This is a genomic window from Candidatus Scalindua japonica (genome assembly GCF_002443295.1).
Classification (GTDB): domain Bacteria; phylum Planctomycetota; class Brocadiia; order Brocadiales; family Scalinduaceae; genus Scalindua; species Scalindua japonica.
On record NZ_BAOS01000013.1, the window covers coordinates 57,672 to 115,342 of the forward strand.

The 57,671-nt window shown below is 39.0% G+C and carries 58 protein-coding genes and 2 tRNA genes (2 of these 60 cut by a window edge); 27 read left to right on the forward strand and 33 right to left on the reverse strand.

The window, feature by feature from the left end:
• The 5 genes from SCALIN_RS07730 to trpS all read left to right on the forward strand — a co-directional run.
• Positions 1–21 carry the 3' end of an outer membrane protein assembly factor BamB family protein gene (locus SCALIN_RS07730; RefSeq protein ID WP_096893937.1) on the forward strand. Its footprint begins 1,113 nt before the window's first position, so 21 of the gene's 1,134 nt are visible here — the last part of the coding sequence; the start codon falls outside the window, past its left edge; it ends in the stop codon at positions 19–21.
• A 2-nt stretch (positions 22–23) separates the two neighbouring features.
• Positions 24–1,037, forward strand: coding sequence for a 3-deoxy-7-phosphoheptulonate synthase (gene aroF / locus SCALIN_RS07735; RefSeq protein WP_096893938.1), 1,014 nt, complete (start codon positions 24–26; stop codon positions 1,035–1,037).
• Between the two features lie 29 nt (positions 1,038–1,066).
• Positions 1,067–1,672, forward strand: a complete 606-nt coding sequence (locus SCALIN_RS07740) for a pyridoxamine 5'-phosphate oxidase family protein (RefSeq protein ID WP_096893939.1) — start codon at positions 1,067–1,069, stop codon at positions 1,670–1,672.
• A 435-nt stretch (positions 1,673–2,107) separates the two neighbouring features.
• Positions 2,108–3,334, forward strand: coding sequence for an LL-diaminopimelate aminotransferase (locus tag SCALIN_RS07745; RefSeq protein WP_096893940.1), 1,227 nt, complete (start codon positions 2,108–2,110; stop codon positions 3,332–3,334).
• Positions 3,335–3,517: 183 nt separating this feature from the next.
• The gene (gene trpS, locus SCALIN_RS07750; RefSeq protein WP_096893941.1) at positions 3,518–4,495 is read left to right on the forward strand and encodes a tryptophan--tRNA ligase; all 978 of its coding nucleotides are present in this window, start codon (positions 3,518–3,520) and stop codon (positions 4,493–4,495) included.
• A 6-nt stretch (positions 4,496–4,501) separates the two neighbouring features.
• On the opposite strand, the gene SCALIN_RS07755 is transcribed toward trpS, so the two are convergent.
• Together SCALIN_RS07755 and SCALIN_RS07760 are read right to left on the reverse strand one after the other, a co-directional pair.
• Positions 4,502–6,121, reverse strand: coding sequence for a hypothetical protein (locus tag SCALIN_RS07755; RefSeq protein ID WP_096893942.1), 1,620 nt, complete (start codon positions 6,119–6,121; stop codon positions 4,502–4,504).
• A gap of 6 nt (positions 6,122–6,127) precedes the next feature.
• Positions 6,128–6,685 carry a hypothetical protein gene (locus SCALIN_RS07760; RefSeq protein ID WP_096893943.1) on the reverse strand — a complete coding sequence of 186 codons (558 nt, stop codon included), beginning with the start codon at positions 6,683–6,685 and terminating at the stop codon, positions 6,128–6,130.
• A 232-nt stretch (positions 6,686–6,917) separates the two neighbouring features.
• On the opposite strand from SCALIN_RS07760, the gene SCALIN_RS07765 reads away from it, so the two are divergent.
• The 3 genes from SCALIN_RS07765 to SCALIN_RS07775 all read left to right on the forward strand — a co-directional run bounded on the left by SCALIN_RS07765 (position 6,918) and on the right by SCALIN_RS07775 (position 10,401).
• Positions 6,918–8,099 (forward strand): MFS transporter, encoded by a 1,182-nt coding sequence (locus SCALIN_RS07765; protein ID WP_096893944.1) that lies wholly within the window; start codon positions 6,918–6,920, stop codon positions 8,097–8,099.
• A gap of 221 nt (positions 8,100–8,320) precedes the next feature.
• Entirely contained in the window at positions 8,321–10,036 is a 1,716-nt protein-coding gene (gene argS, locus SCALIN_RS07770) for an arginine--tRNA ligase (protein ID WP_096893945.1), read from the forward strand.
• 288 nt (positions 10,037–10,324) lie between these two features.
• Positions 10,325–10,401: transfer RNA gene (locus tag SCALIN_RS07775), tRNA-Met, on the forward strand.
• Between the two features lie 13 nt (positions 10,402–10,414).
• Here SCALIN_RS07775 and SCALIN_RS07780 read toward each other — a convergent pair.
• The 14 genes from SCALIN_RS07780 to SCALIN_RS07845 all read right to left on the reverse strand — a co-directional run bounded on the left by SCALIN_RS07780 (position 10,415) and on the right by SCALIN_RS07845 (position 24,466).
• The gene (locus tag SCALIN_RS07780; RefSeq protein ID WP_096893946.1) at positions 10,415–11,389 is read right to left on the reverse strand and encodes a site-specific integrase; all 975 of its coding nucleotides are present in this window, start codon (positions 11,387–11,389) and stop codon (positions 10,415–10,417) included.
• Between the two features lie 77 nt (positions 11,390–11,466).
• Entirely contained in the window at positions 11,467–13,026 is a 1,560-nt protein-coding gene (gene tnpC, locus SCALIN_RS07785; RefSeq protein ID WP_096893127.1) for an IS66 family transposase, read from the reverse strand.
• Positions 13,027–13,029: 3 nt separating this feature from the next.
• Positions 13,030–13,209, reverse strand: coding sequence for a hypothetical protein (locus SCALIN_RS07790; RefSeq protein ID WP_096893947.1), 180 nt, complete (start codon positions 13,207–13,209; stop codon positions 13,030–13,032).
• Position 13,210: 1 nt separating this feature from the next.
• Positions 13,211–13,387, reverse strand: coding sequence for a helix-turn-helix domain-containing protein (locus SCALIN_RS07795; RefSeq protein ID WP_096893948.1), 177 nt, complete (start codon positions 13,385–13,387; stop codon positions 13,211–13,213).
• Between the two features lie 90 nt (positions 13,388–13,477).
• Positions 13,478–13,798, reverse strand: coding sequence for a hypothetical protein (locus tag SCALIN_RS07800; RefSeq protein WP_096893949.1), 321 nt, complete (start codon positions 13,796–13,798; stop codon positions 13,478–13,480).
• A gap of 89 nt (positions 13,799–13,887) precedes the next feature.
• Positions 13,888–16,062: a DUF3987 domain-containing protein gene (locus SCALIN_RS07805; protein WP_162532210.1), complete on the reverse strand. Its 2,175-nt coding sequence runs from the start codon at positions 16,060–16,062 to the stop codon at positions 13,888–13,890.
• A 132-nt stretch (positions 16,063–16,194) separates the two neighbouring features.
• Positions 16,195–16,395 carry a hypothetical protein gene (locus SCALIN_RS07810; protein WP_096893951.1) on the reverse strand — a complete coding sequence of 67 codons (201 nt, stop codon included), beginning with the start codon at positions 16,393–16,395 and terminating at the stop codon, positions 16,195–16,197.
• A 258-nt stretch (positions 16,396–16,653) separates the two neighbouring features.
• Positions 16,654–18,054: a hypothetical protein gene (locus SCALIN_RS07815; protein ID WP_096893952.1), complete on the reverse strand. Its 1,401-nt coding sequence runs from the start codon at positions 18,052–18,054 to the stop codon at positions 16,654–16,656.
• Positions 18,055–18,927: 873 nt separating this feature from the next.
• A complete protein-coding gene (locus tag SCALIN_RS07820) occupies positions 18,928–19,692 on the reverse strand; it encodes a GIY-YIG nuclease family protein (RefSeq protein ID WP_096893953.1) in 765 nt (254 codons plus the stop codon).
• Positions 19,693–19,915: 223 nt separating this feature from the next.
• Positions 19,916–20,137: a hypothetical protein gene (locus SCALIN_RS07825; RefSeq protein ID WP_133111755.1), complete on the reverse strand. Its 222-nt coding sequence runs from the start codon at positions 20,135–20,137 to the stop codon at positions 19,916–19,918.
• Between the two features lie 461 nt (positions 20,138–20,598).
• Positions 20,599–21,087, reverse strand: a complete 489-nt coding sequence (locus SCALIN_RS07830) for a hypothetical protein (RefSeq protein ID WP_096893955.1) — start codon at positions 21,085–21,087, stop codon at positions 20,599–20,601.
• Positions 21,088–21,676: 589 nt separating this feature from the next.
• Positions 21,677–22,135, reverse strand: coding sequence for a PEP-CTERM sorting domain-containing protein (locus SCALIN_RS07835; RefSeq protein WP_096893956.1), 459 nt, complete (start codon positions 22,133–22,135; stop codon positions 21,677–21,679).
• 810 nt (positions 22,136–22,945) lie between these two features.
• Positions 22,946–23,533 (reverse strand): PEP-CTERM sorting domain-containing protein, encoded by a 588-nt coding sequence (locus SCALIN_RS07840; RefSeq protein WP_162532211.1) that lies wholly within the window; start codon positions 23,531–23,533, stop codon positions 22,946–22,948.
• 732 nt (positions 23,534–24,265) lie between these two features.
• Positions 24,266–24,466: a hypothetical protein gene (locus tag SCALIN_RS07845; RefSeq protein ID WP_096893958.1), complete on the reverse strand. Its 201-nt coding sequence runs from the start codon at positions 24,464–24,466 to the stop codon at positions 24,266–24,268.
• Between the two features lie 660 nt (positions 24,467–25,126).
• Here SCALIN_RS07845 and SCALIN_RS07855 point away from each other — a divergent pair.
• From SCALIN_RS07855 to SCALIN_RS07890, 8 genes are all read left to right on the forward strand, one after another.
• The gene (locus SCALIN_RS07855; protein ID WP_096893960.1) at positions 25,127–25,342 is read left to right on the forward strand and encodes a type II toxin-antitoxin system HicB family antitoxin; all 216 of its coding nucleotides are present in this window, start codon (positions 25,127–25,129) and stop codon (positions 25,340–25,342) included.
• Positions 25,339–25,524, forward strand: a complete 186-nt coding sequence (locus tag SCALIN_RS23855) for a type II toxin-antitoxin system HicA family toxin (protein ID WP_096893961.1) — start codon at positions 25,339–25,341, stop codon at positions 25,522–25,524. The genes SCALIN_RS07855 and SCALIN_RS23855 overlap by 4 nt, the downstream gene beginning before the upstream one ends.
• Before the next feature lie 495 nt (positions 25,525–26,019).
• Positions 26,020–26,622: a hypothetical protein gene (locus tag SCALIN_RS07865; protein WP_133111757.1), complete on the forward strand. Its 603-nt coding sequence runs from the start codon at positions 26,020–26,022 to the stop codon at positions 26,620–26,622.
• Positions 26,623–26,761: 139 nt separating this feature from the next.
• On the forward strand, positions 26,762–27,859 hold the full coding sequence (locus SCALIN_RS07870; RefSeq protein ID WP_096893963.1) for a carbon storage regulator: 1,098 nt from the start codon (positions 26,762–26,764) through the stop codon (positions 27,857–27,859).
• A 443-nt stretch (positions 27,860–28,302) separates the two neighbouring features.
• Positions 28,303–28,629: a thioredoxin gene (gene trxA / locus SCALIN_RS07875; RefSeq protein WP_096893964.1), complete on the forward strand. Its 327-nt coding sequence runs from the start codon at positions 28,303–28,305 to the stop codon at positions 28,627–28,629.
• A 78-nt stretch (positions 28,630–28,707) separates the two neighbouring features.
• Positions 28,708–29,415, forward strand: coding sequence for a protein-disulfide reductase DsbD family protein (locus SCALIN_RS07880; RefSeq protein WP_096893965.1), 708 nt, complete (start codon positions 28,708–28,710; stop codon positions 29,413–29,415).
• Positions 29,416–29,517: 102 nt separating this feature from the next.
• Positions 29,518–29,637 (forward strand): desulfoferrodoxin FeS4 iron-binding domain-containing protein, encoded by a 120-nt coding sequence (locus SCALIN_RS07885; protein ID WP_096893966.1) that lies wholly within the window; start codon positions 29,518–29,520, stop codon positions 29,635–29,637.
• A gap of 152 nt (positions 29,638–29,789) precedes the next feature.
• Entirely contained in the window at positions 29,790–30,974 is a 1,185-nt protein-coding gene (locus SCALIN_RS07890) for a cysteine desulfurase family protein (protein WP_096893967.1), read from the forward strand.
• 148 nt (positions 30,975–31,122) lie between these two features.
• On the opposite strand, the gene SCALIN_RS07895 is transcribed toward SCALIN_RS07890, so the two are convergent.
• The 13 genes from SCALIN_RS07895 to sthA all read right to left on the reverse strand — a co-directional run bounded on the left by SCALIN_RS07895 (position 31,123) and on the right by sthA (position 45,816).
• On the reverse strand, positions 31,123–31,920 hold the full coding sequence (locus SCALIN_RS07895; protein WP_096893968.1) for a lipoate--protein ligase family protein: 798 nt from the start codon (positions 31,918–31,920) through the stop codon (positions 31,123–31,125).
• Positions 31,921–32,032: 112 nt separating this feature from the next.
• On the reverse strand, positions 32,033–32,923 hold the full coding sequence (gene lipA / locus SCALIN_RS07900; RefSeq protein ID WP_096893969.1) for a lipoyl synthase: 891 nt from the start codon (positions 32,921–32,923) through the stop codon (positions 32,033–32,035).
• Positions 32,908–34,317 (reverse strand): aminomethyl-transferring glycine dehydrogenase subunit GcvPB, encoded by a 1,410-nt coding sequence (gene gcvPB, locus SCALIN_RS07905; protein WP_096893970.1) that lies wholly within the window; start codon positions 34,315–34,317, stop codon positions 32,908–32,910. Before gcvPB ends, lipA begins: the two co-directional genes overlap by 16 nt.
• A complete protein-coding gene (gene gcvPA, locus SCALIN_RS07910; protein ID WP_096893971.1) occupies positions 34,301–35,590 on the reverse strand; it encodes an aminomethyl-transferring glycine dehydrogenase subunit GcvPA in 1,290 nt (429 codons plus the stop codon). The genes gcvPB and gcvPA overlap by 17 nt, the downstream gene beginning before the upstream one ends.
• A complete protein-coding gene (gene gcvH, locus SCALIN_RS07915) occupies positions 35,591–35,977 on the reverse strand; it encodes a glycine cleavage system protein GcvH (protein WP_096893972.1) in 387 nt (128 codons plus the stop codon). It abuts the gene before it with no gap.
• Positions 35,978–36,606: 629 nt separating this feature from the next.
• On the reverse strand, positions 36,607–36,945 hold the full coding sequence (locus SCALIN_RS07920) for a P-II family nitrogen regulator (RefSeq protein WP_096893973.1): 339 nt from the start codon (positions 36,943–36,945) through the stop codon (positions 36,607–36,609).
• Between the two features lie 141 nt (positions 36,946–37,086).
• Positions 37,087–37,854 (reverse strand): enoyl-ACP reductase FabI, encoded by a 768-nt coding sequence (locus SCALIN_RS07925; protein ID WP_096893974.1) that lies wholly within the window; start codon positions 37,852–37,854, stop codon positions 37,087–37,089.
• 351 nt (positions 37,855–38,205) lie between these two features.
• Positions 38,206–39,843 carry a 2Fe-2S iron-sulfur cluster-binding protein gene (locus SCALIN_RS07930; RefSeq protein WP_096893975.1) on the reverse strand — a complete coding sequence of 546 codons (1,638 nt, stop codon included), beginning with the start codon at positions 39,841–39,843 and terminating at the stop codon, positions 38,206–38,208.
• Between the two features lie 84 nt (positions 39,844–39,927).
• Positions 39,928–41,343: an Rnf-Nqr domain containing protein gene (locus SCALIN_RS07935; protein ID WP_096893976.1), complete on the reverse strand. Its 1,416-nt coding sequence runs from the start codon at positions 41,341–41,343 to the stop codon at positions 39,928–39,930.
• On the reverse strand, positions 41,340–42,050 hold the full coding sequence (locus SCALIN_RS07940) for an RnfABCDGE type electron transport complex subunit G (protein ID WP_096893977.1): 711 nt from the start codon (positions 42,048–42,050) through the stop codon (positions 41,340–41,342). The genes SCALIN_RS07935 and SCALIN_RS07940 overlap by 4 nt, the downstream gene beginning before the upstream one ends.
• A 35-nt stretch (positions 42,051–42,085) precedes the next feature.
• Entirely contained in the window at positions 42,086–43,183 is a 1,098-nt protein-coding gene (locus SCALIN_RS07945; protein ID WP_096893978.1) for an RnfABCDGE type electron transport complex subunit D, read from the reverse strand.
• 143 nt (positions 43,184–43,326) lie between these two features.
• Positions 43,327–44,337: a 4Fe-4S dicluster domain-containing protein gene (locus tag SCALIN_RS07950; RefSeq protein WP_096893979.1), complete on the reverse strand. Its 1,011-nt coding sequence runs from the start codon at positions 44,335–44,337 to the stop codon at positions 43,327–43,329.
• Between the two features lie 84 nt (positions 44,338–44,421).
• Positions 44,422–45,816 (reverse strand): Si-specific NAD(P)(+) transhydrogenase, encoded by a 1,395-nt coding sequence (gene sthA / locus SCALIN_RS07955; protein WP_096893980.1) that lies wholly within the window; start codon positions 45,814–45,816, stop codon positions 44,422–44,424.
• Positions 45,817–46,332: 516 nt separating this feature from the next.
• Between sthA and SCALIN_RS07960 the strand changes: the two genes are divergently transcribed.
• From SCALIN_RS07960 to SCALIN_RS07975, 4 genes are all read left to right on the forward strand, one after another.
• Positions 46,333–46,767, forward strand: a complete 435-nt coding sequence (locus tag SCALIN_RS07960; protein ID WP_096893981.1) for a hypothetical protein — start codon at positions 46,333–46,335, stop codon at positions 46,765–46,767.
• Positions 46,768–47,029: 262 nt separating this feature from the next.
• Positions 47,030–47,485, forward strand: a complete 456-nt coding sequence (locus SCALIN_RS07965; protein WP_096893982.1) for a universal stress protein — start codon at positions 47,030–47,032, stop codon at positions 47,483–47,485.
• A 271-nt stretch (positions 47,486–47,756) separates the two neighbouring features.
• Positions 47,757–48,707 carry an NAD(P)-dependent oxidoreductase gene (locus SCALIN_RS07970; protein ID WP_162532212.1) on the forward strand — a complete coding sequence of 317 codons (951 nt, stop codon included), beginning with the start codon at positions 47,757–47,759 and terminating at the stop codon, positions 48,705–48,707.
• Positions 48,708–48,769: 62 nt separating this feature from the next.
• On the forward strand, positions 48,770–49,528 hold the full coding sequence (locus SCALIN_RS07975; RefSeq protein WP_096893984.1) for a hypothetical protein: 759 nt from the start codon (positions 48,770–48,772) through the stop codon (positions 49,526–49,528).
• 21 nt (positions 49,529–49,549) lie between these two features.
• Here SCALIN_RS07975 and SCALIN_RS07980 read toward each other — a convergent pair whose 3' ends face one another.
• Positions 49,550–51,817, reverse strand: a complete 2,268-nt coding sequence (locus tag SCALIN_RS07980) for a toll/interleukin-1 receptor domain-containing protein (RefSeq protein WP_096893985.1) — start codon at positions 51,815–51,817, stop codon at positions 49,550–49,552.
• A 333-nt stretch (positions 51,818–52,150) separates the two neighbouring features.
• Between SCALIN_RS07980 and SCALIN_RS07985 the strand changes: the two genes are divergently transcribed.
• Genes SCALIN_RS07985 through SCALIN_RS23860 form a run of 3 tightly spaced genes read left to right on the forward strand, consistent with a single transcriptional unit; the run spans position 52,151 to position 53,961 of the window.
• On the forward strand, positions 52,151–53,092 hold the full coding sequence (locus tag SCALIN_RS07985) for a PLP-dependent cysteine synthase family protein (protein ID WP_096893986.1): 942 nt from the start codon (positions 52,151–52,153) through the stop codon (positions 53,090–53,092).
• A gap of 2 nt (positions 53,093–53,094) precedes the next feature.
• Positions 53,095–53,805: a tetratricopeptide repeat protein gene (locus SCALIN_RS07990; protein ID WP_162532213.1), complete on the forward strand. Its 711-nt coding sequence runs from the start codon at positions 53,095–53,097 to the stop codon at positions 53,803–53,805.
• A 9-nt stretch (positions 53,806–53,814) separates the two neighbouring features.
• A complete protein-coding gene (locus tag SCALIN_RS23860; RefSeq protein WP_096893988.1) occupies positions 53,815–53,961 on the forward strand; it encodes a nitroreductase family protein in 147 nt (48 codons plus the stop codon).
• Between the two features lie 30 nt (positions 53,962–53,991).
• Here SCALIN_RS23860 and SCALIN_RS08000 read toward each other — a convergent pair whose 3' ends face one another.
• Positions 53,992–54,816: a 1,4-dihydroxy-6-naphtoate synthase gene (locus tag SCALIN_RS08000; protein ID WP_096893989.1), complete on the reverse strand. Its 825-nt coding sequence runs from the start codon at positions 54,814–54,816 to the stop codon at positions 53,992–53,994.
• Entirely contained in the window at positions 54,813–55,481 is a 669-nt protein-coding gene (gene mqnB, locus SCALIN_RS08005; RefSeq protein WP_096893990.1) for a futalosine hydrolase, read from the reverse strand. Before mqnB ends, SCALIN_RS08000 begins: the two co-directional genes overlap by 4 nt.
• 289 nt (positions 55,482–55,770) lie before the next feature.
• Between mqnB and SCALIN_RS08010 the strand changes: the two genes are divergently transcribed.
• The 4 genes from SCALIN_RS08010 to SCALIN_RS22065 all read left to right on the forward strand — a co-directional run bounded on the left by SCALIN_RS08010 (position 55,771) and on the right by SCALIN_RS22065 (position 56,700).
• Positions 55,771–55,962, forward strand: coding sequence for an ATP-binding protein (locus SCALIN_RS08010; RefSeq protein WP_162532214.1), 192 nt, complete (start codon positions 55,771–55,773; stop codon positions 55,960–55,962).
• A gap of 21 nt (positions 55,963–55,983) precedes the next feature.
• Positions 55,984–56,166 (forward strand): hypothetical protein, encoded by a 183-nt coding sequence (locus SCALIN_RS21630; protein WP_133111759.1) that lies wholly within the window; start codon positions 55,984–55,986, stop codon positions 56,164–56,166.
• A gap of 78 nt (positions 56,167–56,244) precedes the next feature.
• Positions 56,245–56,350, forward strand: a tRNA-Val gene (locus SCALIN_RS22060).
• A gap of 188 nt (positions 56,351–56,538) precedes the next feature.
• Positions 56,539–56,700, forward strand: coding sequence for a hypothetical protein (locus SCALIN_RS22065; RefSeq protein WP_162532133.1), 162 nt, complete (start codon positions 56,539–56,541; stop codon positions 56,698–56,700).
• A gap of 110 nt (positions 56,701–56,810) precedes the next feature.
• On the opposite strand, the gene SCALIN_RS08015 is transcribed toward SCALIN_RS22065, so the two are convergent.
• Positions 56,811–57,671 carry the 3' portion of an IS91 family transposase gene (locus tag SCALIN_RS08015; protein WP_096892569.1) on the reverse strand. Its footprint extends 258 nt past the window's final position, so only the last 861 of its 1,119 coding nucleotides appear in the window; its start codon lies off the right edge, out of view; it ends in the stop codon at positions 56,811–56,813.

Sequence of the window (57,671 nt, forward strand, 5' to 3'; positions counted from 1 at the left end):
TTGTATGCAATCGGAGATTAATTATGATAATTGTAATGAAACCAACTGCTGGTCAGGCTGAAATAGATCATGTAGTAGAAAAGGTCGAGGCGGTTGGATGTAAAACAACACTATTGGAAGGTACCAACAGAAAAGTGATTGCCGTAATCGGTGATAAACGTGATATCCCTCCTGAATACTGGGACACTATACCGGGTGTAGAAAAAGCAGTTCCGATATTAACGCCTTACAAACTAGCCAGTCGTGAAGTCAAAAAATCTGATACTGAAATAAAGATTAATGATCAGGTTTTAGGTGGTAAAAAGATTGGTGTAATCGCAGGGCCATGCGCGGTGGAGAGTCAGGACCAGATTAATTTTATAGCAGAAGGAGTGAAGAAAGCAGGCGCTATAGCACTCAGAGGAGGCGCTTTTAAACCAAGGACCAGCCCATACTCTTTCCAGGGACTTAAAGAAGAAGGCCTTGAGTACCTGGCGAGGGCAAGAGAGGCTACCGGACTGGCAATAGTTACAGAGATACTCAGCCCTGAACACATAGACTTGGTAAGTAGCTATGTTGATGTATTACAGATAGGAACGAGAAATATGGCCAACTTTCTGTTACTTGAGGCAGTAGGTAAATGTAATAAACCGGTAATTTTAAAACGCGGAATGTCAGCTACTTTAGATGAATTTTTACTTGCAGGCGAATATATACTTTCACATGGCAACCCGAATGTAATTTTGTGTGAAAGAGGGATAAGGACATTCGAAACACATACGAGATTTACCCTGTCATTAAGTATTGTCCCACATCTCAAACTATTGACACACCTACCCGTTATAGTCGACCCAAGTCACGGTACTGGTGTGCGGGAACTTGTAGCACCTATGTCCAGGGGAGCTATTGCGGTCGGTGCAGACGGATTAATACTGGAAGTACACAAAGACCCCGAGAAGTCTTTTGTTGACGGCCCTCAGGCTCTGACTATTGAAAGCTTTGAAAAGCTCATGAAAGAATCAGGTGCGGTTGCAGAATCCATAGGAAGAGAAATTTAATCCTGAATAAAATTAAATAGTAGTTATGGGTGGCATGGACACCCGTCCCCGCCAGAACAGTCTTGTCGGGCTGGCGAACGGCAAGGCCGGGCGGGAACTTGTTTGTCCGTGTGGAACGTATATATAACGCTCATCATGAAGCTAACCCTACAAAACAATATTGGAAAAATAACTTGAGGAGAAAAGATAAGGAGGTTGCAAACGATACTGAGGTAGAAGAGTTCCTGTCGAGTGCTTTAGTTGGAAGGTTGGGTACATGCTTCAATAATATACCGTACATTACACCTGTCAATTTTGTATATATTAATAATAAAATATACTTTCACAGCGCCCATGAAGGCCGCAAGATTGAAAACATAAAACACAATCGACAAGTCTGCTTTGAGACAGACGAAATGATATCAATTATTCCCGGAATGCGCATGCCATGTGGGTCCAGAACCAGGTATAAAAGCGTAATAGCATTTGGTGTCATAAGAGTAGTTATTGATATAGATGAAAAAACGGACGCCTTAAACAAACTTATTGAGAAATACGCGCCCGAGGCACCGAGACTCCCCCACTCTTCAGACGCAGCAAGAAGAACAAATGTACTCGTAGTTGATGTGGAAGAGATTACAGCAAAACAGGGCTGAATCCGTAATTACCCAACAAGTTGAGGAAAATCATAATTTTATGGTCACCCCTTTTCCCCTCCTTCCCCTTCGGACACGCACAGGGAGGGAATTAAAGTCCTCGGTATTTTTTGTCCGGGAAAGAGGAGGCTTTTCTTAATTTATTGGGTAATTACGCAAACTCTTTACATTTCACATAATTCCTCTATCTTAATTGCCACAATTCTACTATAATATAAAACTTTTATTCTCAGAAGCGTTATAATACGATGGTTGGTATGGGCAAGCTGGTTTGTCTGTGTTAAAGTAATTTTCACGCTTGTTTGGAATGCCAGAATTATCACACAGGCAGTAAAACGAGTGTTACAAATTAAAATATTAATAGTGATAATTCGTGAGAAGTTTAAACTATATTAGAAAACACGTGATTAACGTGAAAGAACAGGAGAAAATATAATGGTAAAAAGAAACGAAAATATTGCAAAATTACAGGCGGGGTATCTGTTTCCTGAAATAGGAAGACGTAAAAAAGCACTTTTGGAAAAAGAGCCGGATGCGAAACTGATTAGCCTTGGAATCGGCAACACTACTGAAGCGCTGAGCACACATATCGTTGAAGGACTTCATAAAGAAGTAACCAGGCTTGGTACATCTGAAGGTTATACAGGCTATGATGACGATGCACAAGCCCAGGCTTTTTTAGACAAATTAAAGACAAGAATTTCAAACAATTGGTATAACGGCATTATAAGCCCTGAAGAGATCATTGTTTCAGATGGATCAAAACCTGATTGCGGAAGGCTGTTCTTCCTTTTTGGCAATAATGTATCAGTTGCTGTCCAGGACCCCGCGTATCCGGTATATGTAGATGGATCAGTAATGATTGGAGCAACCGGGAATTATAACTCTGACACAGAAGAGTTTGATGGTATAGAGTATATGAGGTGTACCGAAGAGAATGATTTCTTTCCTGATTTATCAAAAGTCAAAAGAACTGATTTGATTTATATATGTTCACCTAACAACCCTACAGGCGCTGTTGCAACAAAAAAGGAACTTAAAGAGCTGGTTGATTTTGCGAGAAAAAACAGATCAATAATTATCTTTGATGCTGCATATTCCGAATTTATTAGAGAAAAAGGCCTGCCAAGATCAATCTTCGAAATTGAAGGTGCCAGGGAATGTGCTATTGAGGTCAGTTCCCTGTCAAAACCTGCGGGGTTTACAGGTGTAAGGCTTGGCTGGACAATTGTCCCAAAAGAGTTGAAATTTGATGATGGACAGAGCGTAGGTAAAGACTGGCAGAGAGTAGTAGGTACGCTATTTAATGGTTCATCAAATATTGCTCAATGGGGAGCGATTGCAGCACTATCAGAAACCGGGCTCTCTGAAATAAAGGAAACAGTAAATTATTATATGGAAAATGCTAAAATCATAAAAAATGGATTAGACGGGTTGGGTATAAAAACATTTGGAGGAGTCAATTCCCCTTACATCTGGGCAGCCTTTCCCGGTAAAAAGTCATGGGATGTTTTTGAAGATATCCTGACCAAAGCACATGTTGTAACAACACCTGGCGCAGGGTTTGGCAAGGCCGGCGAAGGATTTGTCAGATTTTCAGCATTTGGAAAAACCAGCGATATTAAAGAAGCGGTTAAGAGATTACAGGAAAATTTAAAATAATTTAGTATATGCATCTGATGTAATATTATTAACCCTTCGACTCCGCTCAGGATGACATCATCCTGAGCGCTCTAAATATTGTCATCCTGAGCGGAGTCGAAGGATTGTTTTTTGTCGTAAAGCGACCAAACTTACTCCCCCTTAAAAGGGATTCATGAAATTTGTGTCATATAATACTAAAAAATGAAAAAACGATTATTCAGTGGTATCCAACCAAGCGGTGAAGTCCACATTGGGAACTATCTGGGCGCAATTAAGAACTGGATAAGTCTACTTGATGACTACGACTGTATTTTTTCGATTGTAGACTATCATGCAATAACGGTAGAGTATAGTCCCGGCGTAATGCAGGAGAGGATCATAAATGCAGCCGCTACAAACATTGCTGCAGGCCTGGATACAGACCGTTGCATTATCTTTGTACAATCCCAGGTACCCGAACACACAGAGTTAACGTGGGTACTGAACACGCTGACACCAATGGGAATTCTTGAAAGAATGACTCAATTCAAGGATAAAGCACAACAGAACGAAAAGAATATCAATGTGGGACTGTTTGACTATCCTGTACTTCAGACCGCTGACATCCTGTTGTATAAGGGTCAGGCAGTACCTGTTGGCGAAGACCAGGTCCAACACATTGAGTTGTCACGTGAAATAGCAAGAAAGTTTAATACAAGATATGGAGAACTGTTCCCCGAACCACAACACATCCTTTCAAACGCACCCAGAATCATGGGGCTGGACGGTAAGAATAAGATGAGTAAAAGCATGAACAACTACATATCTCTTATCGAAAAACCTGATGCCATCTGGAAAAAATTATCAAGGGCCGTAACCGATGAAAACAGGAAAAGAAGAGACGATCCGGGAAACCCTGATATCTGCAATGTCTACACCCTGCACAAATATTTCTCAACAGATTCAGAACTGGACAGAATAAATAAACAATGCAGGTCTGCAGAGATAGGCTGTGTTGATTGTAAAAAAATACTATCAGAGAACATGGTCAAGGAACTTGAACCAATCAGAGAAAAGAGCTTAGAACTGATCAACAACCCTGTCAGTGTAATGGATACCCTTAATGCTGGCGCCGAGAAATGCCGGAAAATTGCTAAAGAAACAATGAGCGAAGTAAGATCATTGATGGGCTTGAGATAAATTCATTCATAACTTATTTATATTGTAAATACGATTTGCCAGTTGTTTTGCCCGCATACCATGAATTGAGATTAAATGCCATTCCTTGAGGTTACCAATGCGCAATATTTTATTCTTCTTATATGCTAACCCAAGAAAATTACCGCTCAGATCTACAATCTGGTCACCTTTTACAATATACTCGGCATAATTGCGTGTACCACGAAACCCCTCATTATCAAAAAACAATTCATCCTCAGTTATCATTAACAGTCTATCTCTTTTGAATACAAAATAATCTTCACTGACTCCACGAATTCTGTCCATAACACCTAATCGTTTATGATTACGTAACGAAAACAGCACAGGCATATATGAAGTGAAAACAGATGCTTTGTCAATAGGCAAACAATGTTTAATCTCTTCACTGATTACCAACGCTGCTATCTTAACCTTGCCTGGTTTAACAAATAACTTTGTAACCGGTTTGTCATTGACCGATATTTTATAGGTGGCATTATTACTATACGATGTTGAAGGGTCCAGCCCTATCTGGTCTAATAGCGTGAATAGTACATATTCATCTCCCATCTTAACAGGTATCCCCTGCATGGTTATCACTTTATAACTCCCCTTAGAGCCGATTGTTATGGTAAATGTAACCAGTTTGTCTAATATGTTTTCACTGTACGCGCTATCAGCTGGTTGAATAATACTTTGGATTTTTGATTTTACTTTCGCGGTCTCTCCTTCAGCAATACTGGCGATTTTTAAAGCTTTTGCTTCGGCCTCCCTGGCTATACCGGCTTTTTTTAATGCAATCTCTTTCTGGTTATTGGCTTGTTCCGCTAAGTTGAGAGCGATCGTTTCATTTTCACTGGCTTTTGCAGCATTTAACCGCTCTTCCTCGGCAATTTTACGTGCAATCTCTTCGCTTTTTCTCGCCTCCTTCTCCTTTAATCTGGCCTCCTTTGCCAACTTAAGTGCATCCTCTTCCCTCTTCCTGGCCTCATCTGCTCTCTTTTTAGCCTCTTCCGCTTTCAATCGTAACATCTTAGCAACTGCGAGGGCTTTCTGTTTATCCTCTTTTGTCTTTTCTGCCTCAGTTTTTACATTTTTTACAATTTGCAATGCGTGCTGTTCTTGTTTCGTGGCTTTTTCCAGGGCTACTTGCAACTGGCCTAAAGATTTTAACGCCTGCTGCTCTCTCTCCCTGGCCTTTTCTGATTCTGCTTGTGACTCTTTTACGATTTTCTGTGTTTTCTCTTCATTCTCCCGAGACTTTAGCAATAACTTACTAAACTCTTCCTTTTCACTGATAACCTTTGACAATTTTGTTTCAACCTTTGCAACCTTTTCCTTCTCAACCTTTACCAATTGCCTGATTTTTTTGGCCTCAGCTTTGGCATACAACGTTGATTGAATGGCTTTCTCCCTTTCCTTATCCAATGCGGAAATTTCATTCTTTAGTTCCAGGACCTGTGCGTGAGATTTTTCCGATTCTTGTTCAGCCTGGATCTTCGACTCTTTTAGCTTGTTATAATCATCAACGGTTAAATAACTGTTATGAAACGGATTTACCTGGCTGAGGGTAGTCAGGTAAAGAATCAGAAAGATATCACACATACCAACAAGAAATATTCTCATAATAATTTATACCTCTTCAACAAAACCTGGAGTTGACGTATCCGGCAGAGGAACAATAATGGTAAATTTCGCGAATAAATGTAATAAAATACCGGATATAGTAGTAATATATGCCAATGGAGCAGATAGAGAACCTGTCATAAACTGAGTTAAGCAGACACCCAACAAAGACCCTAACAACCCAAGGTACATCGGCATCTCACAAAGAAATATTATCTCTCTTCTTTCTCTCTGACTTAAACATCCACTCTTTGCCTTTTGTGACGCAAAGAGGATTGGAAACATCTGTAACGCCCCGAATGTCGCGAGAAGGACTAAAATCCACTTGGAGATTACGAATGGCGTGTTGTTTGTACTTTGTGGATTGGTATCAATAAGATATTGGGTATTATTGTCTACCGGAGGTTTGAAATCGGAAATCGGTCCGGGAGAGACCACAAGATAACCGATAAAACCAAGTAACAAGATAAACAATACCAAGAGAGGTATAAAGATATGGAGCGCCCCTGAATTCCCGCTATAGTTCATTATTGGTTCTTCAATATTCTCTTCTTTATTGGTCACAATTTGTTCCCTCTTTCTTTTTGGAGTTCAGTAATATTCTTTCCTGACAGATCACTATTGTTGGCATTAAGATGGCATTAATAAATTTTACTCTTTTTATCAACCATTTCAAATCAAAACCGATCAATATTAAATATGAGATTTTATTCCGTTACATTGTTGAATGTGATAAAATACTCTTTGTCGTCACTTCCTTCTGACTTATTCGGGTTTCCAATATTTCAAAATTCAAATGACAAAAAACAATGGTAGAGTCTTATCTACATCAATACTCCTGTTAACGTTTTCTCATCTCTTTAATGATTTTTATGCCGGTTTTTTAATGCCTCTTCTCTCCTATTTTCAGTCACATCTCCACTTAACAATAACACAAGTGTCCATATTGCCCACTGTGCTTGCGGTGTTTGGTTCAATCTTGCAGCCCGTATTCGGATTTCTTGGTGACAGGTTCAGCAAGAAACTATTTGTCGTAACCGGTGTTCTCTGTTCCGCAATTTTTATGAGTTGTATAGGTTTTGCGCCAAACTTCATTTTACTTATTTTTATGCTCATATTCGGGGCTTCAGGTGTAGCCTCCTTTCATCCCAATGGAGCGGCTACTGTTGCTGGTCTTATCCAAAACAGATCTACTTTTTTGATGTCTATCTTCCTTATGGCCGGTTGTATAGGGCTGGCCGGAGCGCCATTTATTATCACTTCGATTGTATCTTTCGGTGGTTTTAACAAACTATGGTTATTGTCTTTGCCAGGCGTAATACTGTCTTTAATATTGATTAAGGTTTTACCCGGTTTTCATGGAAATAATAGTAAGACAAGGCTATCTGATTTTAAAATACTTTTTGTCAGAACATCGCGCCCGTTGTGGATTATGTTTTTAATAATGTTTACCCGTTCGGTAGTCATTACAAGTTTTATGAGCTTCATGTCAATCCTTTTTACGGAAAGAGGGCTCACAATGCACAGAAGCGGGATTGCCATATCCACTTTTCTGGTCAGTGGAAGTATCGGCGGTTTGATCGGCGGATATCTTTCTGATAAAATAGGCAGAAAGATCATAATAGCCGGCTCCTCAATCTTTGCTTGTCCTCTACTTTTATGGTTTTTACATGCAGACGGGAATTTTTCGATGATATTATTGGGTTTAAGCGGCATGGTTATTTTTGGAGCTTCTGCTGTTAATATATTAATAGTTCAAAGATTGTGTCCGGACATGGCCAGCTCTATTGCCGGGATCTCAATGGGACTTGTCTGGGGTTCTGCAGGCCTTATGCTCCCTGTAGTCGGGTATATTGCGGACCATCATAATATGTGGACATCCTTAAGGATTGTAGCATTAACGCTTCCGTTAGCAGGAATGCTGGTTTTAATGCTGCCGGATATTGATAGTCCGGCGAAACATCTGAGTAAAGAGTAGTAAATTCTGAGTATTTAGTTTATTATCTCAAATTAAGTCGCTATAGCGACGAAAGACTATCCTTCGACTCCCCGTCCCATCCGGCACAGGCGAGGCACTCGTAATGATGTCACACTGAGCGCCTGCCCGACTTCGTCATTCAGGCGGGGAGTCGAAGTGTAATCAATATTGAAATATACACATATTTTTAAAATACAAAAACATATTCAAAAAGGAACAAAATGGATATATTTATAAAAAACATTGTAGATGTTCTAAAAGTGGAGGTCCCACTTTCTGAGGAAGAGATAGAGGGTTTCATAGAGATCCCTCCTGATCTTGAAAAAGGCGACTATGCGTTTCCATGTTTTGCCATTGCGAAACAGTTAAGGAATGCCCCTGCAAAAATATCCGCCGAACTTGCGCAAAAACTGCCAACCGGTGGAATAATTACTGAAATCAAAGCCATAGGTCCATACCTGAACTTTTATGTCTCCAGGAAAATGATCTTTAAAGCAGTTCTGGATGAGGTATTTACAAAATCAGACTCTTACGGATGTTCGGAATCCGGAGCAGGCAAAACTGCCGTCATTGATTACTCTTCCCCAAACATTGCAAAACACCTGGCAGTACATCATCTCCGTTCTGCGGTAATTGGGAACGCCATTCACAACATATACAAGACCATAGGATATAAATGTATAGGGATAAACCATCTGGGCGATTGGGGTACGCAGTTCGGACAATTAATAGTCGCCTTTAAGAGATGGGGTCCGGACACAAAGGGCCACGTCTCTATAAAAGAGACAGGGCTCGACATCACCAAACTTAACGAACTGTATGTTAAGTTCCATAAGGAGGCCAAAGATAACCCGTCTCTGGAAAATGAGGCCAGAGATTGGTTTAAGAAGCTGGAAAATGGAAATGAAGAGGCGGAGAAAACATGGCAATACTTTAAAGACATCAGTCTGTCAGAGTTTCAAAGGGTATATGAAAAACTGGGCATAACGTTTGATTCATACGCTGGCGAGAGTTTTTATAACAACATGCTTGATGATACAGTTAACAGAATAAAAGATGCGGGGCTGGCTGAAATAAGCGAAGAGGCCCTGATCGTAAACCTTGAAGAGTATGACATGCCCCCCTGTATATTGAGAAAGAAGGATGATGCCAGTCTCTACGCAACCAGGGACATATGTGCCGCTGAATATAGAAAGCGGGAGTATGATTTTAACAAACTTATCTACGTCGTAGGATCAGAACAGAGACTACACTTCAAACAATTCTTCAAAGTCCTTGAACTTATGGGATATGAATGGGTGGACGACTGCGTACACGTAGATTTCGGCCTGATAAAGTTTAAAGGTGGAAAAATGTCCACACGAGAAGGTAAAGTCATCCTGCTGGAAGATCTGCTGGAAGAGTCGTGTAAGATTGCCATGGAAATTATAGAAGGAAAAAATGCGGATCTTGAAAACAAAACGGAAGTGGCAAATCAAGTTGGCATTGGTGCCATAATCTTCTCAGAGCTGAGCACTAAAAGGGTCAAGGATGTCCTGTTCGATTGGGACGAAATCCTTAATTTTGACGGTGAGACCGGCCCATACGTCCAATACACCCATGCAAGGCTCTGCAGTGTATTGAGAAAGTGTGGTGAAACAGCTACAAATGAGGTAAATTTTGATCTCTTTAAAGAAGATGATGAACTGCTGTTAGTCAAAAAACTGGAATTCTTACAATTGACAATAATACGTGCCGCGCGACACTGTGAACCATCGATAATAAGTAAATACCTGCTTGACCTCTGCAGCACATTCAACAGGTTCTACCAACACCACAGGATACTTATTGATGATAGTGAGTTAAAGAAAGCAAGGATTCTATTGATTGATTCCGTCAGACAGGTGATAAAGAATGGCCTAAGCATACTTGGCCTCAAAGCTCCAGAGAGGATGTGATAAAACTTCTTAGACAGGATTCACAGGATGACCAGGATGTTGACAATCTTGATTATAAGGTTTGTCCTTTCACCATTTCAAATAACTTGAAACGATTGACCTATCTGTTGGAAATCTGCTGTTTCCAGCCGTAAGCATTATGCCTGTATTTGTTGAAATTACTTCTTTTCTATCACAAATAGTTCCTGCATTCCTGTTTTCCTTAGAGAAACTTTACTAAGAAAGATAAATTTTGTAATTTCTGTTTGACAGATGATATATACTGATATATTATATTGTTATTGGAGACGCGGGGTAGAGCAGCTTGGTAGCTCGTCGGGCTCATAACCCGGAGGTCGCAGGTTCAAATCCTGTCCCCGCTACCAATTATATAAGGACTTAGGACTTTGTTCTAAGTCCTTTTTTATTGCAGGTGTCCAAAAAGTGTCCATCTTTATAAAATTTCTGCATAAAAATGGTACCATCTTGGTGAGTAATGTTTGGAATGTATCCACTATATTTCTTGAACAACATCTCTACAGAAGTATGCCCCATCATCCTAGCTATCCAACTTGGATTTTCACCCGTGGAAAGCATTAAGGTTCCAAAAGTATGTCTGGTCTGATACATAATTCGCCTTCTAAGCCCTGTCTCTTTTAAAGCAGGATACCATATCCGCTTTCTAAGGTTGCCAATATCGACAATTTTCCCTTTTTTGGAGACAAAAACGTAAGGACTGCTTAGAAAAGTTTTTTCAGACTGTCTTTCAAGAGCCGCTTTAACAGGTGGCAGCATATCTATTGATCTGCGGCTTGCAACGGTCTTAGGTGAGCTTTCCTCACCCATTACCCTGGCATCAACGACATTGATCTTAGCCCTGTTGAAATCAATATTATCCCACTTCAATGCTATCTGTTCAGACGGACGTATTCCGGTAAAAAATGCTACTTCAAAGTAATCCCTGAAATGTATATCTATATTCTCCAGAAACAATCTGACTTCTTCCATACTGAGTGGTTTGATTTCCGTCTTTTCTACCCTTAGCATACCAATACCATCTATTGGATTGATTGTAATGATCTTACGTCTATATGCAGTCTTATACATGGTCTTTAACGGCACAAGGATATTATTAACCCTCTTGTTGCTCAGTTTATCCTTTAAATCTTTAATCAGGTTTTCTATATCTGCTTCTGACACCTGACCTAACCGTTTCTTGCCAAAGGCCGGGATTAAATGAAGATCAAGAATACTTTTGTAATCATAATAACTTGATCGCTTAAGATGCGATTTTCTCTCTTCCAGCCATTGTTCTGCAAACTCCTTGAATAATATACCCCCTTTCGGTTTGTTAATATATCGTTCCTCCGACACTTCTATTGTACGCTTCGCCCAAGCCTTTTTTGCTAAAGTTTTTGAATGCCCTACACATTCCCGCTGTAAGCACCCAGTTAATCACGTCTAGCGAGTTGCTCCAGTTCCTTGGAATCGACATTCCAAGGCAGTAAATCATTTACTGGTTTTCGATCTCGTAAATACATTGGCATCTCTTCGAAAACCTTTCGAAGATACCAGTAAGGCTCTAATCCATTAGCCCTTGCAGTTTCAACCAGCGAATACCAAGTTGCAGTTGCCCTTGCACCGGCCTCGCTTTGTGCAAACAACCACACCTTTCTACCCGTCGCAATAGGCCGGATATGACGTTCCGCATTGTTGTTGTCCAGTTGCAGGCGTCCGTCTTCCACGAAAACTGTTAGTTTTGACCATTGGTTGTTAATGTAGGTAAATGCATTCGACAGCAAACCTCCATAGCTAAACGCCTGCACCTGATTTCTATTAATCCAGGAACGGATCTTATCCAAGCAAGACTTAACTACCTCTTGTCTATATCTCTTTCGTTGATCCGGTGGTTTCTCTTTTTCTTGATTGTCAAGGTAGTAGAGTTCTCTGATCAACTCCATGCCTTGCCGGGCAATATTGGCAGCGCCTGGCGAACTGGCTTTTCTTGCAACATCAAACTTACGACGAACATGTGCCCAGCATCCCAACTGGATAACATTAGGACGCGAGGCTGATGCCCCATAACCAGCGTAACCATCGGTTTGCAAAAAACCACTGAACCCTTCCAACAGTTTGCTGGCTACAGCTCCTGCACGGCTGGGACTGTAGTGCATAAGTACAATCGGGGTATCGTTACCGCCAGTAACACGACACCAGATATAGGACTTCTGTTTAGCAGTTCGTCCTTCTTCGCTCAGAACCTGAAGGGTGGTTTCATCAATGTGAAGATAGTCATGTCCATCAAGCGCATTTTCCATGGTAGCTACCAGAGGAGAAATAATTTGCTCTGCACCTTTGATCATCCAGTCTGCCAATGTGGTACTGGTGAACGGTACGCCAAAACGTTTTCCAGCAATAGAAGCTATACGGTTTAGCGGAAGACCATCAGCAAATTTGCTCGAACCAACCCAGGCAAGAACACCTGGTGATGCTTGGGTTCGAGGCAAAGGAGCCGGTGGACTTTGTTGTGCAGTTATTGGCGGTTGCTTGCACTTGGAGTTAGAGCAACTGTACTTGAACTTAATGTTCTCTATTACTTGAAACCTGGCGGGAATCACGTCGTACTGAAATGAAACCTCTTCTCCTATTCGATTCAGGCAAGAACCACAGGAACACTGTTTCTCTTCTTCCAGCAGATCATGCTCCACGCGAACACGCGGAAGATGCTGGGGAGGGACACGTCGACCACCAGTCTTTCTGGTGTGCTCAGGTACCTTAGTTTCGGTTGCAGGTTCAACCTCACAAGCAGCATCCTCGTTACCGAACAGCAATTGCTGGCGCTTATCAAAACGCTCAGACTTTGAACTGAAACGATGATAAAGGAGGTAGTTGATCTTTTCTTCGAGTAGCATGATCTGGTGGTCTCTAGATTCGAGTTTACAACGCAACTCATCGTTCTGCGCAAGCACATTTTCAATACTAAAATCTGTTATTTCAACCACCGCTTCCATGACCTAAATCATACCATATTTCCTATTCATTCGATAGCTTATACTGCAATTATTACTGGTTTTTTTACCAAACTTTAAAGGTGTTAACTTGGTGCTTACTTCCCGCTTACGAATACCATCAACATAAAAGTCGATATACCAGCGCAATTTGCCGTCTTTGTCCTTCTTACTATAGATGCCCATGCTACCTCCTTTCCACTAAATTGGATTCCAAAAATTTGTCAATTTCAGACTTTTCAAATTTTAAATGGCGTCCAATCTTATAATGGCGGATTTTTTTTGTAAAGCACCAATAACGAATCGTACTTTTTGGCACACCCAAATACTCAGCAATATCATCAACACTTAATAGCTTTTTCATTTATTCTTCCCGGATATTACCTTACCGAAACAATACCGTTGTCCCGGATTACCGCATCATTTACACCTAGATTTTTCAGCACTTTCAGTGTTACCTTCTATACAAATTAATAGCTTGTAAATATAAACTTTCATATGAAGCTAATGCCTCGTTAAAACACTCGATACTTGCCGCACCCTCATTACATGCTTTCCATACATTGTTGATCCTGTCATCTGCATTGTTGATCTTATCATCAAGACCAGGATGATGTTCTCCTATATACTGTATTGTACCTTCTATATAGCTTTTATTAACTTTGCTCACAGTTTCAAGAAAGACATCTTGAAGGTGTTCATCTGAGATCGGCTCTAACTTTTTTTTACTACCTTCCGGCTTTGCCCTCGAAAGATACTTTTCCATTAAATCCATTGTTTTATTCTCCTTAAAACCATTGACAACATTGACAGAATGGTATTCTACCGCTCAAAAAAGAGACTTTGTCAATGCTGTCAATGAATTCATAGCGTTTTGATTATTGGATTTACCTCAAAGGTCGCTGTTCTTGTTCCCTCGATTTCCTTGATATAGCTTCTTTCAATCAACAACTTTAGCCCCGGTGTAACTTCTCCCATTGTTTTTAAGGCATATTTATGTCTCAAGACATCTCTTCCGGTAAATGTGTAAGGCTTATGATGTATTAAGTATTCGAGTATCCTTTTAGCTGATTCAATCTCTGGACTCTCATTCATGAGGCCAAATGTCGCTAACGCATGTTCACGATAATAGGCGCCTATTACAGCAGAACCATTGACAACATTGACAGAAATAGGATTATTTGTTGCCTGTTGTCCTTTCTCTGCATAATGTAACAATCCAGCTATCCTTGCAACTGCGCCGGGAAGTTTAGATCCCCAATCCTTCATCGCTGACATTTGTTTACCCGGCTTCATTTCAGCTTCTATATCGTCATGGAACTCATCCCATGCCACATGTGCTTCAGAAGACAACTCAAGATTGTGAAGACTTAGCGGCACGCTCATTAAACTAATTATATGTTCTCTATATTCTTGTTTAAGTTCCTCTGATATTGTCTCTTTCTGCCGTTTTCTATAACCTGCCCGATGTTGACAATAACAATACAAAATCCTCCCGATAAGACCGCGCCCTTTAAATTGTTTATTTCTTCCAATTTCCTTGATAATGTCTTGCTGAACAGCCAAACATATAGTTAAGGCGGGGGATCTCATAGACTGCGACTTTCTTCCTATTCTGTGATTGCTGCAAGGGTCTCCTGCATGGCCTTTTAGATAAACGTCAATATTTCCGTTACCATTTGTATTGTATCTACCAGCCATTATTCCAAAGATGCCGCCTTCTGCACTTGTTACGCTCATGCGTTCATTGTTCTCTGTCATTAATTTAAACAAGGCTTCGGATGTAATATCATCCACTATGTATACAGGAGCCTCTTCATCGTCGCCTGTTACCTCTCCGGCCTTCTCTTCCTGATACTCATAAATAGGAGCCATCATTATATTCATTGTGCTTGTTTTGCGTTCACCCGGATCAAGGATTGGACAAGTAAAAATATTAACTGGTTCAGTGTGTGTTAATAAGTTAACTTGGCACTTCTTTGAAAGGCATGTAGATAATGCCGCTAAATACATGCTTCCTGGCAATCCTTTATCTACTTGATTTACTTCGGCTACTGCCTCAACCATTTTTCTTCCTGTTACTGGCAACATTTCTGTGGGAAATTCCGGGAGTTTAGAAAAGTCATCAAAGGGTATGGGGTCCTGCCATTCGTTCTCATCTGCCCCAGTATTTTTATTGATAATGGGTTCTACAGTGTCTTGAGATGGTATCCATGCGGGTGCATCCTTGATAATACTAACCAGTTTGTCTTTATCATTACCCGGTATCTCTGCCCAATCAATAATATCCCCTTTCTCTTGCAGCCCCGGCAACTCAATTATCTTCACAACACCTACTTTATTATGTATATTATTCGCAATCATTAAGGTATAATCCATGCCGGGCTTGTCATTATCAGGAATGAGAACTACTTTTTCTTTGTCGTCTATATATTTGAAATATTCATCTTTCCATTTACTTTTGGCTCCTGAATCAAGTGTTGTGGCAGGCAACCCCCACTTTCTTAAAAGTTCCGCTTTGCCTTCGCCCTCGACAAAGATCAATACCTTATTCTCGACGACATCTGGCAGGTTATAAAGTACAGGTTCGCAACCTCTGCCATTTACCCATTTTCCATGCTTCAGATGTTTAAAGAAAAACTCCTTATTTTTCCCATCTCTTCCGGGTTCAACACGTTCCTTGATATAAAGTGTTTTGCCTTCAACGTCTTTGTAGTTAAATGTTGCCACTACCTCTGATTCAGCAGAGGTATTTGCAATCCCATGCATTTCAGCCAATTTATTAACAGCCATATTGAAATTTACTCTTTTATAACCCATAAACAAATCAATCACGCTCCCACTTGCACCACAGGCAAAGCATTTAAATCTATTTCTGTTTTTATCTAGGTTTAAACTGGGATGAATATCTCCGTTATTATGCGAGTGAACGTTGTAACATTTGATTTTATTTTGGTTAATAATGCTGAAACCAAGACGATTTGCGAGACCAATAATATCTACTTCTTTCTTGACTTTATCTACTAACTCTTTGTTCATAGTTTTGCCTGACTGATTTCTTCTAAAAAATAATCTATACATTCTCGACTAAATTCGAGGTTTCACTGGTACATTCTTTTGCCAGAAGTTTATCACGATACCATCTTAATAAGTATTTCAACACGGACATTCTCATTTTGATGACACCTCAAAAAGTGCTTCACGTATTTTATTAATATCACTTTTCTTATAAATTCGGTGGCCGTTGTCTAAGGTTGTAAAATCCTCAGCCTTCAACTTCCTTGACTTGAATAAGTAGTCCAGCCGGTAGCTGGGTATGTCTAATACTCTTAGTATTTCTGATGTGCTTAGTAACCGTTCTGTATTTGCCACTAAAAACCCTCCTGTTAATGTTGAAACAGCAATAACGTAAACCCTTCACTATTCCTTGTTTCAGCGTCTAATATTAGACAGAAAGGGGACTCATGGATTAAGATATTTCTGTAAGATTTGTAAATAACGATAGATACGACGATAAATATTTTTTTGAGAAAGTTTAAAACAGGGCAAATATTGGCGTCTAATATTAGACGGGAGGTGATAATTCTATGGCTTGATTGGTTTACGAGTAGGTTTTATTTATCTGATTTATTAACTTCTGGAAATGTCATTATCTTTGTAATCGATAACGCTTTTAGATTCATATTCGCTTGCTGTTTCTGGCATGCATTTACTGCATAATATTTGAGTATTATCGCTAACCAACTTATATATCGAAATATTTTGATCGCATTCGAAACAAATAACATTTTCTATTGTCATATTGGGTATTCTTTGAGTAATTTCTTTTGTAACAACTTGAATCGCCTCTTTAAGCTCTTTTATTTTATCCTTGTCACGGCGCACCCCAGTGTTACTTACTTCCGATTTTAATTCTGTGAAATATTCTTTCAAGCTATCGAGATATGTATCTACTTCCTGTTTTTCTTTTAAATCATAACAATAAGCTTTAAATAAAAGGCGGTATCCACCTTTTTCATTGGCTGGAACAGGATCACCATCAATACCAAAACATTGTCTCAGGACATTTCTCAACGATGTGATTTGAGCATTCAACGTACCTCTTTCACTATCAGTACCCAAAGGGAAACTATATTTGTTGTTATCATTTGCAATCCGTTTGAGCAATACTAAGGATTCGAGAGGCTTGAATGTCCTGGTTGCCTTTTTATCTACAAACCCTAGGTCTTTCAAAGAAACAGTGTCTTTTTCTGTACTTTTAAAGATTATACCGACTTTATCTTCCAAATGGTTTGGGAAAGCCATTGTTAAGTCTTGCCATTTAGCATTTTTTGGGGTCTTTTTGTATAATGGGGAGTTCTTGTACTGCGCCAGATCATCAACCAGTTCTTCCTCTGATCCTGCTTCTTTAGCATCCCCACCATCAAGCGAAATCAGTTTGAACTGCTTTAGAAAAGGCTTTGGAAAAGGCTTTGGAAAATCATTAAGATCATTATACGTGTACACAACTAACCATTCAAAAATAGTTGGCAAAGGACTCGAAACATATACATTCTTTTCAAAAACAGATTGGCTCAGGTGCTTACCGTCTTTAAAAATAGTTGTTAAATGTTTGTTTTTGGATATACCATTATGCTCAGCAATAATTTTTGCTAGATTAATATAGTTTTCTACATCCTCGTTGTTTCTACAATGTAAATTATCAAGAAAAATTAGTCCATCACATCTAAACAAAAGACCGTCTCTTAATAGAACGCCATTATTGTCAACACGGCCTGCTAGTTCATTATAAACGCCCTCGCCATTCATAAACTCACAATCAATAAGTTCCCAGAAATAAGGCCCTTCGCCTCCTTTCAAATATACTCTCGCCCACATATCACGAATCTTACTCATTAAGTTCTCATGGTCATCAGCAAGCAAGTCACCATAAAGAAAAACTGATTGACGCTTCTCACAGCACTCTAAAAGTTTATTTACAATTGGGGAGAGTTCTTTATTTTTATAGTTGGTTTTATGTTCTTTAGCCATGCTGCTACCTCTCTTTTGTAACTCTCTAAGTGAAAATTGGAACAACTGGTAGAGATTGCCAGCTTTCAGGAGCGACCCTAGTCCCAATTCTTTTAGAATTAATAAATTAACATGGTTGAGAGTCTAAATCAATCCTATTAAGACATCAAGAAAACAAAAAACAAATCCGGCCCCCCTGCCCCTACCTCTTAACACATTCAATATACTGAAGTGCTTAACATATGATTTCTAATAGAATGATGGTCACATAATAACCGACTATATTGAACTGAGTGTAATAGTAACAGCGAGACAGCCGTAGAAACAAACATGAAAACTGTATCACTACAACTCAGTGAAGCTGAATAAAATATGCAACATGTGATAATATTTGTGACAGTAGGAGTCAGTATTTTTTGCTCAGGTGGGGCAGTTTTTTGCTTTTCTGATTATTTCTTCACCACTTGTGTTAAATTATTGATATAAGTCTTTATTTTACGTCCTAAAAAACAGGTCTTGGAGCGACTTAATCATAATAACGCCCCACCATTTTTTGAGAAAAACAATCGTTCATAACTCTTTGTCAAATTAAGACTTAATTCCAACGTCGTAAAATAAGTATTATGTTATGTTCAGAAAAATTCTTAATACTGCAAGCTCATTCCGTGCTGTCATATCATATGTTTACTAAAACTTTATAACTCAATCTCTTTTCATTATTATCTATCAACACTATGCCAATATTTTTCTAGTATTGTTTTTACAGGGGCTATCAAGCTGGTTATTTTATATTCATTTACCTGAATAGTTTACGGACTACTTACAAATATGATTTTTTTTATACCGTTTCTTAAAAGTCTATCCATAAAACAATTGAGCCATATAGCTTGTTTATTATTTCTTGTATGCCAGCTTCAAAAGAAATCTGCATATTGTGTAAATAATAAATATATACCACCACTTCCACTTAAATTTTTTAAATGGCTGCGTGACAATATTTTCTTTTTTATTAAGCTCCTCAATAAATTGCCTACCACTTTCTGTGTCTAAAATTTCAATCTCATTCTTACTTACGGACTTAAAAAAACTTGGCTCTATACGCCTATATGCTTTTTCTTCTTCACTTCTTTTTTTAAATATTTCTTCATTTCTTCGTTCTTCACCCCTTCCTTTCTCTAATTCGGCCTGTTTCTTTTCCTTTTGTACATGCGGTTTATATTTTAATTCATATCCGTGATTTTCTTCTTCTATACATTTTTTAGCAATCCTGTCATTTTCTACATTTAACTCTCTCTCAACATGTTTTTGTTGTTTGCGCTCTGCTTCCCCTATCCACCACTGTTCAGGTTTTTTTACTATACAGTGTGCTCTTTCAAAACGAAATCCTGTATTTTCTATAGAATTAATAGCAGTTTCAACATCAGTCCTAAAGAATTCTTTTTTATGATGATACTTAGAAAGTGTCCTATGAGCTTTTTTTTCAGCTTGAACCATATCATTATAAAAATAAGCATAGTATGCAAGCTCGAAAGATTCGGGGACACCTGTAGTTTCAAGTTCTTTAGCCCTCCTTGTAGGAACTGTCTGTGACATTCCGATTTTTACCAAACCAGGCATGGAATTGTTAGTCATTATATATACAAAACCTGCTTTATCCATAGTAGCATTTAATTAACTATTGCCAAAGCCACATCACTATTTTTCTATAGCAAGTGCGCTTTATTACGCATTTCATCGCTAGCGATTTATTTCCATAATCCCCCTCGGACTCTCTCTTGCATGTTTATACGCTCTTAAAAACTTATCCTTATATCTAACATTAGGCGGTAAAGACATAACTTTAGTATAACCAGTCTTTACAATTCATATCTTTTGGTTTGTATTATTTTTTCAGTAAGTGTTGAAAACGTTCGTAAAAAGCTTGCACTTCTCTCCTTGCCTTCAACAACTTATTATCTACAAATTTCCATTGGATTTTATCTCTTGCAATGTATGCTATATCGCAGATTTCAATGTAAGAGTTTGCAGGATCATTGTATAAATCAGAAATAACATTACGCAGCACCGTTTCACCAATAACATCATAATTAATGAATGCATCCATTTGCAGTTGTCCTAGCTTGTTAGATACCGATTTGTCTAACGATTCGGGTATTATATCATACACTACAGAAAAAGCGTCAAGTGTCCCATCTTGATAACCTCTTAAATATAATATTCTTTCTTTAGTAGTAAGCGATTGCCAATATTTGCTATAGGTAGGTCACTCTTCTTCTGCCAATACAATATTTGGTATTGCTAATAAAATTAAGATAAAAAACAAAATGCTAATTTTCACTCTTTCCATAATCTCCTTTCTATCTCCCTTGCCTGTTTATGCTCCCTTAAAAGTATTTCTTTATACATCACATTAGTTGGCTTTGCTCTATTGGATATGATTTGTGTGGTATCAATATCTCTTCGATTACCTGTTATTTATTTACTAACAATTTGATAACCAGCCATCAACACTAAGATGGTTGCTTCGGCTGAGTGTTGATTAATTCGTTATGCTTACTTTAAAATTCAATAGAACGTTGGACGAACATTAGAAGTCCATTCAAACCAGTACTTTTCTCTATCACCTTCTGGGTCACCTTCAAAAGATGCAATATATTCTTCACCATTATAAGCAGAAATCCCTGCTAAGACAGAACATTTGAAATATTTTTCATAATCTGAACTAGATACATAAACAGCACATAAATTATTTTCTTTCTTTCCTTTATATGTAATTCTTATATCTTCATCGGTTCCACGAATCCAAATAATAACCCTACATGTATCACCAATTGTTAAACAGCAAGCCCATGCATAATCAAGTTTTTTGGTTCTTTCATTTTGGAGTTTAAAACTATCAATTTCAACATTTCCATTCTTTGTTGATTTAAATGGCTTGGTATTTAATATATACCAATTTGGTTCAGGAACAGTTTCTTTATTAGATTCTTCAGCAAAGGTCGAATACGGAATTAATAAAACAATAACTAAAATTAATGTTACAAAATTTTTCATAATACCTTTCTATGCATAACGCCTCTCTTCACCCGCCGGGCGGGGGCACAAACGAAATTATTAATATTATTGATAAACTACAATTTATAGTTTCTGTATAGCATTACTTTTATAAGTATAAGGATATTCAGAAAGCAAGATTACTACTATAAAAAAACAATGTGAAAACCCATCTACTTATATCCCTGTAAAAATAAACTTAATTTATGAAAAGCACATCTATCATCTGATGGAGTATTTATGTGTTGTGTGCAATCAAATAGATTGTCTATTAGGGGTATGATACTTAAGTACTTATTAAAATCAAGAGGAATAATGATAAATAACCCTGACTGGCAGAAACCTAAAACCAAACCATACCTTCATCAACTCTCTCTAAAATGCATTGAGGATATAGCTGTATTCATGGAAGTCATTATTACAGACGAGATGAATTGTGATTCTTGCCTTATATTGCTGAGGAAAATTTAAACATCAGGGCACACAGGGAAATTACTGGTAAACTTGTTTGGTGGATTGATAAAAAAACACCTACATCCCTCAGCGTATGAAGAATGTAGGCGTCTGTATAAATGAAGCTATAAATTATCTAACTATTATCAACCGTATCAACTGCTTTCCTTTTCCGTCTGCGTCTTACTTCCGCTCCTGCAAGCCCGGCTAAACCGATTCCAAGTAGTACGATAGTTGTGGGTTCGGGAACGGGGGTTTGCTCAAAAGCTATTCCAGAGTTATGGCGTAAATTTGTTCCAAACGAATTAACCTGCGCCCCGGCAACTACATCTATGACATTGATATTTAGTGAATTTGTTCGGTCGAAACCGTAGAGGTAGCCATTACTACCGAATGCTAAACTACTATTTGGATTAACACCTACCGCCATGGAACTGACTTGTAACCCAGTTGCAACATCATATCCTAACACGACACCACCTCCTGTTTCAGCAACACCATAAAGATTGCCGTCAAGGCCAAAAGCTATTCCAGAGTTATGGAGAAATGCAGAACAAAGAACTGTTAATATAGTAACCAAGACAAACTTCTTCATAATAAATAGACCCCCCTTTAATTAAAATGTATAATTATATATACAGAAGCTTATAGTACTTAATTAATAAATCAACATGAAAATTGAAATACTAATTGAAAAATGAAAGGCCGTGAAACTTCAGATTCACCACCTGTTTATATTTAATATGATAAACAATATATAAGAGAAGTAGTGTATGTGCCTTTTCTTTCTGTATGCATTTCTGTTATATCCCACTCACAGCCTGAACACTATAAAAGTGTTTTATAACATAATCAAAACAATCTATAACCTTACCTTTAATATTAAAAAAATATAAATATCAAGATACACAAGTATATTACTGGCAAGATGTACTGGTATGTAGTAGGCATAAAAGAACACCTACATCCCTCAACTAATGAAGAATGTAGGCGTCTGTATAATAAAGCAATATCGTTTAACACCGATTTTCTCAGACCGAACTGTAGTCACAATAACAACCTAATTATGCATCCAGAGAATTTGTTGAGGTACTAATATAATGACGGTTGGGCAAATTTATATATTAGTTTTTAGGGTACAAATTTGCTGATTAAACATTTTTAATAGTTTTAGTGTATATTCAAATCGTGTGGTTTTTACCTCGCAAACAGGTATGAAACTATCTATTTTAGCCTAAACTTGGATAGAGCCAGCATGATGATAATCGCTATTTAGCTGTCTTAATCGCCAAAACAACCACCTAACTATCTTACAAAGCAACCTGTACTAACGGCAAAAACAATCAAATTTCGGGTTTATTAGTGACGAGTATAATACTTGAGAAAATCGGTGTTTAATGATTACCTAACTATTAATTGTTTTCTTTTTACGTCTGCGTCTTACTTCTGCTCCTGCAAGTCCAGCTAAGCCTATACCGAGAAGGGCGACGGTTGTGGGTTCGGGTACGGTTGTACCACCATCTATGGACACTCGAACATTGTCTATACCCCACCATTCGTCTATTTGATCGGTCGGCCCACCGAAGGTTACGGAAAATGTGCTTGCCGTATGGCTTATCTGGAAATCGTCTCCAGTACCCGTTGGATCCAGTCCCAGATAAACATGAGTCGCATCAGCTCCTGAACCGAAAGGAATAAGATCCGGGCTGCCGGGGTAGCTCTGGCCTTGGGGCTGATGGTTAGTAAATGTCCATGATCCGTTTACATCGCCACTTAAACTGAAAAAATCTGGACCAAAAGTGGTGTTATTACCATCCCATGTAGAGAATAGATATAGGTCGAATTCCAAGGCTAGTGCGGTATGGCTGCCTATACCTGTGAGATTTAATGTGCTGCTCTGGCCAAGGGTGAAGTCTCCCAGGTAATTACTCGTTACGCCCCTGTTAGGAGTAGCGATTCTAGTGTCAGACCAGTTAGCGGATATAGGGGTCAATTCTTTAACTTTGACAGAACAAGCAGGGATCAGACCTTGAAAGCAGAATATAATGGACTGGGATTTTTCATTAGATGGATCACAAACAGACGAATATAGGAAACAGTTAATCGCCGAACATAAAATATATTTTAGTGATCCAATTACTTTCAATGACGCTCTAGATTGCAATGTACCGGTTCACTGCTCCATCTTATATTAGTTTTACATGTATCCCTTACTATAAAAGTATGCAAAAATGTAATTTTTTATTCCTGTCTCTACAAACCTGATCTATTGACAAATAAATCCTGGTGACTTAGTATTACCTTTCAGCCCTTCCACTTGAATGCATTATGGCAACTAGCCTTTGACAACCAAGTAGGCAAATCAAAACAGGCTAAAATAGTTGTAACTATACCAAAAAAAATTGAGAAGCTAGTCTCTTGACGTCTGGTTAATATCATTTTTATATGAAAACCTGGAACAATTTATTTGTATACATCCCCTCGTGGTCCGATATGATCTACATAGATAATTTTCTTCACTTGATCAACCCAGAATATCAATCTTATATTTCCTATTCGGATTCTGAAATATCCTTTCCATTCTCCAAACATCGGTTTTACATCTTCACGCTGGAATAGAATTATCGATAAGTTCAGTTAATAATTCTTTAATTTTGGCTTTTCTAAATGAAGTGAGTTTGTTCAGGTATTTGAGAGCTCGTTTGTGGACAATAACTTTAAACATTTAAATTGACTCTAAATCAATATAAGCATCTTTATTAGAATTATCTCTGTCAATTTTTGCATGCTTAAGATCTTCAATTGCTTCTTGAGAAAGATCAAGCCCCAATGATTCTTCAATTTTTTTGTATTCCTCCCATGGGATAATTACTTCCGTAGGATTTCCATTAACATCTTTTACAACCTTTTGATGTATAGTAAGCATTATATACCTCCTTATTGTATATCCGTATATTGTTGCAATTCATTTCTAATAATACTTCGGTAATCATTAAAATCAAGGGAAAAGAGACCGGTGACACGCAAATCTGCCGGAACTGACAAGGGTACCGAACATGAAAGGTATCACCGGTTCAATTTCTTCTAACAAAACAGCAGAAAACACTAGAAAACAGCAAGTAAGACGTTACTACCGAATAGCCGTAAAGCCAACAATAATAACGCCTTACTTATTTCTGTTTATTTCATGTTATGTCTCTGATCTGGCTCATAACCATGAGGCCGCAGGTTCAAATCCTGTCTCCGCTACCAAATAAAAAAGGACTCAGGACAACCTCCTGAGTCCTTTTTTATTTGCCTCTAAAACAAGTGGCTGATTAGGCATTCGTGTAAATTTGTGAAATTCGTGTCTGTTACTCACTTCTTGCTTGCCCCCTGCTACTTTATTGTATTATCTGTCTTATATCTACGCTTATCCGCATCCTATTATCCACTCCTTCTTGCCCTCGGAACATTTTGTTCCGAGAACGTGCTTTGCGGTGAACAATTTTTCATATTTAGCATATTCTATTGACAAAGACAGGTTGCTGTTCTACTATTTGTTAATCGATATATTATTCATTGGAGTTTTCTATGGAGAGTGTAGATGCATAATGAATTTACTGCTATTATTGAGAAAGATGAAGATTGGTATATTGCATACTGCCCTGAGATCCCAGGAGCTAATGGTCAAGGCAAGTCACACGATGAGTGTAGAGAAAATCTCGCTCAAGCCATCTCCTTAATTCTTGAAGAACGTAGAAACGATGTTTTAAGTGGCATACCAGAGAATGCAATAAAGGAAGTTGTTACAATAAAATGAAAAGGTATGCACTACTTAAACATCTGCGTAAATATGGATGTTTTCTGAAAAGAGAAGGAAGTTCACACTCATTATGGTGCAATCCAAATACAGGTCATGTAGAAGCAATTCCCAGACACAATGAGATCCCCAACAAACTAGCAAAAAAGATTGTTAAATCTTTGAATTTACCTGAATTATAAACGCAAAAGATAATTTGGGTTTCACGCCCCTTAATCTGTATTTAACTCTAGTTTAAAATACTTATTCCAATTGTAGAGTTGGTCAAGTCTCTTCTTGACTGCATGTTGCCTTTAGAATTTCAATCCCCTTGTTGCCTCCCTACTTGCATCCAAATAAATCATACAAAAACTCATTTTTGTCAAGTCCGGTTTGCTGTTTTTATCCGAGGATATCTGTGAAAATCCCTGCCCGACTATTATTGTAGGGGTTGTGGCCAGAGCTTTCCCCTTTTCGTGATAATTCGTGAAATTCGTGTCTTTGTTTTTTGCCTTTTTACTTCAACATTTCTTTTAAACACTATTCATATTTCAAGTGTAATGTGAAGCATCATACCTTTTTACTAAACTATAATATCACGATTATTTGTGATATAATGAAAAAGAAATACATTTTAACTTTTTAGAATATAGCAGGTAAAGTCTGCGGGTAGTGTGGCGTCAGTATTGAGGTAATAGATGAATAATTTGTTTAAAATAAAATACAAACTAATCATTAGTTGTTTATGCATCGTTATCGGTTGCTCACATGCACCTTACCGTTATAGTTTTTCCCTTATTGATCCACAAAGTGAAACGATGAGTTTTGAGGATCAAGATGTTCATTTTTCATTTATACCGTCTGCTGAAAATATACAGGTAGTAATAAAAAACAAGAGTGATTGTAATATAGATCTTATTAGAGATAAGGCTGAGTTTATAGACCATATTGGTGAATCCTACATCATTCATTATGGTTATGATTATGTATCAGAGGTAAGATCCTATAAAAGTAATCTAAGATATGCGACTCCAATGAGGATAAGGCCGGGAACAGAAATAATGGGACATGTCTGGATAAATGATTGGCCACACTTTCTCTTAGGAGAGGGCCCAGATCACTCACCCATGTCAGCGTACAATATAGACAACCTGAAGGAACCTCTCTTCCCAAGATACAGCTTTGAAGGAAAAGGTAAGGCCTTAAAAGGTTCAACCTTTAAATTGATCCTGCCAATTGATTGCGACGGAAAAATAACCAGCTATGATTTTACGTTTATGATAAATGATGTAATGAAATAAAAATCGAAAAATAATAGTTATTATGATATCGTCTTCTATAAGTCTATTATATCAGGTATAGTGTCCCCCAATTAATTGATTATACGATTATATTTATATTGTAGGTTATATATATGATTATATAAGAAAGGTATTAAATATGGATACATATGAAAAGTGGTTTGACAAAGTGGAGGCAGAGAAAGAAGAGGCTGAAGCAGATGACATTAAAAACAAGTTGAATGACAAAGTGCAGGCAGAGAAAAAACAGACTGAAGCAGACGACATTAAAAACAAGCTGAATGACAAAGTGCAGGTAGTGAAAGAACAGACTGAAGCAGAGGGGATTGAAAACAAGTTGAATGACAAAGTGGAAGAAGAAACAAGGCTATCTGACATAATTCCAGAAGTGATTAAGTCACCTGGCAAATCTGAAGTTAAAAAAAATCTGTGTGACAATGAAGAAGACAAGAAAAAACTGGTTGCCGAAAATGAAACAAAAGAAGCATTGAGTGAGAAGCAGGACGAGAAAATAGGCCATCTGCAAAAGTATAAGAAGAAATTAAGTGATCTGATAAAATCCAGATCAAACAAAAAACCACCTGTCAATGTCAAGCCGAAGGATAAACCAAATGATCAAATAAAAGTTTTTGAATTTTCAAAAGATATTAGTACCGTCGAAATAATATATGATATTTGGACAAAAGATGTTCAATTGAAAAACCGTGTTTTAGTTGTTGAAAACAACTTAGACAAAAATGGTTTTAAAGACGAGATGCTGACAATGATCAAGACTTCAGGAATTGATTATATAATTGCTCCGGGTTTCGAAAAAGGGTTTTACGAGAAAGCATCTGACGCAGAATTACAACTAATAGAATGTAGTGATACAAAGTTGATAGACGAAGGAATGAGTATCATGGTGTATAGGGAAGCAGGTGTAATCTTTGACGTAGACAATGGGCAAGAATTTAAATTCACGCTTATGACAGATTCAGTACGGAAAAATATACTACAAAAAATAAGCTTAGAAGTTGGAGAAAGTGTACTAATCGGTAATGACTTATCGATAAGAGTCTTAGATATAGAGAAAGACCAGAGCAAAATATGTATTAATGCGTTAAAAGTAGTTACGGCCTACCCACAAAAATATCTTACGATTGGTGATGAAATTAGAATAATAATTTTCAAAATAATCCCATATCAGATTAAATTAGGAATTGAGGTTCCAGAATGCATAACCATAAACAGGCAATAGATGTTGAGTTTAGAGTTAGTAGTTCTTTTAATTGTCTATTTCACTACAGTTTGCTCCAATTGAATCTTTGCTAATATTATCTCTGGTATTTTCGGCAAGACGCCAAAAACTTCTTGTTGATAGTAGCTGAGTGTTGTTATTTTTCTAATCTGCTCAATGACACTGATGCCTTAAAGAGATGTGATCAGGATTTTTGTATCAACAATAAATCACGTATTACAGGATAGTTCAAGTTTTGCTTGATTTTTCTATAATACAGAATAGAATGAAATGAGTACATTTAGAAGAGATATGTTTTCTAACTTAAGTCATCTAAGAAGGTTATCTGCCACAAAGATATTCTCAGAGCAGGCAGCTTCAAGCCTCAAAATGATAACCTCATTGACTGTAACAGCAAGATGCAATAGAATTTAAGAACATTATGAAAGGAGAATAGTAAGATAATGTCAAGCTTACAGGCAGTAACAAACGAAGATTTTGAACAAACTGTCATTCAGGCGAGTACGCCTGTCATGGTTGATTTTTACGCGGAGTGGTGTGGCCCATGCAAGACACAGGGCCCTATTCTTGGCCAATTAGCTGAGGAATTTGATGGGAAGGTCAAATTTGTAAAAGTAGATATAGATGTAGAAGGGAATAAAGATCTGGCGGTAAAATATGGTGTCCTGTCTGTGCCTACCCTCATACTTTTCAGTAATGGTGAAGTGAAGGAAACAATGGTGGGAGTCACAAGCAAGAGCAAACTTAAGCAAAAACTTGAAGAGATTTGAATGATATAGTTTTTTTGTTAAATATTTATATTTCTCACATTTATAAGTGTAGCAAAATAGTCTTAGGGAATAAACTATATGGACAGTTTTCTACAAGGGTTGGAAGGTTACCTTAGTTCATCACCGTTTCTTGCTTTCATTGCTGTTTTTCTTGGTGGTGTGCTTACCAGCTTCACTCCCTGCGTATACCCGATGATACCGATAACAATCGCTTATATAGGGGGGCGTAGTGGTGATTCTAAACTGAAGGGCCTTTCCCTCTCGCTGTTTTATGTATTGGGAATGGCAGTAACATATTCTGCACTTGGAGCATTCGCGGCTTTGACCGGTAAGTTTTTCGGATCTGCCAGCACAAATCCGATACTTTACATCGTTATCGCCAATGTTTTTATCTTTTTAGGTTTGTCAATGCTGGATGTCATTACAATACCCATGCCATCTTTTCTTGCTGGCAGACAAACTGGAAATAAGAGTGGTAGCCGCATCGGTGCTTTTCTGGTTGGACTTCTTGCGGGTACGGTCGCCGCACCGTGTACCGCACCCGTACTGGGTGTAGTCTTGACATTTGTTGCAGCAAAACAGCAGGTTGCCTACGGTGTAAGCCTGCTCTTTGTTTTTTCCATAGGATTAGGTACTCTCTTAATACTCGCAGGTACTTTTGCCGGTTTTATGACAAGTCTGCCAAAAAGTGGGAACTGGAGTGTGATTATCAAGAAATTTTTTGGCTGGTTAATGATTGGAGTAGGTGAATATTTCCTCATAACCGCGGGGCAATTATTAGTATAGTCAATAGTATTGAAATAAGAAATCACTCATATCCAATATTGTAAATGGAGTAGAAAACGAGAACAGTAAACACTAACAATTAGTATAAAGGAGAATAGAAACATGCCAACAGAAACTAATGAAGTATATGAATGTGAAATATGTGGTGCTATAGTTGAAGTAAAAGAAGGTGGCGCCGGTACGTTAGAGTGTTGTGGACAACCAATGACTTTACAGGAATAGCAAAGTACGACATATCCATTTAGAAAGAATCTAAAGTAAGAAATAGTTCACTGCAGTGAATTATTAAACATTTAATTTGAAAACTACAATACTTATGAGAATCGTGAAGGTCGAGATTTAACAGTACTGGAAGTTACAGAAGGGAATGCAAAATGAGAAAAGTTTATATGGATCATATGTCAACAACACCTACTGATCCGAGAGTAGTAGAAGAGATGTTGCCTTTTTTTACAGAAAATTTTGGTAATCCCTCTTCTCACCTTCATTCATATGGACTCAGAGCAAAAAAAGCTGTCGACGAATCAAGGGCAAAAGTTGCCGACCTGATTAATGCCAAACCGGAGGAGATAATCTTTACCTTTACGGGAAGTGAATCCAACAATCTTGCTTTAAGAGGCCTGGCCCTTGCAAACAGAGATAGAGGAAAACACATAATTGTTTCAGAAGTTGAACATTACTCAATCTTATACACTGCACGGGAACTCGAAAAAGAGGGTTTCAGGGTCTCATATATCAAGGTAAACAAAGATGGCCTGATAGACCCTGAAGATGTTGCCAAAGCTATAAACAAGGACACCTTCCTTGTCTCTATAATGCATGCAAATAATGAGATAGGGGTAATCCAACCAGTAGAGGAGATAGGCAAGATAACAAAAGAGAAGGGCCTCATATTCCATACCGACGCGATTGCAACGGCAGGAGTTATCCCGGTAAATGTTACAGAGCTTGGTGTAGATTCTTTAAGCCTGACTTCACACACATTTTATGGCCCAAAAGGTATCGCAGCCCTGTATGTAAAAGAGGGAACTGAAATTGTATCTATAATAAAAGGTGGAGCTCAGGAAGGCGGCCTCAGGCCTGGTACTGACAACATACCTGCAATTGTCGGAATGGGTAAGGCTGCTGAGCTTGCCAAAACGGAAATGACTTCACGAATAGAACACCTTATCCCACTTCGTGACAAAATCATCAATGCACTTCCTGAAAAGATAAAATATCTCCATTTTACCGGGCATCTGACACAAAGACTTCCCGGACACGTTAGTTTCTGGATATCTTTTGCAGAAGGAGAATCACTTGTTTTATTTTTAAATTATAAAGGTATCGCCATTGCGAGTGGCTCTGCCTGCAGCTCACCCGATCTTCAGGCATCTCACGTTCTTACAGCTATAGGTGTGCCTCCGGACGTATGTCACGGATCAATTACCGTAAGTCTTGGAAAAGATAACACGGAAGAAGATGTTGATTATTTCCTTGAGACACTACCAAAAGTAATAGACAGATGCTGGCAAATGTCACCCCTTTATGAAGACGAAATGAAAAAAGAGCTGACTTAGGGTCCGAGAAAAAAGCTTCTCATTTTCAGGCCATCTTTATCCGATCTTCACTCACTGAATCCTCAGCGTAACTTAGGTTACGCTTGTGGTTGAGTTCAATCAAATCGAACAAATCGATCCTGAACCTGAGTACGGAAAAATTGGGAAGTTATTTTTTTCTGAGACCCTCAGGTTTTGTTTCTGGTGTAGAAAGATAAAATTTTCTTTTTGAACAACTGTTCCAACTATCTGATTTGTATTTCTTTCTTGCTAATTCCAGAGCCTCTAACTTTTCTCTGTTATACAAATTCCTATCATTAACGCTTGCGTTGAAATATCTGGAAAAACTGTGTTTTATTGAATCCCTCAACTCTTTCTCAGGTATTTCAATGTATGTGATTTTCTTCATTAAATCATCAGTTTCCGGTTTTTGATTAAAACAATTTGAATATTTTTCAGTATTGATTCCGGTCAGTATTGAACCATGCTGAAGTAGTTTTCCTTTGACCCTTACCTGGGCGCTACCGACAAATTTTTTCCGGTTGATTGTGAGTTCATTAAATGATGTCTCCTGGAAACAAACGGGATTATCTCTGTTTCTGGTATTCAACTTATTCATTTCCGGTTTTAACCCTAAAGCTCTTAAACCCTGAGTTATAGCACTGCTGATAATCTTATATGATTCTACAATCGACCTGGGCATCATTTCCTTATCAACAATAAAGGCATAGGTAAGTTCTTTTTCGTGAAGAACGGCTTTCCCTCCCGTAATTCTCCTGACAACATCAATACTGTTTTCAGCACAATATTCCAGATCTATTTCATGCACATCTTGATACCTGCCAATCGAAACCGCACCTGGCTCCCATTGGTAAAATCTAAGGACTGGTACTTTCGAAGAGAGAAGTATCTCGTCTATTGCCATATTTGTATAGGCGTCATTAAATCCTGTGTCGATAAAATCCATTTTATTGTGAACAAGTGAAAAGTTACTACCCGCTTGAATGACAAAGTCGGACAGGAAGTTTGAAATGAGCTAAAGTTCTGTGAACGTTCTTGTTAACTTTAAGCACTTTAGTTTACTTATGGCACTTCAAACTTGTTTTGAGGCTATGCCGCGTTATCTCATTCGCGTGATAACTGCTCCTGACAAGTGGTCCGGAAAAAACATGTGAAAACCCCATCTCTAATGCTTCTTCTTTTAACTCATTAAATTCCCGGATAGTGTAATATTTTATTACTTCTGATAAATCTGTTCCCGGCTGAAGATACTGTCCGATAGTCAGGATTACAACGCCTGCTCTCCTTAAATCATGTAATGTTTCCAGGATCTGTTCCTTTGTTTCTCCCAGCCCAATCATTAAGCCGGATTTAATCAATGACAGGTAATTACCCGCATGTTCTAATACTTTTAGAGAAAGATTGTAACTCCCTCCTGGTCGTACACATGGAAAGAGGTCCCGTACTACCTCTATATTATGATTGAAGATGTATGGTTTTGAATCGAGGACACACTCCAATAGTTTTAAATCTCCTTTGAATTCAGGTGTCAGTATCTCAATCTGACACTCAGGTGAGAGCTTTCGAATCTCAATTACCGTATTATAGAAATGTTCTGCACCTGAATCATGAAGATCATCTCTTGTGACTGAGGTTATCACCGCGTAACTCAGACCAAGATTTTTAATAGCTTCTGCAATTTTTCGGGGCTCCTGTTTTTCCAACTCTTCCGGCCGACCGGTACGGATGTTACAATAGAAACATTTCCTGGTGCAGACATCACCCATTATCAGGAATGTCGCGGTACCTCTCCCATAGCACTCTGCAATATTCGGACATTTTGCTTCTTCACATACAGTGTTTATATTATTCTCTTTCAGAGTAGACTTTATTCGATTGTAGGTTATACCGGAAGGAATTCTCACTTTAAGCCAGTCCGGATGATGTCTACGTCTTATGTGGAATGCCATGTTAATTTGGGTTTCCTTGCAGCATGGACAGTATCGATCCTTCCAATTGGCGCCTTCAGTGGGGCCTTTGTCAGTTTCTCGGGATCGGATTCTGCCTCTTCTTTAATTACCTTCATTGCTTCTATAAATGCATCTAGATTCTCTTTTGACTCTGTTTCTGTAGGTTCAATCAACATGGCCCCTTTGATGATTAGTGGAAAATAGATAGTTGGCGGATGAAAACCAAAATCCATAAGACGTTTGGCAATGTCATTTGTTGTTACGCCGTCTGGCATCAAGCTGTCATCTATTACAAATTCATGCTGACATATACGGTCATAATGCAGATGATAGTGCTCCTTCAGTTTCTCCTTCATATAATTTGCGTTCAGTACAGCATTTTCAGCAATATTTCTTAAACCTGAAGCCCCGATAGACCTGATGTAAGAGTAAGCCCTGAGAAGAATTCCAAAATTTCCGTAAAAAGAGTGTACTTTTCCGATAGAATCTTTTGATTGTTCAAATCCCAGTTTTTCGTTCTTTTTAATAATCCTGGGATTCGGCAGAAACGGTTCCAGCTCTTTCTTGACACCAACAGGACCGGAACCTGGGCCTCCCCCGCCATGAGGTGTAGAAAATGTTTTATGCAGATTCAGATGTACTATGTCTATCCCGAAATCTCCCGGTTTGACTACTCCCAGCATTGGATTCATATTGGCGCCATCAAGGTAACACAGCCCTCCATAGTCATGAATTATTTTTGTAATTTTCAGAATATTTTCGTCAAATATTCCTAATGTATTCGGATTTGTTATCATAATACCCACAATATCTTTGCCCATATTTTGCCGCAGATCGTCAAGGTCAATCCCACCGCTTGAACTTGACTTTACATGAAGTGGCTCAAACCCGCACAGTGAAACAGAAGCTGGATTTGTACCATGGCAGGAGTCTGGAATTATGACCTTTGTACGCCTCTCACCTAACTTCTGAAACCATGCTTTCATTATCATTATTCCTGTTGATTCGCCGTGTGCTCCGGCAGCAGGTTGTGTTGAGAAGGCGTGCATTCCAGTAATCTCACAAAGGTACTGCTGTAACTGATGTATTATTTCCAGTGTTCCTTTATTGTGTTGTGACAAAGGGTGTATGTTAAATTCCGGGATTTTAGCTGCTACCTCATTTATTTTTGGATTATACTTCATGGTGCAGCTACCCAACGGATAGGGGCCGTTATCCACGCCAAAGTTATATTTAGAGAGATTTGTGTAATGTCTGATTATCTCTACTTCAGAGAGTTCAGGTATATTCAGATCGATCCTCTTTAAATTCTCCGGGATATTAGTTTGTATGTCTAATTCACTTATATTGAATGAACTACTTCCCTCTTTTGATTTTTCATTGAGTAATTTCATCTAAAACCCTGTCTATGTATTCTTTTGGTGTCATCTCCGTACAGCAAACCAGATAGCAATTTTCAAGATCCGGATAATATTTTTCTAAAGAGATACCAATTTCAATATGAGATATTTTTGACTGAATATCCTTACGGATCCTTACAACAAATTCGTTAAAAAAAGGCTTATCAAAAACCAGATCAACACCTTCAATCTGGTTTAATTTGTCTGCAAAGTAAATGGCCAGTTGATTATTTAACCTCGCAAGTTTGCCAAGATTCTTTCCATAAGTAACAAGGTATACCGATGCAGCAAGCATACAGAGTCCCTCGTTCGTGCAGATATTACTAGTTGCTTTCTCTCTCCTTATATGCTGCTCTCTTGTACAGAGAGTAAGCGCAAAGCCTCTTTTGCCATGTATATCAACGGTTTCTCCCGCAAGTCTCCCCGGAATCTGTCTTACATAATCCTGTTTAACAGCAATGATACCCAGTCCTGGCCCCCCAAAATTCATTGGATTGCCAAAAGATTGCCCTTCCGCAGTAACAATATCAACATCATATTCTGAGAATGGTTTCAGTATTGCCCAGCTTAAGGGCTCTGTCGTTGACGTAATGAGTAATATATCTTCAGCTTTTTTTCTGATCCCGTCAAGGTTTTCAATTAAGCCAAAGAAATTAGGGTTTTGGATTATTATCGCTGCAGATCCATCTGTTTTAAAATCAGAAGTTAAGCCATCTTTAATATCCACCTCTACAATTCTGATTTCACTAGCCCTGGCATATGTCTCCAGGACTTCACGATATAACGGGTTTAATGCATGTGATACAAGCACCTGTTTTTTCCCTTTTATCCTTGTCGAGAGTATCATTGACTCCGCAAGGCCGGTAGCGCCATCATACATAGAAGCATTGGAAACATCCATACCCGTCAACTCGCAGATCATACTCTGGTATTCAAATATGGCCTGGAGAGTTCCCTGACTAATTTCAGGTTGATAAGGGGTGTATGCAGTGCTGAATTCACCTCGCGATGTTACAGCGTTTACTGTTGACGGAATATAATGATTGTAATTGCCACCACCTAGAAAAGAGACATGTCTTCTATTTTTTTTTGAGATATTTTCCAGTTCACGTAAAAGTTCAAATTCTGACAACTGGTCGGGTATTCGTAATGGATTGCGAAGAATAAGACTATCCGGAATATCTTTGAACAGATCCATAACATCCTGAACGCCAATATCTTTTAACATTAATGCTCTATCATTATCTGTATTTGATATATAGTCCATTTATTCAATCCCTGTAAGGAACTTATTATACTCTTCAGCACTCATAAGCTTATCCAACTCAACTTTATCCTTTACTTTTAATTTTGCTATCCAGCCCCCTTCGAACGGCTCCTTATTAACAAGTTCAGGTGAACTCTCAAGGACATTATTAGTTTCCACTATCTCACCGTTTATGGGGCAGAAAACATCGCTTACGGATTTCACACTTTCAACAACACAGAGGTTACCGTTCTGCTCAATCTGTTTACCTGTCTCAGGTAATTCCACAAACACTACATCCGTAAGTTGCTCCTGGGCAAAGTCTGTAATCCCTATGGTTACAATATCACCGTCGATCTTAACCCATTCATGTTCTTTCGTGTATTTTCGGTCTATAGGATTTTCCATTATTACTCCTCTGCATGATCTTTAAAGTCGTGTACTTTTCAATAAGGCAATTCCATCTATCACGATTTAATCCTAAATAGTGTATAAAATCAAGATTTAAAAGTACAATACCGTTGCGATGGAGAGGTTTAAGAAAAAAACAGTGTTAAAAAGAAAAGGTGAAATAGAATTTATTTCTTACATGATAGGAAATTTGATAATGTATGTATTTTGATCGTCAAGAGATCAAGAGATAATTAAAAGAGATTATATCAGAATAGTTTTATTCCATATCAGCGTCATCCGGTTAGGTTTTTGCATATTGCAAATTAATGCTCCAAAACTGTCATTCCCGCATGCTTTAAGCGGGAATCCAGATTGAACGAGTCACATAGATACCCGATAAAGGAATTCCTGCCCGAATAGGTACAGGCGGGCGGGTATGACAAAAGCGGTATACGCAAAAACCTAACCGGATGCTTCTGATTTCAATATTTAAATATTTTTGTTAAGTGACTAATACTACTTTTTGAACCTGTTATCAAGTCCAATCCCTAATCTGCAATTTTGAGTTTATAGAAATAATCCAGTTTCTTTTGATTATATAGCGTTTTAAAACTAAAGAACCATATTTTTTCAAACAATTTTTCTTATACCGCAGTATCTCCCTGTTCACCAGTGCGGACTCGGTATGCGTTCATGACATCATAAACAAATATCTTTCCATCTCCAATACTGCCGGTCTGAGAAACTTCCATAATGGTCTGTACTGTTTTATCAAGATCTTCATCAGGAACAACAATTTCAATCTTGACCTTTGGTAGCAGATCAACATTGAACTTCTTTCCCTTCCACACTTCGCTTACTCCTTTCTGATGGCCATGTCCCTTTACTTCTGATACAGTTAAACACTCACATCCCGCTTCCTTGAGGGAATCCTGGGTCATGTTGAGTTTCTCCGGTCGAATAAATGCTTCAATTTTTTTCATAATTATTCTCCTCTCAATACAGTTAATAATTTAAACTCTGTCAAGCAGTTAACGGTCTAAAATCTTTTTATTGTTCCAGATGAAATTTAGTGTACTGCGATAAGGCGCGTCAGGAGCTTCCTTAATCCTGATCTATTCAACTTATACACCTACTGCATGGTATCCTGCGTCAACATGAAGAACTTCTCCGGTAATGCCACTTGCTAATTCACTGCATAAAAAAGCGGCGGTGCCACCGACTTCACTCGTCGTTATGTTTCGTTTCAAAGGGGCTTTGTCTTTCATGCCTTCATACATATCCGAAAAATTCTTCAGGCCCCTGGCAGCAAGAGTTCTCATCGGACCTGCAGAGATCGCATTGGCACGAATGTTTTTTGGACCTAAATCAACCGCTAAATAGCGAATACTTGATTCCAGCGCTGATTTGGCAACACCCATTACATCGTAATTCTTAACAGCTTTTTCTCCACCAATATATGAAAGAGCTATTATAGACCCTCCGCGTACTTCCATCAATGGCAATGCACTCCTTGATAACGCAACTAAAGAGTAACAGCTTATATCCAGAGCGAGCTTGAACCCATCACGTGATGTGTTGATAAAACCATTAGAGAGATCCTCTTCTTTTGCAAATGCTGGAGTATGTACCAATCCGTCCAGGGCATCAACTTTGTTGCCTAATCGTTCAATAAGTTTGTCGATATCTTCATCGGATGTGACATCACACTCCCCAACATCTATTGAGTCTAAAGGTTCGAAAAGCTTCCTGACTTCATTGCCAAACCTTTCATTTTGGTAGGTATATGCAACCTTTGCACCATGTTGCGCGAAAGATTGTGCTATTGCCCAACCAGTGCTGCGTTTGCCGGAAATATTGGCAATGAGAATTGTTTTGTCCTGAAGTAACATTATTCATGCTCCTATATATTGTCTCTATAAATCTTTGTTAGTAATATTTGAGCTGTTCTCAATAAGTTAAGGAATATTTTTTATTTTGACCACCCCATTTCCCTTCCTTCTCAATGAGAGGATTAAAGTCATCGGTACTATTTGTCCGGGGAAGAGGAGAGGTTCCTTAACTTATTGAGAACAGATAGTTGTAAGGTTAGATATGTTAATTGGAATAATAGATAAAATCAACTAATATTTCTAATTCTGTGAATATATTCTGGACGTCACAGATACTAATAATTTAGAGAACAGGCCTCTCTTTCGAGAGGACTCCAGTTCTGGAATCCTCTCGAAAGAGAGGCTTGTCGCCTATTCATATTCATTAAATAATTTATTCAGGCAGTATTCCTTATCTGATTGTTGTGATAAAATTTCCCTTATTTTATCTAAGAAAATGTAACTTTCATCGATCTTATCTCTCAGTATCAATTTAATGATCAGGATATTCGTCATTTTTTCTATATCTCTATCGGCATGGTGTAAACCGAGCTGTTTGAACATTTTTGAAATCAGAAGTTTCTGATATATTAAGTCGAGAGATGGAGTTAGAGTTCCAGTGAAATCATCGAATAATACATTATCCTTTTTCAATCCGATATTGCTGGCAGCAGAATCTATTACCGTTACCGTCATCGGGGCAGGACCGCACAGATAAAATGTTGTTTTAGGATCGTCGTGTTTTAGATAACTTGTTAACAATGGGCCTATAAAACCAACCTGGCCAAGCCACTTCTCTCCACTTTTGTCAATCATACCGTGTTTTATGATACTATTTTGGTGTTCTTCTGATATGCCTGAGAAACACTCCTTGTCAATATCATTTAATTCCGCCGGATTATCTCCCCTGAACGCACCGGACAACACAGGTATGAATTTAAAGTTATGATCTGTTTTATGTCGATGGAGCCACTTCAATATATAACGCATGGGAATATCCTGAAATCTTCTTTCACCCAGGAAGAAGTATACTTTCTCTTTACGCCCTTCTGCGAACCATTGGTCGAGAAGCGCTAATATAGGCGCAAGTCCTGCCCCTCCTGCCACAAAGACGGCTTTATGTTTCTCTTTTTTCAGGAAGAAATTGCCATAAGGGCCGGTAAACCTGACCTTCTCACCCGCCCATAAGTTCCAGATTGATTTCTCCTGGAAGTACTCTTTTACACAGCTTGGTCCCATGCAGGGTACCCCACCATTTTCTATCTGCAAACGTGGATTTATTGGCGCTACTCTTGTAATCAGCTTTATAATGTCAGACCTTATCGTCGCTATTGAATAAGCGCGATAGAGATCAATTCCGGGGGTAAAGGGCTTATACTCTTTGCCAGTCTCTTTGCAAAAACAGGCTATCTGCTCACCATACTTTTTGTAATGCTGCTCTACATAATCCTCCGGCAAACAAATTTGTATATACTGCCCTGGCTTAAAATTGAATTTTCGCAGTGGCCGCAAACTTATTTCACACTTATCGGACGTCAATTCTACTTTCTTGATTACACGGGCTGAATATTTCTTGACCTGTAAGGTAGACTTTGGCAAAAAAATGTCAATATCTTTGTCTACCCTTACCTGGCATGATAATCTGGTATATCCGTCACCTATTCCTTTCTCAAGAAATTGTCTTGTCTCTTCTCTTGATTTACGATCAAAAAGAGAGGTTTCTGTTGGTGAATATGTTCCCATATCGGTATATAACTTTATCTTGCATTGCCCGCATGTCGCGTTTCCGCCGCAACCTGATGGAATATTGTATCCTTTGTTCTGAAGGGTGTTAAGCAATTTGTCTCCACCCTCAATATTGAGTTTTTTTTCGAAATCGTCATCGCTGTGTATAACAAGCTTCCGTTTCTTACCTTTGCCAAAGTACTGGTAAGTAAGTTCGCTGAGCCCTGCCATGGCTAACATAATTATGATGATAATAACGATACTTAGTAATATAGATGTGATCATTTTATACCATTACAATTTCCCCAAAGAGGGTCATATATCACGGCCCAGTGTAAGCTAAACACCACATTGGGTATACAAAAAAGTTCAGAAAATTGCTATTGCACCTATACCGGTAAAGATTGCCGCCATTATCCCGAGAAGCAGTATGGCAACCGAGTCTTCATCCCATGTATTACAGGGCACAAAAAGTTTGTGACGCCTCAATAAAGCAAGCCATACGCATACCATTAACCAGTGAAGCCCAAAACCAAATGCGGTTACCGTTGTCGCCATAAAAGACAGGCCGGGAGGTATGGTAAACGTGGAACTGGCAAGAACAATGCAGTTGACGGTAATCAGCTCCAGGAATTGTCCCATTTGCTGGTATGTTTCTATTGCAAAACGCCTGAGGAGCACTCCCAGGATTTGTACAAATGTTGCAATGGTTACAATAAATACCGTTAGATAAAATATTCTTTCGAGCCGTATGGGGACCGGAGAAATTGAAGAGAGGTAATTACTGGCCCCTATTAATATTTTATTATAAACTAACCAGTTAAGGCTTGTGGACAGTGTCACTACGATAACTACCGCCAGCCCCATCTTCCACGCGGAGTCAACCTGCCTGGACTTATTAAGCAACGGACATATTCCCAGGAGCTTGCTGAGGACAATACCGTCAAAGAAAAGAGCACTCAGGAATATCGGAAGAAGAATTTGAAACTGATTGTTCAGGGAAGTAACCGCTTTTATATTTGTTATAAGGCTTACGATGAGAAGAACACCTAAGACAATGATTATGATGAGCTTTCCTGACATTTTAAATGCCGGCTTCTTTTCTCTCTCAGTAGTTTCAACCTCTGTTACCTCCTCTTTTTTCTCTAATACATTTTCCTGATATACAACACCCGTCTTGACAAACAGTGGCCTCAGCATAAAACGCCACAAAGCAAGGGCAAAGAAACCGCCTACCGGTGTTATCATTAATACTACAACGGGAAAACTTTCCGGGAGTATCCGGAAATTCAATAACGTTCCAAACCCGAGAGGCTCTCTCATCAGTGCGAGGAAAATGAGTGCTATAGAGTAGCCGAGACATGCCTTCAATATCTTCTTCTGCGCATCCCAGAATCCAAATGTCAATCCTTCGGCGATCACGGCAAGGACAATACAGTTTGTTGTAATTAGATCTATATATGCTTTTATGTTGAAGGCAATTCTGGGAATCGTTGCCTGGACGATCAGGTTAAATATTGTTACGAAAACAGATATAATGATCATCAAAAGGGTAATTTTATGATGAGTGCCGGTTGTGATAATGAGTTTCTTAAAAGGGTATACAAGGCAGAAGCTGAGACAGGTTACAAAAACTACACCAACTCCCATTGTGAGAGAGTTTTCCATTTTGTTTGTGACTGCCAGGGCAGAGCAGAAACCAAGACCTGCGGCTGCTGATATTATATAGTTATCTCGTAAAAAGAACTTAGATATTAACCTGATATATCTTGGCAGCATATTCATAAGCTTTTTGCCTCCATTTCCTGCCAGAAGGTTTTCATCGCTTCGTTAATGATTTTTTCCATCCCTTTGCTTGTATACGAAGCTCCCGTAATTGCATGTACCTCATTTGGGCCTACTGTTTTTCTTCCCCTGACCAGCAACAATCTGGGTCTCAGTTTTTTTCCGACAAATTGCTTTTTAAATTTGTTTTCCGTCATTCTTCCACCAAGGCCGGGTGTTTCCGTATGGTCTAAAACCTCTATTCCTTTAATAGTTTCCAAATCAGGTCCGACACAGATAAAAAGAGAAATATCTGCAGCTTTGTTGAAACCATAACCAAGTTTTGTAGTAATAAATCCTACACCCTCCAGACTTCCTTCCTTGTAATAGAGGAACAATTCTTTTCCTTTTTTATACATTTTCAGCGGATCAGCTGATTGTTTCGGAGAATGAATATCTGATGTGTTTTTTCTGCTAATATTCTCACTGAAAACCTTTCGTACATCCTCTTTATCAATCTTCATCTGTTTAATACCAAAAAATTGCTTCTCTTTTGAATGATAGGGAATAGCAAAAATGTCAAGGACTGATCTTTTAAGTTTAATTTCATGGTATTCGGCTATCTTTTCTGATGTTACGAAATACAGTGACAACAAAATGGCACAAGGTATAGCGGTAATAAGAGTAATAGAAAAAACTCTGATTAATATTATTTTAAACTCATTCATTTTATTATAACGTTAACTCACTTCAAATTTATTAATTATCTGTATTTTATCTTCAGTATCAGGGATTGAATTGGAATTCCTATGAGATTCATAAGTAGTATTGCATACATTATACCTTCCGGTATTGGTGTAAAACTCCTGATTACAACCGTAACAATACCGCAACCTATACCGAAAATCCATTTACCGACCTGACTGTATGTAGTTGTAATCGGGTCTGTTGCCATAAAGAAAGCAGCGAATATAAGACCTCCGCTCAGTAGCTGAAAAATGGGAGGAGCTACGGTTTTTCCGACAACAAGAGATAAAACCGCAGAAAAGATAAATACGCTTCCTAAATACGCAACAGGAATTCTCCAGTTTGCAATCCTTTTAAAACATAACCATACTCCCATTATAATTATGGATATCCTGCATGTTTCTCCAAGGGAGCCGGTATTTGAACCAAACATAAAAGAAAAGTATGATGCGGTTTCACCTGTCTCTTTATAAGCCATCAAGGGCGTTGCATGTGTTACCGCGTCAACTCCGTGAATTAAAGAATGCAAAGCATGCGTCCCTGTAAATGGTTCCTGCCATCCAATAACTACTAATGATGGAAAGCATATTGTTAACAACAGGCGACCTAGCAGTGCAGGGTTGACAAGATTATGACCAACCCCACCAAGTATATTCCTGAACAGTATGCTTAACGCCGCCCCTACTCCGATCAGCCAGAGAGGCGCCTGTGGCGGTAATAAAGCGGGGATAAAGAAGCAGGTTACAAACCCACCTTCACTGATTCTCTCTTCTCTGGCCAGAATTACCCATACCACGTCTACTACAAACACCCCAATCACTATCGATACAATGAGCTTTGGAACAACACATAAAAATCCATAAAAGTATATTGCAGGCACAATCCATCCAAAAAAAAGTGCTACAAGAACACCGCCCATGTACTGTTTGGCATCCAAACTACTCCGAATGAACGGAGGAGCCTTGGCTGTGTCTTTTGTGCTTCTGATTAAACCATCACACGCCTCAAAAAGTGCACCGAACAGGAAATTGACCTTCGGGCTTGATTGGACAAAATTTTCTGTGTTGTTTAACTTTTTATTTAATAATGTTTCAATACTCTTAATAATTTTCATTTGTTATTTACCCTTAAGGGCAATTTGAAGTATAGTCTTTCACTCTTGACAACACAACGACTCAGCTCAGTATGAGATCTCCAGGTATTCAATGTAACATCATCATGAGCGGAGTTGAATGTGGTTCTTACCAGGATAGCTGCCTAGCATGCAGACTTACATTCCTTAATAATATGGAGCAGTTCCAATTTTGAAGGACATATAAAACTACATAGCCCGCATTCTATACATTTCTCCAATGCATAATTACGTGCCTTATGTTTTTCACCTCGTGAATAACTGTGCCAGTAGAGAGCTGGCTCAAGATCAACGGGACAAATATTATCACAAAAATTACAGTATACACAGCGTCTCAACTCTCCCATCAGGCTTGTCGTAAAGTGCAGTTCTTTGCTCTTCATGAAATGTAATGGTGTTTTATAGTCTCTCTCCTCCATTACTACAATACTCTTTACGAACCAGTCAATCGATTGAGTCAGGTCCTCGACCTCAATTCCGTTCAGTGGTCCATCAAAAAAGACGCGATATTTGATATCGGTCCTGATATATTTTTTTAAAACAGTTTCAACTGGAGTACCTGTTTTTACCTTGAGTATCCTGTTTTCAATTAAACCGGTTCCTGAGACAGGTATAAGACGTACGGTATTATCTTTTTTCAGTATATAGTGTTCATAAATACCAATAAGTGATTGTGGTTCTAATAAAAGGACTCCATGTTCAATGGTATTCTCGCCAAAAGAGGTCTTCAATCCAAGTACATTCTTTATCATCAGCACAGGTGCATCATAAGGATATATGGGTTTCATGCTATATGTATGCAGCCACTCTCTCTTTTTTCCGTACCGTATCAAATCATTAATAAGATCATCTTCACCACGGTCAACGACTATACGGCACTCTGAATCAGGAAAGTATACTGATCTTACTTTCTCCAGTTTTTGTAAAAAATTTGTCGTATTGCCTTTAATGACAGTCCAATGAGGAAGTGCCCATGGTTCAGAGGGACATAAATTTATTATAATGTGTTCAACTTTTTTCTCTGGGAAGGTGAAGCGGAATTCTTCTGTCTGCCCGCTATATCTTACCGATACAATGTCTTCTGAAAATTCAGTTGGATATGCCTTTATCAGATCAAAACCTTTTTTGTATAGCATTTAAGTTAACCTTTTAATCACGAATAACTTGAATCTTCATTATATCTTTATTATTTATCAATTTCAAATTTATGTTAATTTAGTTTACACGTCGTTCATTCGGTTCAGACCGGAAAGAGCGGCATACTTGTAGGTTTCCGCGAGAGTTGGATGGTTAAAGACGTTATCAATGAAATAATCAATTGTTCCACCAAACTCGATTACGGCCTGTCCAAGATGCACCAATTCAGTCGCGTTTTCTCCAATTACGTGTACCGCCAATAGTTTCTTGCTTTCCTGATGGAAGATAAGTTTCAACATACCGTCTAATGCCCCCATAATTACACCTCTGGAGGATTCTTTGAAAAACGATTTGCCTATGCTGTATGGTATGTGTTCAGCAGACAATTGCTCTTCTGTTGGGCCAACAAATGAAATTTCCGGAATGGTATATATACCTACCGGAAAGTGTGCCGACATTGGAGGCACTTTTTTCCGGAACGCATGAGTCCCGGCAATACGTCCCTGTTCAAAGGAAGTTGAGGCGAGTTGTGGGTGTCCTACCACGTCTCCCGCGGCATAAATGCGTTTATTAGAGGTTTGATAAAAATCATTCACCACTATCATGCCTCTTTCATCTACATCGACCTTCACCTTGTTTAACCCTAAATCACCAGTGGCAACAACTCTATGGGTGCAAAACAGAGCCATCTGACTTAGTATAGACTTGCCGGAGTCTAATCTAATCTCGACATGATCATCTTTGGTTTTCCTGATGGAAGCGACAGAGTCATTTAAGAAAAACTGAGTATTGCGGACATCCAGTTGGGATATCAGATTAGTGCGTATATCTCTATCCACAAAAGCAAGAATCTCTGGTCGTTTTTCCACTACATTGATTCTTATTCCCAGGATAGAAAATATACTGCAGAATTCCATCCCGATAATGCCGCCCCCGACAATGGTGATAGATGCAGGCAATTCCTTTATGCTCAGAACATTGTCAGTATAAAAGATACTCCTTCCGTCAAAGGGAACATTCTCAGGGAGAAATGGTGCTGTGCCTGAACAGATAACGGAAAACTTTGTTCTTACTTCCCGAAGTAACTTTCCAGAATTATCAAATATATTGATGGTGTTTCCATTCTTAAATTTTCCGTATCCCGGTAATATTTCTATACCGTTTCTTCTGAGCTGCTCTTCTATAACTTCCGTTTCGTGCCTGATCACCCAATTTACACGTTTTACCAGGTCAGCCATCTTTAGACAGTCTTTAAAGGCAGTACCGACAAAACGCAGACGATAATTTGTGAGTTGAATGGCCGCTTCTCTGAGGGTTTTTGAAGGCATCGTTCCTGTATTGGTACAAACGCCTCCCAGAAAGCGCGGTTCAATAATCGCTACTTTCTTCTTTAACTTAGCGACCGCAAGCGCCGCCTTCTGGCCGGCAGGTCCACACCCAAGTACCAGAAGATCATACTCGTAATCAGATTCAGGCATTTGATCACCACCAATCCAAGACCTTTTCTTCTGCTTAACTTGTACAGACTTTTCGTTTAAGAATTTGAAACCTGCAAGTATTAAGAATGAGAGGTATTAAGGTAATAAAAAGTTATTTCAGACATCATAATATACACAAATAAATAGACAAACAACATTTAAATAACAACCATAAACAACCACATAGATGACTATTAAAGAATACACTTGCAACTGATCAAGTATTTTATAAAATCCGTTATTATAATCAAAATATATAATAACTTATTGCATTTGCAAGAGATATCTATGAACTAGTATCTGGAGCTATCATTGACGTCCATCCTGCTGTAATCGGTGGACAGGTTGGTGGGGGCTTTTTTAAGCTCATGCAGTCCATGGGCATTGATAATCCAATATTCCAATTTGAAGAGAATACATAGCAGTGCTGCTTGAGGATACACCTCGTATCTCAAGAACCTGGACAGATCGCTAAGAGTTGGAACCAATCATATTTTTCTATCCCGGAGATAATGAATGAACAAATACTTATCAGTTAACATACTTAGCATATTCTTCATAATAATCATCTCAGCAACTGTTTCATGCGCAGATGATATTTCTGCTATCGCTGAAGATGGCAGAGGTGTCATCCTCCACGATGATGGGACCTGGGAGTTTGGTGATCTTACAAAACCTGTCGAAGTGAAAAGCGAAGAACAGGCGAAGGAGTTAGTTAAAAACCTGCCATGTTCAAGAGGTGGCACCGTAGACCAATATCTAATTAAAAAAGCTGAAACCCTATCAGTAGATGATTTGGGTTGGCAGGTGTATGCAATAGAAGACGGTTTTGAAGTGGAACGGTTATTATTGACCAGGAAGAAGATAGAGTCCAAATATAGATGGCATGTTTATAAATCCGGAAAATTAAAGCCTCTCAATAATAAGGCAATCGGAATTACCAAGGAGTAGATTAAGAATCGTGTTAAAGACTTTTATTCAATTCTGGCAGACTTAAAAACTTTATTACTACTTCTCCATAAAAGAGTAGTCTAACTTTCCGGTTAATACTATAATAGATACATCAAGGGATTTGTTTGTAAACCATTATCCACCGTCATGTTCGGATAGCAGCCATAAGGTGTAAAACAAATTGCTTCTTCACAGGTAATAATAACATTGGCTGAAAAAGTCATAAGATTACGTGCTTGCCATGAATGATAGGAGACGAAAAATGAAAATGTTAGTTGCAGTTGATTTATCTGGTGCGTCCCAGAAAATCTTGCAGTATGTAAAGACTCTTGCTTCGGATCTATCTGCAAAGGTATGGGTAGTCTATGCTGAAAAACCCGAATCGGGTTTTGTGGGTTTCGGAACGGGTCGTCCGCAATCAGTATCAGACCAGGTTGCTCAAGATTTTAATAAAAAGTGTGAAGAACTACAGAACGAGGTAGAAAAACTGCGAGCTATCGGAATAGATGCAGAGCCACTGCTTGCTCAAGGAGTTGCCGTTGAAGTTATACTTGATGAGGCGAGCAAGTTGAATGCAGATTTGATTGTTGTCGGTTCTCATGGTCACGGTGCCGTATACCATTTGATGGTTGGCAGTGTCAGCGAGGGCGTATTACATAGATCTACCTGTCCGGTACTTGTCGTACCTACTCATGACCGCACAGAACAGAAGAAATAATGAGGCAACAACAAGGCTTCTGAAATAAGGTCTATACTATGATTAAGGCAAGAGAGAAGTCTTCAATTATACTTTATAGCCGGATATCATTGACTCTTAAGTTGTTTTTTATCATACCATTATGATGTAAAGTAATATTACCACTATTTACCCGAAAAATTACTTTTGTTTAATATTTATCATAACAGTAAACTACTATAGTTAAATTATTCTGATTACATTGATGCCAAAAACAGCAAAGATATTGTTATGCTCAGAAGATGACGGTTTAATGGTCAAGACCATTAAATCAGTGCTCAGTAATGAAGGCTTTACGGAAAACATTGTTCTTGTTCGAGACCAACATGATGTAGACACTATATCTAAAGAGATAGTGGATGCGGATGTTGTGTATCCGGACAAAGCTATGATTACCAGAGAAATGATAATGAGCGCGGAGAAAGTAAGGTTATTTCAGTACGGGACAGGATACGACACGATAGATCTTGAGTCGGCTGGAGAGAAAAATGTACCTGTCTGCAATATGCCCGGCATTACTGCCCAATCAGTCGCGGAGCACGCAATGTACCTGATATTAGCATTAGCAAAGAATGACAGGGAATATTGTCTGGAAATGAGGGAAGGCCGATGGAATAGAGGTGTTGGTACTGAACTTGCGGGGAAAACCCTTGGCCTAATCGGGTTTGGTAATATCGGCAGGATACATGCGAGAACCGCCTGGGGATTTGGAATGAATATAATCGCATGCAGGAACAATAAGAAGCAAGGGAATGAAGGTGTTGACTTTGTAGATGTTGTTGATTTTAATTATTTATTGGAAAAATCTGATATTGTTTCCATACTCCTTCCCTTAATAAAACATGGTAGTTGTAAGACTGAAGGAATGATCGGAGAAAATGAATTAGCAAAAATTGGTGATACCGGACTCGGATGGTTAATAAATACATCCAGGGGCGCCATAATCAAGGAGGATGAGTTAATAGCGTCATTAGAAAGCGGTATAGTGAAAAAGGCAGCTCTGGATGTGTATGAAACAGAACCTCTTCCGGAACATAGTAAATTGAGAAAACTTTCAAATGTGTTCCTGACCCCTCACATAGCGGGTGACACAAAGGAAGCCCTGATCAGGAGATATACTCTGATTGCCGAAAATACAATAAAAGTCATGAATAATGAGAGACCACAATATATTGTAAAAGAGCTGAAATCTTTTTTTATCTGATCAGACCTATACCATCCTAACGTAATTCAAATACCCACACATACACGCATGAAAAGGAACTGATGGATAATACATTTAAATATTTTTTTGCTCTTCTGCTAATAGCGGTTCTCTTTGCGGGATGTAAAACCGGTGAAGAACCCGTTTCAGAACTTCCTGAATTTTATTCCTGGGATGAGATAACAAAAGAAGACAAAGAAGATACTGGTTATGGGGTATACACATATGTGCTGTTTGGGAGGAGAGTAGACAACCCTGGCGCTCTTGACCCGGAAACCCGTGAACGTTACCTAAGTCTCCTAAACTCAGTAATCGGCTCTGCAGATTACGGTGGAAAGGACGGCACAAGAAGGATGAAGAAGGGACTGTCTAATGTTTTCTATCTGCCGGCAAAGATTTACTTTAAGGCAACCGGTCTGAAACCAAAAGCACAATATTATGCCAGGGAGATTTATGACTCAAACCTTTCAACGTACCTTTTGGCAACATTGCGTAAAGCAACAGAAAACACAGAAATTCGGCAACAGTTCACTACTGGTCCAGGTCCTTTTCTCATATCGACACTACAACCGATTGGTCAATATCATGGTAAAGAATTTTCCCGCAATTCCGTTAATAATCAGAAAACCACGTCCGTCATGCTTTATGCAAACCTTTCCAAAACGAATCCTGATAACATGAAAGAGATTGTCTCTACCTACAAGAGGTATATCAAGGAAGCCAAAGACGATGCAGAAAAATTAAAGCCACTGCAATTATCACTTGTTGATTTGGTCCAGAATGCGAATGAAAACCTTCAATCTGTTAAGATAAGATTGTAATAATATTCGAATCAACAACCCTTAGCCTTCAGCTTCCTTTTTTTGCCTGATCTCCAGTTTTTCCAGTAAAAACAGAATCTCGGCAGCATCGATATAGTCCAAATCCGGATCTGAGGCCAACCCCTTTTCACGAGAACCTGTAAGGATGGACTGCAGCTTTGAGATCAACAGCTTACCCTGTACCGGTATTTTTGGATCTTTTGCCACTTCGTCCAGGTGTTTTTTCACCTCCTCTGTTGGTTGTTGTAACATCGCATCATCAAACAGGGTACATAATCTTGCACCCGGGTTCTGGTCCTCCCCGCCATCACGACGGAACGCAAGATATAATTGGATTGCCTGTTCACGTGCCTGTGCCGCTGCATCCTGGTTACCATCAGCAAGTTCAATATCACGCAGTTTATCCCATGCCCTCCATGGTTCAACACTATGGCCATATGGTTTAAAGCACTCAATAGCTCGCTGGATTTCCTGCCTGGCTTCTTTGTATCGTTTAAGTGCAATCAATGTAATGGATAGATTTCCTCGAACACGCCCCTCATCTGCCTTGTTATTAATCTCTACATATTTCTCTGCAGATCGTTGTAAAAAAGTTACCGCTTCATCTGATCGGCCCATTTTCGAATAATGACTTCCGAGTCTCCCCAGGTTCTTGGCCTGATCCAGCAGATTATTCTGTTGTTCAGAAATGGCAAGAGATTTTTGAAAAGCCTGCTCCGCTTCTTCAAATTGACCGATTTCCTCATGTACGGCACCCATCTGCTGATAAGTAACTGCAACCATATTCATATCACCAAGATCCTCAAATATTTCACGTGCCTCATCATGAGACTTAATCGCATCTTCATATCGTTCCTGAGATAACCGTACTGTACCAAGCTGACCTTTTCCTATTGCTGCATGTTTTTTACTATTGAATTTTCCCGCTATACGTATGCACTCTTCAAAGGCGGCAGCTGATTCATCTAAACGACTTAGATCCAGGAGGCACTCTCCTTTTTTGGCAAGTGAGGCAGATACCAATATCCCGGCAGCATCAGAATTTTTTCGCTCAGCGATCTGCTCAAAGCGTTTGATCGCTTCATTAATTGCTTGAAGCGCGTTTTCAGAAGCCCCTCCAATTCTGAGCACCCGTCCAAGCAGCGCATAAGCTTCTGCCGTATCGTGGTCTGCACCATCATAACTTTGATCACCGGCTTTTAAGCACTTGTCCAGCATTACCTGCGAAACGCTTAGAGCCTGTGGGAGGTTACCTGCCTCCAGGTATTTTTCAACCTGCACTCTTAATGTTTCAAATCTTGATGGATTCCATTCTGAAGACTTTCTCTTCTCCTCTTCCTGAATCGTTTTGACTTTTTCGAGGATATCCGGTTTGTCCAGATGCGCGATTAATTGTTCAAGCAATGTAGCCCTGTCCAGAGTTACTTCAGGCACTTCCTGCTCCTGGACATATTCCAGGGATTTTGTCAAATTAGGCAGTTCCATCAGTGTTAGTTCATCCGCAAGTTTTGAATCCTCTGATTGTTGCTTATACAGAAATTCACTCAATTGACGTAAACACTCTGACCATCTCCCCCTGCTTTTATCGAGTACTGTTTCATCCAATTCACTCAGGAGAAAAGGGCACAGAGATGGATGAAAGTGCAGAAAACCATAAGGCATTGGTTTTGCGAGATTCATTTCAAGTAATTCGCTAACCAGTAAATCCCTTTCAGTATCGCTCAGTTTTAAAACGTTTGCTATATTTGAAATACTACCACCCCCCTGAAACACACCCAGAGGCTTAATTTTTTCACGAATACCAGGTGACAGTCGCTTCAGAGTATTTTCTATACCGGCAAATAGAGTGCTTTCGCGTTTATCAGTCAGACTTTTATTAAACAGAGCAACTATTTGAGAAATAGTTGCATTTATACCACCAGGACCAATCTGGATCTGTGTTCCAAATGGTTCATTTCCAAAATGCTTATTTAACTCTGCAGACTGAACACCTGCCAACAATAATGGAATTACCTTATAATCATCTCCTTGTTTACCGTTTACTTCCAGTGCGTACTTAGTTTCTTTCAAGACCTGAGGAGAATTTATCGTGTCCGGCCCAATCACCGCAATAAATGCGCCTGCCTGTTCAATTGCTTTTTTTGTGTCAGGGTTCAATTCATCAGAAGACGTCTCTTCATGTGGAACAACATCGCTTTTCAGCCCCTGGTCTTCAATACCTTTACGCAGGGTTATTAAAAGCTCGTTATATTTCGCACCGTGTGAAATAAAGATATGATTGTTTTTCATAATGCCTCTCTAAATATTAAATTAATAATTTATGTATAGATTTCAAATATATTACGAGAAAGTATAATAATGTATGACTTTGAAATCAATATACAAAACGCCTGAGTACATAAATATTCGTGGAATATTCTTGGAATAAGTGCAGATTCTTTATTAAAATAAAATATTTTCAACATCTTATTCACTTGAAATAGTATCTTTAATTGACATATCCACAATCATTACTATAATGAACGATTGCAAATTTCCAGGATCCAAAGTGTTTAAGCTGGCTTGCAGTAAGCACTAAGGGATGGAGAAAAAATATTTACTACAATAGAGAAAACGTAAAAGATGAGTGGTAAGATCGAAAGCCAGGATATCGATGAGAAGATAAAGAATACTGTCTTGAGGTATGTCGGAAATACTCCTCTGGTAAGGGTTAGTACTTCTCACGATATACCTGATAAAGTAGAAATATACGCTAAGCTGGAATATCTCAATCCGGGAGGGTCTGTAAAAGACCGCCCTGTCTTGTGGATGATAAAAGATGCGATAAAGACCGGAAAACTTACTCATAACAAGGTAATTCTGGATTCTACATCAGGTAATGCGGGAATAGCATACGCAATGATAGGATCCGCATTGGGCTATGAAGTGGATCTGGTTATACCGGGAAATGCCAGTAAAGAGAGAATGCAGACTATCAGGGCTTACGGAGCAACAATTATCTCAACTGACCCTATGAAGGGATATGATGAAGCGATAAGAAGAGCACATGAGATCTTTGCAGATAATCCGGATAAATATTATATGCCGGACCAGTACGCTAACGAATGTAATCCAATTGCCCATTATGAAACAACAGGAAAAGAGATCCTGGAACAGACTGAAGGCAGGATCACACACTTTATTTGCGGAGTTGGCACAGGCGGCACTGTGATGGGTGTCGGCAGAAGATTGAAGGAATATAACCCGGACATAAAAGTTTATGTAATCCAACCTGAGGACTTCCCCGGAATTGAGGGGCTTAAACCCATGGGTGAGGAGTATATTAAACCAAAGATTTACCATGATGACTTTATAGAAGACCATAGGTTTCATGTAACCTCAGAGGAAGCGAAGGATACATGTAGCATTTTGGCCAAAGAACTGGCACTCTTTGTCGGTCAGTCGTCCGGTGCTTTTATGAAAGGTGCGTTAGAATTGGCATGGAAAATAGATGAAGGGGTAATCGTCACCCTTTTTCCTGATACCGGTAGCAGATATTTCAGCACACAATTATGGGAAGAATAAATATGAAAAGAAATTTAATTACACTTTTTGGCATTTTAATGTTATCGCTTATGTTTATTACAATGAATTCCGGCTGCAGCGGCAAATTGAGAGACGCTGAAGAACACTACGATATAGGCACACTGCATTGGAAACAGGGAAGGATCGATGATGCTATTGAAGAGTATCAGAGGGCAATAACCGTTTTTCCTAATTTTGAAAAAGCGCATTTTAATCTTGGCTGTGTATATACCCAGAAAGGGGAATTTGATCTTGCAATTGAGTCATTCAAGAAAGGGCTGCAAATCAAACCCGATTGGTTAGAGGCACATACAAACCTTGGCGCCGCATACGAAACAAATAATATGTTTAATGAGGCGATGGAAGAGTACAAGAAGGCGTTAGGGCTTAATCCCGGAATACCGGAATCACATGTAAATCTTGGCAATCTCTATTTCAAGATGGAAAAGTTTGATGATGCCATTGCTGAATATAATATGGCTACTAAACTCGAACCCGGCTTTGCAGAGGCATACAATAATGTAGGCTATGTATATCTCAAACAGGGGAAATACAGTCTGGCAATTAACCATCTGATGAAAGCGGTTGAACTGAAACCCGGGTATGTAAGCGCGCGTAATAATCTCGGCCAGGCATATATAAAAGTAGGACTGCGTGAAAAAGCAATGGAACAGTATGATGCCGTTAATAAACTCACCAGTAAGAATAAGTAAAGATTTAAAATGGCTATTTATGAGTCTGCTATAAATAGACGTACCATCAGGCGATTTAAACAAAAACCCATTCCGTTAGAAAACTTGAAAAATCTTGTTAACGCTGGAAGGCTGGCACTCTCCAGCACCAAAATGCAACCCATCGAATATATATAGTTAATTAGTGAAAATTTGTGAAATTAGTGTCTAATAAGCGAATAACGACTTCACCTCACCAGACCCAGGTGCAATCAACTGCTGCAAACGCTCTATAGCCACTTTCCCCTTCTCTCCCATATTAGCAGAGAAATCATTCACATAAAGACCTATGTGAGACTTCACAACACTCTCTTCGGTCTCCTGAGCATGTTCCTTAATAAAAGACTTTGATTTCTCCGGATTTTCCCAGGCAAACTCAACACTTTGCTGAATCAAACCGTCCACCTTTCTTGCCACGTCTTTTCCCAATTCTCTACGAATTACAATACCTCCAAGTGGGATTGGAGCTTCCGTCTTCCCCTCCCAATATTCACCCAGGTCACAGATCAGAAACAGACCATCCTTTTCATACGTAAATCGATTCTCGTGAATCACCAGGCTCTGTACCCTGTTACCGTTTAACAAGTCGTTATACAGTTCATCAAAGAAAGCATATTCCGTTTTATATGTCATGCTTTCGCCAGCCGCCCAGAACTTGAGAAGTGCGTTTGCTGTAGTGTTTTCGCCAGGGACTCCAACTGGAATATCAGGGTCAAGACGGTTTGATTTTGTAGAGAGTAAAAGAGGGCCGCATCCAAACCCCATAGCTCCGCCGGAATACAAGAGTCCATACATAGCCTGAACATTCCACAGGTTCCCGTAAGAGATCTTGACAACATCAAAATTACCCGCCTGTGCTCCTTCATTCAAACTCTGCACATCGGCTGAAGTTAGCTCAAATTCAAATGGACCAACATCAATCAGTTGCTTCAGAAGTGCGTGAAAAATAAAGGTATCATTAGGGCAGGGAGAAATCCCGATCTTCAACTTCATAATAGAACTCCACACAAGATTCTCAGTGACTTTATGGCACCGACAATATCCCAACTCTCCCGATCACGAGTAGTGGCAATATTGGAAATGCTTCTAATCTGCAAAACCGGAATCCCGAAGTCCTCTCCAAACTTCAACGCCCCTGCTCCCTCCATAGATTCTACTTCAGCACCATATTTTTCAGCCCGCATAATTCCGGTCGCCTCTTTTCCGGTCGCCGTATTCACCGTTGCTCCCGTAACAATGGGAAGACTTTTCAGAGAATCCCCAAACAAGTCGTTGAAAAGAGTAATGTCCTTACTCATATAATGTTCGATCTCACCTAGTTCAAGATCTTTCAGGGTCAAAAAAGAGCCAGAATCTTCAGCACCAAGATCGGCCATTACCTCTTTTTCAATAATAACCGGAGCGCCCAAGACCTTCACTTTAGCTCTTGCAGTGGCATAAGCGCCCGCAATACCAATTTGTACTACTCGACCAACAGGAGTGTTCAAGTGGAATCGTACCAGGGAAGCATAAGTATTCAACACCCCGATTCCAGTAACTAAGAAAGATAAGCCTCCCCTATCAAAACAGCTACCCACAGTTTCAATCTCTGGTTGAGTTATTGATGGAAAAACTCCTCCAAGCTCTAGCGAAGTGGCAGTACAAATGAGTGTTTTCATGATCTTTCGATTTAATCTTAAATGTTACATAAAATCAAGGTTTAATAAAACATTGATCGGAGAAGCACAAATGTAATAAAACAAAAAAAGTGATAACACACAAAGCCACAGAGAGCACAAAGAAAGATTCTTCATTCCGCATTGCTGCATCCAGAGAATGACAAGTGTATATCTTTGTTTAGATATTGGCACTCAAAAATTGCAATTTCTCTATGATTAAAATATTTCAAATCATGATTTTCAGGCTTGTGAATTCAAGAACAGTAAAATGTTTGACAAACACAATTGTATGACAAGCTTAGAAATTATGAAACTACCATTTCTGACTAGACAAAAAGAGATAAGCAAAATAAATAAGGCAGTTAAACTGGCAGCATTGGCCTTTATCGTTATTTACGGAAGACGCAGTTGCGGCAAATCGACTCTTTTACAGAACGCTGCCGGAAAACAGGATATATATTTCCTTGCCGACCAAAGATAAGCTCCTTTACAATGAGATGCATTGGCAAGTGAAATTGAACGCGCCATTTCCGGATTTGTTGCAGTCCAGTATCCATCATGGGATATTCTTCCGTCAAGTTTAAACGAACGTATAAAACCGAACTCCTGCCTGAGGCAATATGCCAGGAAAAAGGCTTCAACCAACGTTGTTACTGCTTCAGACGTTTTAAGCTGTTTGAAATAAGCTTTAGAGAATAAATCATTAACCGGACGGACGTGATTTCATCACACCTCGCCCGAAGTCAACATTACATATTACATAGGGCAATTAGCTCCGTTGGCTACCGGCCCGTACCGAACGGTACATTCTGGCGGGGAGCACTTGCTCGACAAGCAAGGGGTCACTGGTTCGAGTCCAGTATCGCCCATATTGTCAAACAAGGACTTATGAGAAGTTACAGATGAAGGAATCCTGAGAAGTGTGACCATTTTGTGACCAAAATAATTAAGGGGCAATGGTAAGCAAATTACCATGCCCTTTTTTTTTATTCTCTTTTCAAACTCCATTTCAATAATTACATATAGAATTTTCACATAACGAATAAGGTTAGATTGTGTGAGGGACGAACCACAATCTGAACCGTTTGTTGGACAAGCCCGTTGTTTGGGTGCTAAACATTGTATAAGAAAATATCTTATGAAGATTGCTTCTCTTTTTTACCGCAGAAGCTATGAAGCCAAAGAAGTGGATTTTTCAATTGCTGTCGTCATGCTTTAGGAGCTACAGAACATGGTTTTTCGGCCATTTTACCTCAAATTTGGGCAAACGGGGGCCATCTCGACCCGATAATGCCGTTTTTGCAAATCTTAGATGCATAGCGGATTCGATTACATAACCAGAACAGCCTCCTCTTTTGTTAACTTGTAGGGGAAAGACCTGGATTTGTGTGATGGAGGTATCATCGTTTTTATGATCTTCATTATTCCTCCACAGCATTTGCACGTAAGCTTTGGACGCTCTCTGAACCAGGCTGACGACTTATTCGGGTTGATACCGGTAAGGTACTGAAGCAATGCAATCAAGCGTTTGCTATTAGGGTGGAGGAAACCAAAGTTCCGTGTTCGCCTGAAACCTTTGGGTAGAACATGCTGGAGAATCAACCTGAGAAACTGCGGGCCGGGAAGTGTTCTTGTGAGCATTTTTTTGCTCTTACTATCCTGGTAACGAAAGGTCACCTGACCATCTTTGCACGTAATAATATCTTTCTCTTGAATGACCCCTTTGTAGAGATAACGACCAAGATAGACCAGTGCCTTTTCACCGTTGCCGACAAATTTGCAATCGACGACCCATGTTTTGGGATAATTAACTGGAAGCGTAAGAGCCGCTTTGTTCACGGCATCGAGCATTTTTGCTCGAAACACTTTAGCCAGCGCTTTGTGATTGAAAAGGTACCGCGTCTTTCCTTCGCTTTTTTTGAAGCTCCAAAGCTTTTTCTTCTGATTGATGGCCCCGGCTGGCATTACCAGATGGATATGCGGGTGGTAATCGAGAGAGCGAGAGTGGGTGTGCAAAACAGTGATGGCTCCAGCGTTTCCTTGTAATACGCTGTCATTTTGGACAAAGGTTTTTACGGTTTCCCAACAACACTGTATCATTATCGAGTAAAGCAAGCGTTGATGCTGCCATGCTAATGATCGAAGCTCTTTGGGTATAGTAAAGGTGAGCATAAAATAGTCAGCAGGCAC

Bases quoted from the DNA above. Each gene is read 5' to 3' on its own strand.
- SCALIN_RS07830 (WP_096893955.1), bottom strand. From the start codon at position 21,087: ATGAAAAATTTTGTAACATTAATTTTAGTTATTGTTTTATTAATTCCG.
- SCALIN_RS23860 (WP_096893988.1), top strand. From the start codon at position 53,815: ATGGCTATTTATGAGTCTGCTATAAATAGACGTACCATCAGGCGATTT.
- SCALIN_RS07855 (WP_096893960.1), top strand. From the start codon at position 25,127: ATGCATAATGAATTTACTGCTATTATTGAGAAAGATGAAGATTGGTAT.
- SCALIN_RS07895 (WP_096893968.1), bottom strand. From the start codon at position 31,920: ATGGATTTTATCGACACAGGATTTAATGACGCCTATACAAATATGGCA.
- gcvH (WP_096893972.1), bottom strand. From the start codon at position 35,977: ATGGAAAATCCTATAGACCGAAAATACACGAAAGAACATGAATGGGTT.
- SCALIN_RS07920 (WP_096893973.1), bottom strand. From the start codon at position 36,945: ATGAAAAAAATTGAAGCATTTATTCGACCGGAGAAACTCAACATGACC.
- aroF (WP_096893938.1), top strand. From the start codon at position 24: ATGATAATTGTAATGAAACCAACTGCTGGTCAGGCTGAAATAGATCAT.
- SCALIN_RS07890 (WP_096893967.1), top strand. From the start codon at position 29,790: ATGAGAAAAGTTTATATGGATCATATGTCAACAACACCTACTGATCCG.
- SCALIN_RS07870 (WP_096893963.1), top strand. From the start codon at position 26,762: ATGGATACATATGAAAAGTGGTTTGACAAAGTGGAGGCAGAGAAAGAA.
- SCALIN_RS07980 (WP_096893985.1), bottom strand. From the start codon at position 51,817: ATGAAAAACAATCATATCTTTATTTCACACGGTGCGAAATATAACGAG.
- SCALIN_RS07845 (WP_096893958.1), bottom strand. From the start codon at position 24,466: ATGCTTACTATACATCAAAAGGTTGTAAAAGATGTTAATGGAAATCCT.
- SCALIN_RS07755 (WP_096893942.1), bottom strand. From the start codon at position 6,121: ATGAGAATATTTCTTGTTGGTATGTGTGATATCTTTCTGATTCTTTAC.
- SCALIN_RS07965 (WP_096893982.1), top strand. From the start codon at position 47,030: ATGAAAATGTTAGTTGCAGTTGATTTATCTGGTGCGTCCCAGAAAATC.
- SCALIN_RS07865 (WP_133111757.1), top strand. From the start codon at position 26,020: ATGAATAATTTGTTTAAAATAAAATACAAACTAATCATTAGTTGTTTA.
- argS (WP_096893945.1), top strand. From the start codon at position 8,321: ATGGATATATTTATAAAAAACATTGTAGATGTTCTAAAAGTGGAGGTC.
- SCALIN_RS23855 (WP_096893961.1), top strand. From the start codon at position 25,339: ATGAAAAGGTATGCACTACTTAAACATCTGCGTAAATATGGATGTTTT.
- gcvPA (WP_096893971.1), bottom strand. From the start codon at position 35,590: ATGGACTATATATCAAATACAGATAATGATAGAGCATTAATGTTAAAA.
- gcvPB (WP_096893970.1), bottom strand. From the start codon at position 34,317: ATGAAATTACTCAATGAAAAATCAAAAGAGGGAAGTAGTTCATTCAAT.
- mqnB (WP_096893990.1), bottom strand. From the start codon at position 55,481: ATGAAAACACTCATTTGTACTGCCACTTCGCTAGAGCTTGGAGGAGTT.
- SCALIN_RS07945 (WP_096893978.1), bottom strand. From the start codon at position 43,183: ATGAAAATTATTAAGAGTATTGAAACATTATTAAATAAAAAGTTAAAC.
- SCALIN_RS07885 (WP_096893966.1), top strand. From the start codon at position 29,518: ATGCCAACAGAAACTAATGAAGTATATGAATGTGAAATATGTGGTGCT.
- SCALIN_RS07880 (WP_096893965.1), top strand. From the start codon at position 28,708: ATGGACAGTTTTCTACAAGGGTTGGAAGGTTACCTTAGTTCATCACCG.
- SCALIN_RS07825 (WP_133111755.1), bottom strand. From the start codon at position 20,137: ATGGATGCATTCATTAATTATGATGTTATTGGTGAAACGGTGCTGCGT.
- trxA (WP_096893964.1), top strand. From the start codon at position 28,303: ATGTCAAGCTTACAGGCAGTAACAAACGAAGATTTTGAACAAACTGTC.
- SCALIN_RS07970 (WP_162532212.1), top strand. From the start codon at position 47,757: ATGGTCAAGACCATTAAATCAGTGCTCAGTAATGAAGGCTTTACGGAA.
- SCALIN_RS07820 (WP_096893953.1), bottom strand. From the start codon at position 19,692: ATGGATAAAGCAGGTTTTGTATATATAATGACTAACAATTCCATGCCT.
- SCALIN_RS07960 (WP_096893981.1), top strand. From the start codon at position 46,333: ATGAACAAATACTTATCAGTTAACATACTTAGCATATTCTTCATAATA.
- SCALIN_RS07985 (WP_096893986.1), top strand. From the start codon at position 52,151: ATGAGTGGTAAGATCGAAAGCCAGGATATCGATGAGAAGATAAAGAAT.
- SCALIN_RS07930 (WP_096893975.1), bottom strand. From the start codon at position 39,843: ATGATCACATCTATATTACTAAGTATCGTTATTATCATCATAATTATG.
- SCALIN_RS07940 (WP_096893977.1), bottom strand. From the start codon at position 42,050: ATGAATGAGTTTAAAATAATATTAATCAGAGTTTTTTCTATTACTCTT.
- SCALIN_RS07950 (WP_096893979.1), bottom strand. From the start codon at position 44,337: ATGCTATACAAAAAAGGTTTTGATCTGATAAAGGCATATCCAACTGAA.
- sthA (WP_096893980.1), bottom strand. From the start codon at position 45,816: ATGCCTGAATCTGATTACGAGTATGATCTTCTGGTACTTGGGTGTGGA.
- SCALIN_RS08010 (WP_162532214.1), top strand. From the start codon at position 55,771: ATGACAAGCTTAGAAATTATGAAACTACCATTTCTGACTAGACAAAAA.
- trpS (WP_096893941.1), top strand. From the start codon at position 3,518: ATGAAAAAACGATTATTCAGTGGTATCCAACCAAGCGGTGAAGTCCAC.
- SCALIN_RS07790 (WP_096893947.1), bottom strand. From the start codon at position 13,209: ATGGGCATCTATAGTAAGAAGGACAAAGACGGCAAATTGCGCTGGTAT.
- SCALIN_RS07925 (WP_096893974.1), bottom strand. From the start codon at position 37,854: ATGTTACTTCAGGACAAAACAATTCTCATTGCCAATATTTCCGGCAAA.
- lipA (WP_096893969.1), bottom strand. From the start codon at position 32,923: ATGGCATTCCACATAAGACGTAGACATCATCCGGACTGGCTTAAAGTG.
- SCALIN_RS07815 (WP_096893952.1), bottom strand. From the start codon at position 18,054: ATGGCTAAAGAACATAAAACCAACTATAAAAATAAAGAACTCTCCCCA.
- SCALIN_RS07935 (WP_096893976.1), bottom strand. From the start codon at position 41,343: ATGAATATGCTGCCAAGATATATCAGGTTAATATCTAAGTTCTTTTTA.
- SCALIN_RS07990 (WP_162532213.1), top strand. From the start codon at position 53,095: ATGAAAAGAAATTTAATTACACTTTTTGGCATTTTAATGTTATCGCTT.
- SCALIN_RS08000 (WP_096893989.1), bottom strand. From the start codon at position 54,816: ATGAAGTTGAAGATCGGGATTTCTCCCTGCCCTAATGATACCTTTATT.
- SCALIN_RS07745 (WP_096893940.1), top strand. From the start codon at position 2,108: ATGGTAAAAAGAAACGAAAATATTGCAAAATTACAGGCGGGGTATCTG.
- SCALIN_RS07835 (WP_096893956.1), bottom strand. From the start codon at position 22,135: ATGAAGAAGTTTGTCTTGGTTACTATATTAACAGTTCTTTGTTCTGCA.
- tnpC (WP_096893127.1), bottom strand. From the start codon at position 13,026: ATGGAAGCGGTGGTTGAAATAACAGATTTTAGTATTGAAAATGTGCTT.
- SCALIN_RS07805 (WP_162532210.1), bottom strand. From the start codon at position 16,062: ATGAACAAAGAGTTAGTAGATAAAGTCAAGAAAGAAGTAGATATTATT.
- SCALIN_RS07765 (WP_096893944.1), top strand. From the start codon at position 6,918: ATGACAAAAAACAATGGTAGAGTCTTATCTACATCAATACTCCTGTTA.
- SCALIN_RS07975 (WP_096893984.1), top strand. From the start codon at position 48,770: ATGGATAATACATTTAAATATTTTTTTGCTCTTCTGCTAATAGCGGTT.
- SCALIN_RS07795 (WP_096893948.1), bottom strand. From the start codon at position 13,387: ATGAAAAAGCTATTAAGTGTTGATGATATTGCTGAGTATTTGGGTGTG.
- SCALIN_RS07800 (WP_096893949.1), bottom strand. From the start codon at position 13,798: ATGGATTTAATGGAAAAGTATCTTTCGAGGGCAAAGCCGGAAGGTAGT.